At 66.6% G+C, this 57,671-nt stretch carries 44 protein-coding genes and 4 pseudogenes; 17 read left to right on the forward strand and 31 right to left on the reverse strand.

What is annotated here, in order from left to right; translation table 11 throughout:
* The first annotated feature begins 94 nt into the window (after positions 1-94).
* Positions 95-778, forward strand: a complete 684-nt coding sequence (locus CS1GBM4_RS10955) for a response regulator transcription factor (protein WP_186418756.1) — start codon at positions 95-97, stop codon at positions 776-778.
* Positions 775-2,703 carry an ATP-binding protein gene (locus CS1GBM4_RS10960; RefSeq protein ID WP_186418757.1) on the forward strand — a complete coding sequence of 643 codons (1,929 nt, stop codon included), beginning with the start codon at positions 775-777 and terminating at the stop codon, positions 2,701-2,703. The genes CS1GBM4_RS10955 and CS1GBM4_RS10960 overlap by 4 nt, the downstream gene beginning before the upstream one ends.
* Before the next feature lie 16 nt (positions 2,704-2,719).
* On the opposite strand, the gene CS1GBM4_RS10965 is transcribed toward CS1GBM4_RS10960, so the two are convergent.
* Entirely contained in the window at positions 2,720-3,001 is a 282-nt protein-coding gene (locus CS1GBM4_RS10965; RefSeq protein ID WP_186418758.1) for a hypothetical protein, read from the reverse strand.
* A gap of 254 nt (positions 3,002-3,255) precedes the next feature.
* Between CS1GBM4_RS10965 and CS1GBM4_RS10970 the strand changes: the two genes are divergently transcribed.
* The 5 genes from CS1GBM4_RS10970 (at position 3,256) to CS1GBM4_RS10990 (ending at position 10,939) form a co-directional block, all read left to right on the forward strand.
* Positions 3,256-5,121, forward strand: coding sequence for a mechanosensitive ion channel domain-containing protein (locus CS1GBM4_RS10970; protein ID WP_186418759.1), 1,866 nt, complete (start codon positions 3,256-3,258; stop codon positions 5,119-5,121).
* 98 nt (positions 5,122-5,219) lie between these two features.
* Positions 5,220-5,447 (forward strand): hypothetical protein, encoded by a 228-nt coding sequence (locus CS1GBM4_RS10975; protein WP_186418760.1) that lies wholly within the window; start codon positions 5,220-5,222, stop codon positions 5,445-5,447.
* A 67-nt stretch (positions 5,448-5,514) separates the two neighbouring features.
* Positions 5,515-6,645, forward strand: a complete 1,131-nt coding sequence (locus CS1GBM4_RS10980) for an alpha/beta hydrolase (protein ID WP_186418761.1) — start codon at positions 5,515-5,517, stop codon at positions 6,643-6,645.
* Positions 6,645-7,793, forward strand: a complete 1,149-nt coding sequence (locus tag CS1GBM4_RS10985; RefSeq protein WP_186418762.1) for an efflux RND transporter periplasmic adaptor subunit — start codon at positions 6,645-6,647, stop codon at positions 7,791-7,793. Before CS1GBM4_RS10980 ends, CS1GBM4_RS10985 begins: the two co-directional genes overlap by 1 nt.
* Entirely contained in the window at positions 7,790-10,939 is a 3,150-nt protein-coding gene (locus CS1GBM4_RS10990; RefSeq protein ID WP_186418763.1) for an efflux RND transporter permease subunit, read from the forward strand. The genes CS1GBM4_RS10985 and CS1GBM4_RS10990 overlap by 4 nt, the downstream gene beginning before the upstream one ends.
* 39 nt (positions 10,940-10,978) lie before the next feature.
* Here CS1GBM4_RS10990 and CS1GBM4_RS10995 read toward each other — a convergent pair whose 3' ends face one another.
* Complete coding sequence (locus CS1GBM4_RS10995; RefSeq protein ID WP_186418764.1) at positions 10,979-12,688, reverse strand: MFS transporter; 1,710 nt, start codon at positions 12,686-12,688, stop codon at positions 10,979-10,981.
* A 548-nt stretch (positions 12,689-13,236) separates the two neighbouring features.
* Positions 13,237-13,455 (reverse strand): annotated as a pseudogene (locus CS1GBM4_RS11000) (ABC transporter ATP-binding protein); the annotation flags it as partial.
* A gap of 2 nt (positions 13,456-13,457) precedes the next feature.
* On the opposite strand from CS1GBM4_RS11000, the pseudogene CS1GBM4_RS24560 reads away from it, so the two are divergent.
* A pseudogene (locus tag CS1GBM4_RS24560) lies at positions 13,458-13,676 on the forward strand (flavin reductase family protein); the annotation flags it as partial.
* Between the two features lie 211 nt (positions 13,677-13,887).
* Here CS1GBM4_RS24560 and CS1GBM4_RS11010 read toward each other — a convergent pair.
* From CS1GBM4_RS11010 to CS1GBM4_RS11055, 10 genes are all read right to left on the reverse strand, one after another.
* Entirely contained in the window at positions 13,888-15,003 is a 1,116-nt protein-coding gene (locus CS1GBM4_RS11010; protein WP_244607170.1) for a linear amide C-N hydrolase, read from the reverse strand.
* 321 nt (positions 15,004-15,324) lie between these two features.
* Entirely contained in the window at positions 15,325-16,119 is a 795-nt protein-coding gene (locus CS1GBM4_RS11015; RefSeq protein ID WP_186418766.1) for a putative hydro-lyase, read from the reverse strand.
* 4 nt (positions 16,120-16,123) lie between these two features.
* Positions 16,124-17,479 (reverse strand): amidase, encoded by a 1,356-nt coding sequence (locus tag CS1GBM4_RS11020; protein WP_186418767.1) that lies wholly within the window; start codon positions 17,477-17,479, stop codon positions 16,124-16,126.
* A 2-nt stretch (positions 17,480-17,481) separates the two neighbouring features.
* The gene (locus tag CS1GBM4_RS11025; protein ID WP_186418768.1) at positions 17,482-18,168 is read right to left on the reverse strand and encodes a DUF2848 domain-containing protein; all 687 of its coding nucleotides are present in this window, start codon (positions 18,166-18,168) and stop codon (positions 17,482-17,484) included.
* A 44-nt stretch (positions 18,169-18,212) separates the two neighbouring features.
* On the reverse strand, positions 18,213-19,496 hold the full coding sequence (locus CS1GBM4_RS11030; protein WP_186418769.1) for a TRAP transporter large permease: 1,284 nt from the start codon (positions 19,494-19,496) through the stop codon (positions 18,213-18,215).
* Positions 19,493-20,113 carry a TRAP transporter small permease gene (locus CS1GBM4_RS11035; RefSeq protein WP_186418770.1) on the reverse strand — a complete coding sequence of 207 codons (621 nt, stop codon included), beginning with the start codon at positions 20,111-20,113 and terminating at the stop codon, positions 19,493-19,495. Before CS1GBM4_RS11035 ends, CS1GBM4_RS11030 begins: the two co-directional genes overlap by 4 nt.
* Before the next feature lie 62 nt (positions 20,114-20,175).
* On the reverse strand, positions 20,176-21,213 hold the full coding sequence (locus CS1GBM4_RS11040) for a TRAP transporter substrate-binding protein (protein WP_186418771.1): 1,038 nt from the start codon (positions 21,211-21,213) through the stop codon (positions 20,176-20,178).
* A gap of 45 nt (positions 21,214-21,258) precedes the next feature.
* A complete protein-coding gene (locus CS1GBM4_RS11045; protein WP_186418772.1) occupies positions 21,259-22,449 on the reverse strand; it encodes a M24 family metallopeptidase in 1,191 nt (396 codons plus the stop codon).
* 186 nt (positions 22,450-22,635) lie between these two features.
* A complete protein-coding gene (locus tag CS1GBM4_RS11050) occupies positions 22,636-23,541 on the reverse strand; it encodes a LysR family transcriptional regulator (RefSeq protein WP_186418773.1) in 906 nt (301 codons plus the stop codon).
* A gap of 466 nt (positions 23,542-24,007) precedes the next feature.
* Positions 24,008-24,979, reverse strand: a complete 972-nt coding sequence (locus CS1GBM4_RS11055; RefSeq protein WP_186418774.1) for a LysR family transcriptional regulator — start codon at positions 24,977-24,979, stop codon at positions 24,008-24,010.
* 55 nt (positions 24,980-25,034) lie between these two features.
* Here CS1GBM4_RS11055 and mdlC point away from each other — a divergent pair, with 55 nt between their 5' ends.
* From mdlC to CS1GBM4_RS11085, 6 genes are all read left to right on the forward strand, one after another.
* The gene (mdlC, locus tag CS1GBM4_RS11060; protein WP_186418775.1) at positions 25,035-26,648 is read left to right on the forward strand and encodes a benzoylformate decarboxylase; all 1,614 of its coding nucleotides are present in this window, start codon (positions 25,035-25,037) and stop codon (positions 26,646-26,648) included.
* Positions 26,649-26,665: 17 nt separating this feature from the next.
* Positions 26,666-28,126 (forward strand): aldehyde dehydrogenase, encoded by a 1,461-nt coding sequence (locus CS1GBM4_RS11065; protein ID WP_186418776.1) that lies wholly within the window; start codon positions 26,666-26,668, stop codon positions 28,124-28,126.
* 86 nt (positions 28,127-28,212) lie between these two features.
* Positions 28,213-28,359, forward strand: a complete 147-nt coding sequence (locus CS1GBM4_RS11070) for a ketopantoate reductase C-terminal domain-containing protein (RefSeq protein WP_210201572.1) — start codon at positions 28,213-28,215, stop codon at positions 28,357-28,359.
* A 93-nt stretch (positions 28,360-28,452) separates the two neighbouring features.
* Complete coding sequence (locus CS1GBM4_RS11075) at positions 28,453-28,959, forward strand: TRAP transporter small permease (protein WP_210201573.1); 507 nt, start codon at positions 28,453-28,455, stop codon at positions 28,957-28,959.
* Positions 28,956-30,290 carry a TRAP transporter large permease gene (locus tag CS1GBM4_RS11080; RefSeq protein ID WP_186418779.1) on the forward strand — a complete coding sequence of 445 codons (1,335 nt, stop codon included), beginning with the start codon at positions 28,956-28,958 and terminating at the stop codon, positions 30,288-30,290. The genes CS1GBM4_RS11075 and CS1GBM4_RS11080 overlap by 4 nt, the downstream gene beginning before the upstream one ends.
* Positions 30,291-30,333: 43 nt before the next feature.
* On the forward strand, positions 30,334-31,395 hold the full coding sequence (locus CS1GBM4_RS11085) for a TRAP transporter substrate-binding protein (RefSeq protein ID WP_186418780.1): 1,062 nt from the start codon (positions 30,334-30,336) through the stop codon (positions 31,393-31,395).
* 362 nt (positions 31,396-31,757) lie between these two features.
* Here the strand turns inward: CS1GBM4_RS11085 and CS1GBM4_RS11090 are convergent, their stop codons facing one another.
* From CS1GBM4_RS11090 to CS1GBM4_RS11110, 5 genes are read right to left on the reverse strand one after another with little or no spacing between them, the layout of a single operon-like run.
* A complete protein-coding gene (locus CS1GBM4_RS11090; protein ID WP_186418781.1) occupies positions 31,758-32,735 on the reverse strand; it encodes a tripartite tricarboxylate transporter substrate-binding protein in 978 nt (325 codons plus the stop codon).
* A 49-nt stretch (positions 32,736-32,784) separates the two neighbouring features.
* Positions 32,785-33,633, reverse strand: a complete 849-nt coding sequence (locus CS1GBM4_RS11095) for a fumarylacetoacetate hydrolase family protein (RefSeq protein WP_186418782.1) — start codon at positions 33,631-33,633, stop codon at positions 32,785-32,787.
* Between the two features lie 14 nt (positions 33,634-33,647).
* Positions 33,648-35,291: a bifunctional 3-(3-hydroxy-phenyl)propionate/3-hydroxycinnamic acid hydroxylase gene (locus CS1GBM4_RS11100; protein WP_186418783.1), complete on the reverse strand. Its 1,644-nt coding sequence runs from the start codon at positions 35,289-35,291 to the stop codon at positions 33,648-33,650.
* Positions 35,292-35,316: 25 nt separating this feature from the next.
* Positions 35,317-36,234, reverse strand: coding sequence for a VOC family protein (locus CS1GBM4_RS11105; protein ID WP_186418784.1), 918 nt, complete (start codon positions 36,232-36,234; stop codon positions 35,317-35,319).
* Position 36,235: 1 nt separating this feature from the next.
* Positions 36,236-37,285 (reverse strand): amidohydrolase family protein, encoded by a 1,050-nt coding sequence (locus CS1GBM4_RS11110; RefSeq protein WP_186418785.1) that lies wholly within the window; start codon positions 37,283-37,285, stop codon positions 36,236-36,238.
* A gap of 180 nt (positions 37,286-37,465) precedes the next feature.
* Between CS1GBM4_RS11110 and CS1GBM4_RS11115 the strand changes: the two genes are divergently transcribed.
* Positions 37,466-38,134: a GntR family transcriptional regulator gene (locus tag CS1GBM4_RS11115; protein ID WP_186418813.1), complete on the forward strand. Its 669-nt coding sequence runs from the start codon at positions 37,466-37,468 to the stop codon at positions 38,132-38,134.
* Between the two features lie 135 nt (positions 38,135-38,269).
* Here CS1GBM4_RS11115 and CS1GBM4_RS11120 read toward each other — a convergent pair.
* The 10 genes and pseudogenes from CS1GBM4_RS11120 to CS1GBM4_RS11165 all read right to left on the reverse strand — a co-directional run.
* Positions 38,270-39,153, reverse strand: a pseudogene (locus tag CS1GBM4_RS11120) (MFS transporter); the annotation flags it as partial.
* 98 nt (positions 39,154-39,251) lie between these two features.
* Positions 39,252-40,127 carry a LysR family transcriptional regulator gene (locus CS1GBM4_RS11125; RefSeq protein WP_348522321.1) on the reverse strand — a complete coding sequence of 292 codons (876 nt, stop codon included), beginning with the start codon at positions 40,125-40,127 and terminating at the stop codon, positions 39,252-39,254.
* A gap of 873 nt (positions 40,128-41,000) precedes the next feature.
* Entirely contained in the window at positions 41,001-41,345 is a 345-nt protein-coding gene (locus CS1GBM4_RS11130) for a MerR family transcriptional regulator (RefSeq protein WP_244607172.1), read from the reverse strand.
* A 612-nt stretch (positions 41,346-41,957) separates the two neighbouring features.
* Complete coding sequence (locus tag CS1GBM4_RS11135; RefSeq protein ID WP_186418788.1) at positions 41,958-42,638, reverse strand: L,D-transpeptidase; 681 nt, start codon at positions 42,636-42,638, stop codon at positions 41,958-41,960.
* A 911-nt stretch (positions 42,639-43,549) separates the two neighbouring features.
* The gene (locus CS1GBM4_RS11140) at positions 43,550-44,446 is read right to left on the reverse strand and encodes an isocitrate lyase/phosphoenolpyruvate mutase family protein (RefSeq protein WP_186418789.1); all 897 of its coding nucleotides are present in this window, start codon (positions 44,444-44,446) and stop codon (positions 43,550-43,552) included.
* A 307-nt stretch (positions 44,447-44,753) separates the two neighbouring features.
* Entirely contained in the window at positions 44,754-46,562 is a 1,809-nt protein-coding gene (locus tag CS1GBM4_RS11145) for a tripartite tricarboxylate transporter substrate-binding protein (protein ID WP_186418790.1), read from the reverse strand.
* A gap of 273 nt (positions 46,563-46,835) precedes the next feature.
* The gene (gene leuD / locus CS1GBM4_RS11150) at positions 46,836-47,453 is read right to left on the reverse strand and encodes a 3-isopropylmalate dehydratase small subunit (protein ID WP_186418791.1); all 618 of its coding nucleotides are present in this window, start codon (positions 47,451-47,453) and stop codon (positions 46,836-46,838) included.
* Complete coding sequence (gene leuC, locus CS1GBM4_RS11155) at positions 47,453-48,877, reverse strand: 3-isopropylmalate dehydratase large subunit (protein WP_186418792.1); 1,425 nt, start codon at positions 48,875-48,877, stop codon at positions 47,453-47,455. The genes leuD and leuC overlap by 1 nt, the downstream gene beginning before the upstream one ends.
* Positions 48,878-49,439: 562 nt before the next feature.
* Positions 49,440-52,001 (reverse strand): autotransporter outer membrane beta-barrel domain-containing protein, encoded by a 2,562-nt coding sequence (locus tag CS1GBM4_RS11160; protein ID WP_186418793.1) that lies wholly within the window; start codon positions 51,999-52,001, stop codon positions 49,440-49,442.
* Positions 52,002-52,220: 219 nt separating this feature from the next.
* Entirely contained in the window at positions 52,221-52,499 is a 279-nt protein-coding gene (locus tag CS1GBM4_RS11165) for a hypothetical protein (RefSeq protein WP_186418794.1), read from the reverse strand.
* Positions 52,500-52,911: 412 nt separating this feature from the next.
* On the opposite strand from CS1GBM4_RS11165, the pseudogene CS1GBM4_RS11170 reads away from it, so the two are divergent.
* Positions 52,912-53,798 (forward strand): annotated as a pseudogene (locus tag CS1GBM4_RS11170) (IS3 family transposase).
* A 66-nt stretch (positions 53,799-53,864) separates the two neighbouring features.
* Here the strand turns inward: CS1GBM4_RS11170 and CS1GBM4_RS11175 are convergent.
* Together CS1GBM4_RS11175 and CS1GBM4_RS11180 are read right to left on the reverse strand one after the other, a co-directional pair.
* Positions 53,865-54,959 carry an aldo/keto reductase gene (locus tag CS1GBM4_RS11175; RefSeq protein ID WP_186418795.1) on the reverse strand — a complete coding sequence of 365 codons (1,095 nt, stop codon included), beginning with the start codon at positions 54,957-54,959 and terminating at the stop codon, positions 53,865-53,867.
* 19 nt (positions 54,960-54,978) lie between these two features.
* Positions 54,979-55,959, reverse strand: coding sequence for an MBL fold metallo-hydrolase (locus tag CS1GBM4_RS11180; RefSeq protein ID WP_186418796.1), 981 nt, complete (start codon positions 55,957-55,959; stop codon positions 54,979-54,981).
* 103 nt (positions 55,960-56,062) lie between these two features.
* Between CS1GBM4_RS11180 and CS1GBM4_RS11185 the strand changes: the two genes are divergently transcribed.
* Positions 56,063-56,968 carry a LysR family transcriptional regulator gene (locus tag CS1GBM4_RS11185; RefSeq protein WP_186418797.1) on the forward strand — a complete coding sequence of 302 codons (906 nt, stop codon included), beginning with the start codon at positions 56,063-56,065 and terminating at the stop codon, positions 56,966-56,968.
* A 347-nt stretch (positions 56,969-57,315) separates the two neighbouring features.
* On the opposite strand, the gene CS1GBM4_RS11190 is transcribed toward CS1GBM4_RS11185, so the two are convergent.
* Positions 57,316-57,645, reverse strand: a complete 330-nt coding sequence (locus tag CS1GBM4_RS11190; RefSeq protein WP_186418798.1) for a LysR substrate-binding domain-containing protein — start codon at positions 57,643-57,645, stop codon at positions 57,316-57,318.
* Positions 57,646-57,671 lie beyond the last annotated feature (26 nt).

Here is a 57,671-nt window from a genome sequence, read left to right on the forward strand (position 1 = left end):
GGCGTCGCCCTGCATGCCATGATCATGGCTGTCGCAAGCGGTATGATCGTGACTAGAGTTGCGCTTCCTGTCGCAGAGATGTGGAACGCGATGCATGACAGCGCTGATCGGTGAGGGGCGTCCTGACGGTGCGATTTCGGTTCTGCTGGTCGAGGACGACGCCCCGACCCGTTGGCGGCTGCATGATGCGCTCGCCGGCGCGCCGGAATTCAGGGTCACCACGGCCGCGACCCTCGCCGAGGCGCGCGCCGCGCTGAATGGACCGGCGCCGCAGGTGCTGCTGACGGATCTGCAGCTGCCCGACGGCCACGGAGTCCAGCTGATCCGCGAGACGCGGCAGCGCTTTCCGCAGACCGAGATTATGGTGATCTCGATCCTCGGCGACGAGGAGAGCGTGATCTCCGCCATCATGGTCGGCGCTACGGGCTATCTGCTCAAGGATGCCTTCCCGACCGACATCGCCGCCACGGTGCGCGATCTGGTCGCCGGGCATTCGCCGATCTCGGCCTCGATCGCCCGCTTCATCGTGCGTCGGACGCAGGGGCAGCCCGGACGCTCGCCGCTTCCTCCGCTCAACACCACCAAGCTGACGCCGCGCGAGATCGACATCCTCTGGGGCATCGCCAAGGGCTTCAGCTATGCCGACATCGCCGGCCATCTCGGATTGTCGCGCCAGACGGTGCCCGGCCATATCAAGAGCATCTATCGGAAGCTCGAGGTCAATACGCGCGGCGAGGCCGTTTTCGAGGCGCTTCAGCAGGGCCTGATCCGGCTGTGAAGACCGAGGTGGCGGACGAGGCCTCGTCCACGGCATGGGACTGGATCTACCGAGTCAGCGGCTATGTGCTCGTCCAGGCGCTGATCGCCGTGGTCTGCATCCTGCTGCTGCGCCAATCTCCGCCGGAGCCGCCGGCGCGCCACCGGCTGACCGGCGCGGTCCTCGTCGATGCCGCAGGCGAGCGCGCGGTCGGCCTGCCGCATCACTACCCCTCCCGCTTCACGCTGCACGACCCGCCGCTCTACCGCATGTCGTTCGAGCGGCCGGCCGATGCGGCCGGGCAGGCCTGGTCGGTCTTCCTGCCGCGCTTCACCAATGGCGTCGAGGTCGCGGTCAACGGCGCCGTCATCCTCGACAGCCGGCGCGATCCCGACGCCAACCGGCCGGACCGCAACACGCCGGCAATCGCCGCCATTCCGGCGCCGCTGCTGTATGACGGCGCCAATGTGCTGACGGTCCGCCTCTTCGTCTGGGAGCCGCTCACCGGCTTTCTCGACCGCCTCTATGTCGGTCCGGACGATGCGCTCCGCCCGGCCTATGCCAGGCGGACATCGCTGTTCCTGACACTCCCCGTGGTGTTCTCGGCCTGGCAGGCGATCCTTTCCGTGATTCTCGGCATCATGTGGCTGAAGCGGCGTCACGAGCCGGCTTATGGGGTCCTGGCTGCCGCCATGGCGCTGGGAACCGCCCAGGCCTTCGTCTCGACGCCGGTCGGGCAATCGCTCTATGCCGGGCTGAACGCCATCCTGATCGCGTCGGCGCCGCTGGAGAGCGCCTTCGTCCTGGTCTTCCTGATCCTGTTCCTCGGGCTGAGACTGCCGTTCCATGCGGTGGCGGTCTTCTTTCCGGGGCTGCTCATCGTCGCGGTCGGCCTCTTCGGCGATCCGCACCTGGTCCGGCGCGTCTATCTCCTCTTGGGACCGCCGACGGTCGGCTTCTGCCTCGCCATCATCGCCGTCGTCATCGCTCGCGCCGCGGTGGAGCGGCGAGACGTGGTCGGCCTGTTCCTGGGCTGCGCCATCACCATCGTCATGGTCTGCTGGATCCACGACATGCTCTCGGTGCTCAACATCACCTCCGACAGACGCATCTTCCTCGCGCGCCTGTCCTATTCGGCGCTGCTGGTCGCGATCGGCGCCGGGCTGACCTGGCGCTTCGCGAGGGCGCTCAACGAGATCGACAGCTTCGCGGGACGCATGGTCGGCCTCGTGCGCGAGGCCGAGGACAAGCTCAGGGCGAGCTTCGCGAGGGAGGAGGAGCGGGCGCGTGCCGCGGCGCTCGCGGCCGAGCGCACCCGCCTGATGCGCGACCTGCACGACGGCCTCGGCGGCCAGCTCGTCAGCATCGTCGCGCTCAGCGAGCGCAGCGGCCGCGACGGCGCCGGGATCGGCGAGGCGGCGCGCGGGGCGCTGAAGGACCTGCGCCTCGTCATCGACGCCATGGACGATATCGGCGGCGACCTGATGCTGGCGCTCGGCGCCTGGCGCGAGCGCATCGCGGCGCAGCTTCGTCCGCACGGTCTGGCGCTGGAATGGCGCGCGCTCACGCCGGATGGACTGCCGCTCCATCCGGAGCTCAGGCCCTGGCATGTCATCCAGATCCTGCGGCTGCTCGACGAGGCGGTCACCAACGCCGTGAAGCATGCCGGCGCGCGGCGGATCACGGTCAGCCTCCAGACGATCGCCCGGGAGGGCGGGCCCGGCCACGGACGCATCACCATCGAGGACGACGGCCGGGGCTTCGCCCTGCTGCCGGATGGCGAGGCGGCCGCGGGCACGCCGAAATCGGCGCGTGGCCTGGCCAATATGCGCAGGCGTGCCGCACGCTGCGGCGCACGTCTCGATCTGGCCTCGGGCCCTGCGGGCACGCGGGTCAGGCTCGATCTGCCGGAGCACTTCCCGGATCTGGAAGATGCGGCCGGCTGAGCGGCCCAGCCCGGCCTCAGCGGCGGCCGGCGCGGTTGACCGGCCCGCCACGATTATAGGGCGTGCCGGGCCGCACCCCGACACCGCGCGCGCCGACGCCCGGCGTCGCCACCGCCGCGCGGGCTACCGGAGCCCCCACCACCGGAGCGGTCACCGGCCGCGCCACGCAGCCCTTCGGCACGCCGACGGTCTTGCAATAGACCACCGCCTCGGCCGGCGTGGCGCCGAGCGAGGCCGCGGCGAGCGCCGAGACCGCCGCCAGCGCCAGACCGGCGCGCGGCAAACCGATACGAACCATCTCATGTCCTCCGACTGGGCGCCCGGATCATGCAGCGGGACCGATCGGTCGCCACAGCCGGCGCAGCATCATCCTGAAGCGGGGCGAGGCCGTGCGACATCCCATGAAGATGGGGTGACGGCGGGCCGGCTTTGCCGTTTGATCGTCGTCGATCGAGATGGCCGCAGATCCTTCGCGGGCGCGCAAGCAATAGGGAATGCCGCATGCGGAGCGGCCCGTCTGTCCTGCCGGGATCGCCGGTCTCTGGCGGGAGCATGGCTTCGCCGCTCGACGGTCTCCAGTCGCTCGCCGAGCGCGCCGAGGCCGAATTGCTCGCCGCCGTCGCCGCGATGCCCGGCCTTCCCGGCGAGCTCTGGCGCGTATGGCCGCGGTCGATCGCTCCGCTGCTTCCGATCCTCGTCCACGCCTCCGCCGTCTGCGCGGCCGTGATCCTGGGCTATCTCCTGGTCCGGCGCCTGACCCTGCGCCGGCGCGAGCGCGCTGCCAGGATGCGATCCGCCTTCGCGGGCATGGTCACTCTGGCAGGCCTCGAGCTCCTGGCGCTGGCCGCGGCGGTCGTCACCGGCAGGGTCCTGCTGGTGCGCTGGCTCGGCATCGCTCCGGGAACGGGCGGCTTCACCACGGATCTGACGATCGCCCTGATCCGCTGGCTGTTCGGCGTGACCCTGACCTTGCTCCTGCTGCAGCCTTCGGTCCGCAGGTTCCGCCTCGCCGCGCTCGACGATGCCGGGGCGCGCAAGGCGATCTGGCGCGTGGCCATCCTCTTCGCCGTCGGCCATGCCCATGTCGTGCTGCTGAACGCGGCGCAGCGGGCCGGGCTCGGCCTGCCCTCGGTGAAGCTGCTCTCCTGCCTCGTCGCGCTCGGCATGACGGCGGGAGCGCTCCAGCTGCTCGGCACGCTCAGGCGCCATGGCATGCGGCCGATTCCGCGCTTCTCCGCGGCTGGGCTGACGCTGGCGACGCTGGCCCTCTGGGTCTGGGGCTGGGTCGCGCTCGATTTCGACCTCTACCGCGGCGCTGTCGGCACCATCATCGTCCTGCTGCTGGCGGTCGCGCTCGACCGGGCGGTGGCGATCAGCATCCGCGACTCGCGGCGCCCGGCCATGATGCGCCTGCTCTTCGTCCTGCGCGTGGTCATCGACGCGCTGGCGGCCGCGTTCGTCCTCAGGATCGCCGCCGAGTTCTGGGTGATGGAGGCGTTCGGCGTCTTCTCCGCCGAGGAATGGCCCGGCTTCGCGCGCCGCCTCACCTTCGCTTCGATCGTGCTCGTGCTGGCGGTCACGCTCGTAGCGGTGATCCACGCCTGGACCGAGGCGAAACTCACGCCGCCGGAGACCGGCATGACGGCGCAGGAGCGCGAATACCGGCTCGCACGCCTGTCGACGGTGCTGCCGATCATCCGCTTCGTCGCGATCGGCGTGATCGGCGTCGCCTTCTCGCTGGTTGCGCTCTCCGCCATCGGCGTCGACACCACGCCGCTGATGGCCGGGGCCGGCATCGTCGGCCTCGCGATCAGCTTCGGCTCCCAAACCCTGGTCAAGGATATCGTCTCCGGCATCTTCTACATGCTCGACGACGTCTTCCGGCTCGGCGAGACGATCGAGGCGGGCAGCCGCTGCGGCCAGCTCGAACAGATCAATCTGCGCAGCGTCCGCCTGCGCGACCAGGCCGGCCGGCTCCACACGATCCCCCTCGGTGATCTCGGCGCCGTCACCAACCATAGCCGCCGGCTGGTGCGGATGACCGTCAGCGTGTCGCTCGACGCGGTGCCGGGCCAGGCCGAGCTCCTCCGCTTCAGTCGCAATGCCGCCGCGGCCCTGCGCAGCGAGCCGATGATCCACGCCGCGATCGCCGGCGACATCTCCGTGCGGCTGACCGAGCCGTCCGATGCCGCCGAGGGCATGATCACCTTCTCCTTCAGCCTGGCGGCGACGACGGCGGAGCGGGCGCGGGACCTGGCCCAGCGCCTGGTCGACGAGACGGTCGAGGAGGCACGGATGGCGGCCGTTTCCGGGGCGGTGAGCGTCACCGTCGCTGATCTGCCGACGGCGCCGGCCACGCCCCCGTCGCCACCGCCGGCCCCGGCGGTCACGGCGCCGCAGCCGCAGGCGATGCCATGAACATGGCATGGGCCGCGGCTGCATCTTCGCCGATGGTTTCGCTCGCCCGGGCCGGCGGACGACCGGCGGGCAAGGGCTCTTTCGTGAAAGGACGATGCATGACCAGGTCGGTTCTTCTGGCGCTTGCGCTCATCGCGGCGAGCGGCTCCTCCGCCTCGGCCCAGTCGGGACCGAGCGCGCAGGAGCGTGCCGCGTGCCGCGCGGACGCGACGAAATTCTGCGCCTCCTTCGTCGGCAAGCCGGCGCAGATGAACGGCTGCCTGCGCGACAACAAGGCCCAGCTCTCCGAGGGCTGCCGCAAGGTGGTCGACGCGCGCGGCGGCTGAGCCGAACCGCTTCATCGTCAGCGTGCAGCCGGAGCGGGCCGAGGCGAACAAGATGATGCGCGACGCGATGAGACGCGCCGGCCTGGCCGTTCTTCTCGGCTCCGCCCTGCTCGCGGCCGGCTGTGCCGGTCCGAGCCGCGGCCTGCTGGTTCCGCTCTCCGATGCGGCCGGAATCGGCCAGACCCGGACCATCCTCGCCGTGACCACCCGCAGCCGCGCCGCCGAGCTGCCGCCCGGCCATCTCTTCTCGGGCGAACGCGGCGAGGGCGCCCGCTTCGCCAGCCTGACCCTGTCGCTGCCGCCCGGCCGGGAGCCCGGCGCGGCTCCCGCGGACGCCGACAACCCCGACCCGGCCAGGCATATCGCCCTGGTCTCGTCGCGCGAGCTCAGCCAGGCGGAGTTCAGCTCGCTCGCGGGCGCACGCCGTGCGGCGGCCCCGGGCGCGCGCCGCGCGCTCGTCTTCACCCATGGCTACAACACCTCCTTCGATGCGGCGGTGGTGCGCTTCGCCCAGATCGTCGACGACACCCGCTTCGAGGGCCTGCCGGTCCTGTTCAGCTGGCCCTCGCGCGGCGGCATCACCGATTACGGCTACGACAAGGACTCGGCCAATTTCAGCCGTGACGCGCTGGAGAAGCTGCTCGCGACGCTCGCGCGCGAGCCGGGGATCAGCGGCATCGACATCTTCGCCCATTCAATGGGCAACTGGCTGACCATGGAGACGTTGCGCCAGCTCGCGATCGCCAAGGACCGCAAGACGTTGAGCCGGCTCGGCACCATCGTGCGCGCCGCGCCCGATATCGACATGGACGTGTTCCGCACGCAGATCGCCCGCCTCGGCCCGCTCGCAGCGCATATGGTGGTCTACGCCTCGAAGGACGATTACGCGCTGCGGCTCTCGCGCCGCCTGTTCGGCGGCATGATCCGCGCCGGCGAGAACACCGACCTCGCGCAGTTCCGCGCGCTCGGCCTCGCGGCCCACGACCTCTCGGACGTAGCGGGCGGGGTCGGCCGCAATCACAACAAGGCCTTCGGTGACGGCGCGACCATCGGGCAGATCGGCGAGGCGATCGGCGGCCGCGGGCCTCTGCGCCAGAGCGGAGAGGGCATCGCCGGCAGCTTGCAGACGCTCGGGCAGTCGGTTTCCGCGATCGGGGAAGCGCTGCTGCCGGTTCCGGCTGGAGGAGGCATTCGCTGATGGGTAGGATCGTCGTCGGCACAGCCCTGCTCGGCCTGGCCGGGCTCCTTCTCGGCTGCGACGAGAAGAAGGCCAGCCAGCCGCCATCGGCGGCGGAGGTGCGCGTCGCGCCACCGCTCCAGCGCAACATCACAAGATATCTCGAAATGACGGGCCAGACCAACGCCGCCAAGCGCGTCGATCTCGTCGCCCGCGTCCAGGGCACGCTGACCGAGATCCGCCACCGGGACGGGGCGGCGGTGAAGCAGGGCGACGTGCTCTTCGTCATCGAGCAGGACAACTACCGGCTCAGCCTGCAGCTCGCCGAGGCCTCCCAGACCCAGCAGAACGCGCTGCTCGCCCAGGCCGAGGCCGATCTCGCCCGCCAGAAGCAGCTCGCCAGCCGTCAGGCGGCCTCGGAGGCGGCGCTCGACAATGCGCTCGGCAAGCGCGACTCGACCGCGGCGGCGCGCGACCAGGCGGCGGCGCAGGTCGCGCAGGCCAGGCTCAACCTCGCCTATACCGAGGTGAAGGCGCCGTTCGACGGCATCGTCTCGGCGCGCAAGGTCGACGAGGGCGCGCTCGTCGGCGTCGGCGGCCCGACCCTGCTCGCCAGCATCGTCCAGAGCGATCCCATCCAGGTGAAGTTCTCGCTCGACGAGCAGCTCGTCCTGCGCCTGCGCGAAGCCATGCGCCGGCGCGACCTGACGCTCGCCGGCCTCGGCACGATCCCGGTCGAGATCGGCCTCGACACCGAGAAGGGCTATCCGCATGTCGGCCGGCTCGACTATGTCGCGCCCGAGCTCGATGCCGCCAGCGGCACGCTGACCATGCGGGCCGAGATCCCGAATCCGGGCCGGGTGCTGCTGCCGGGCCTGTTCGTGCGCGTCAGGCTGCCGCTGCAGCGCGACGTGCCGAGCCTTCTGGTGCCGGACAGCGCTCTCGGGGCCAGCCAGGCCGGGCGCTATCTCCTGGTCGTGTCCGAGCACGACGTCGTCGAGCAGCGCCCGGTCGAGACCGGCGATCTGGTCGAGGGCGGGCTGCGGGCCATCCGCTCCGGGGTGAGCGCGCAGGACCGCGTGATCGTCGGCCGGCTCCAGGACGCCATTCCCGGCGCGAGGGTCCGGCCCATGGCCGCCAACGCCGATGCCGAGCTGGCGAAGCGTTGATGGCCAGATTCTTCATCGAGCGGCCGGTGCTGGCCAATGTCATCGCCGTGCTCACCATCATCCTCGGGCTGGTGGCGCTGCTGCGGCTGCCGGTCTCGCAATATCCCAATGTCGTGCCGCCGACCGTGCAGGTCACGGCGCGCTATCCCGGCGCCAGCGCCGCGGTGATCGCGCGTGAGGTGGCGCTGCCGGTCGAGCAGAAGGTCAACGGCGTCGAGGGCATGATCTACATGTCCTCGACCTCGACCAGCGACGGGCTCTACACGCTGACCGTGACCTTCCGCATCGGGACGGACGCCGACAAGGCGCAGATCCTGGTGCAGAATCGCGTCGCCGCGGCCTTGCCGCTGCTGCCTTCGGTCGTCCAGAGCCAGGGCGTGCAGACCAGCAAGCGCTCGACCGCGATTCTCGAGATCGTCGCGCTGACGTCGAGCGATCCGCGCCACGGCAGCCTCTTCCTCTCGAACTACGCCACGCTCAACCTGCTCGACGAGATCGCGCGGCTCGATGGCGTCGGCAACGTCAACGTCTTCGGCGCCGGCCAGTACGCGATGCGGATCTGGCTCGACCCGTCGAGGCTGCAGGCGCGCGGATTGCTGCCGGCCGACGTGATCAGCGCCGTCAATGCGCAGAACCGGTCGGTCGCGTCCGGCCAGCTCGGCACGCCGCCGACCGCGGGCGACCAGGCCTTCCAGTACACGCTGCTGGCGCCCGGCCGACTCGACGAGGTCGAGGCCTTCGAGGCGATCATCGTCAAGGCCGACGGCACGAATGGCGGCCGGATCACCCGGCTGAAGGACGTGGCGCGGATCGAGCTCGGCGCGCAGGCCTACGGCCAGGACTTCCGGCTCGACGGCAAGGCCGCCGCCGGCCTCGCCGTGTTCCAGCTGCCGGAGGCGAACGCCCTCGAGGTCGCGGAGCGCGTCGAGGCCAGGATGGCGAGCCTCGCCGGGCGCTTTCCGCAGGGCATGGGCTGGAGCGTGCCCTTCGATACGACACGCTTCGTCGAGGCCTCGATGCAGGCGGTCTACCACACGCTGATCGAGGCGGCCCTGCTCGTGCTGCTGGTGATCCTGATCTTCCTGCAGGACTGGCGTGCGACCCTGGTGCCGGCGACGACCGTGCCGGTCACGATCATGGGCGCCTTCGCCGCGATGGCGGCGCTCGGCTTCACCGTCAACATCTCGACGCTGCTGGCCGTGGTGCTCGCGATCGGCATCGTCGTCGACGACGCCATCGTCGTGGTCGAGGGCGCGGCCAAGCACATGGAGCGGGGCCTGAGCGCGCACGACGCCACGATCGCGGCAATGCGGGAGCTGATCGGCCCGATCGTCGGCATCACGCTGGTGCTGATGGCGGTGTTCCTGCCGGCCGCCTTCCTGCCGGGCCTGAGCGGTGAGATCTACCGGCAATTCGCGCTGGTCATCGCCGCCACCGCCCTGATCAGCGCGGTCAACGCCGTGACGCTGAAGCCGGCACAATGCGCGCTCTGGCTTCGCCCGCCCAGGCACCTGCACGAGCGCGCGCCGATCTTCCGCCTGTTCGAGCATGGCTACCTCGCCTGCGAGCGCGCCTATACCCGCCTCGTCCGCCGGCTCGTCGCCCGCGCCCGCCTGGTCTTCGCGCTCACCCTCGTGCTGGTCGGCCTGTCGGGCTTCGCGCTCAGCCGGATCCCGACCTCCTTCCTGCCGGTCGAGGACCAGGGCTATCTGCTCGCCTCGGTGCAATTGCCGGACGGCGCTTCGCTGGCGCGCACGACGCGGGCGCTGGAGGAGGTCGCCCGGCGGGCCAAGGCCGTGCCGGGCGTCGACAGGGTCGTCGCCATCGCCGGGCTTTCGGCGCTGAACGACAATGCCAGCCTCGCCAATGCCGGCGTCGCCTATGTCATGCTGAGCGACTGGAAGCAGCGCGGGTCGGGCGAGGACCTGCCCGGGCTCTACGCCGCGCTCTCCGGCGCGCTGGCCGGACTCGACGATGGCGCCGTGCTGGTGCTGCCGCCGCCGCCGATCCAGGGCATCGGCAACGCCTCCGGCTTCACCATGAAGGTCGAGCTCCGCGACGGCAGCTTCGACTACCAGAAGCTCCAGCGTCTCGCCGACGCCATCGCCGAGCGCGCCCGCGAGCGGAATGTGTTCCAGGCGGCGCGCAGCACGTTCAGCGCCAGGGCGCCGCAGGTCGAGGCGGTGATCGACCGCACCAAGGCGGAGACGCTCGGAATCTCCTTCGGCACGGCCACCGATGCGCTCGGCGCCTATATCGGCTCGGCCTATGTCGGTCAGTTCGCCAGGTCCGGCCGCGTCTTCCAGGTCTATGCCCAGGCCGAGGCCCCGGCGCGGATGGAGGCCGATGCGGTGCAGGGCCTGAAGGTCCGCAGCAAGAGCGGCGAGATGGTGCCGCTCGGCGCCATCGCCGACATCCGCAGCGGCGTCGGCCCATCGCTGATCAGCTTCCACAATCTCTATCCCGCCGCCACGCTGATCGGCGTGCCCAACCGCACCGTCAGCTCCGGCGAAGGCCTCGCCGTCCTGGAGGAGATCGCGGCGCGGACCCTGCCGCCTGGAGCCGGCTACGAATGGAGCGCGCTGTCCTATCAGGAGAAGGAGCTCGGCGGGCAGGTCTTCGTCGTCTACGGCCTGAGCCTGCTGCTGGTCTATCTCGTGCTTGCCGGCCAGTACGAGAGCTGGATCGCGCCGCTCGGCATCGTCCTCTCGGTGCCGCTGGCGCTGCTCGGCACGGCCGCCGCGATGCTGGCGCTCGGGCTGTCCAGCAATCTCTACACCCAGATCGGGCTCGTGCTGCTGATCGCCCTCTCGGCGAAGAACGCGATCCTGATCGTCGGCTTCGCCCGCGACCTGCACCTGAAGGACGGCATGGCGCTGGCGGAGGCCGCGGTCGAGGCGGCGCGGCTCAGGCTGCGGCCGATCGTGATGACCTCGCTCGCCTTCGTCCTCGGGCTGCTGCCGCTGGTTCTGGCGAGCGGGGCCGGCGCCAATGCGCAGAAGTCGATCGGCTTCGCCACGCTCACCGGCATGGTCGGCTCGACCCTGCTGACGGTGGTCGTCGTGCCCGCTCTGTTCGTGGTGCTGCAGCGGCTGGAGACGCGCCTCGGCACGCGCCGGCCGCGCTCCGCCACCGTGACCCCGTGATCAGGCGGCATCGTTGACCGGGCTGGCCGGCCTCGACGCTCAGGACGACGTCTGTGCCTGATGGGTCGCGCGCAGCACCTCGCGTGGCAGCACGCCGGTCTGACGCTCGACCATGCGGCGCACGACCGGCGGCTCGGGCCCGATATGCAGGCTCCTGACCCGGTCGCCGATTTCGGCGTCGGCCTGGGTGGCGCGCTGGGCCTGGCGGATGTATTCGACCCAGGTCGGGCTGTCGTAGCGCTCGATCCAGAGCTCGGCATCGGTCAGGTCGCGCAGCAGCGACCAGTGGCGGGCACCGTCGCGACGGCGGATGCGCCGGCGCTCCTCCATCGCCTTCAGGAATTCGACCACGTCCTCCTGCCGGATCCGCCATTCGATGGTGACGAAGACCGGGCCGCTGCGCGGCTCGATGTCGACCGCGACCGTGGGCTCTCGCCAGCGGCTGAGCGGATCGAGATTGAGCGCCTCGAGCGGGGGCAGCCGGTATCGCAGCCCGGTGGCCGCGCCGCAGACGAGTGCGACCGCCGCCGCGCTGAGGCCGCCGGCCGGGCCGGAATGGAGGGTGACCCAGCCCCAGGCCCAGCTGCCCACGGCCATGCCGCCGAAGGCCGCCATCTGGTAGAGCGCCAGCGCGCGCCCCACCACCCAGCGCGGCGCCGATAGCTGCACCGTCGAATTGAAGGTCGAGAGCGCCAGTACCCAGCAGGCGCCGCCGACGGCAAGCGCCGGCATGGTGAGCCATAGGGTCGGGCTCTGCCCCACCAGCAGGGCGGCCGCCGCATAGGCCAGGAAGGTCAGGCGCACGAGGGTCTCGGTGCTGAAGCGTCGGCGCAGCCGGGCGCTGACGAAGGCTCCGGCGACCGCGCCGGCGCCGAAGGCTCCCAGCAGGATGCCGAATGTCAGCGGGCCGCCGCGCACGAGATCGCGCGCGATCAGCGGCATCAGCGCGAGGCCGACGATGCCGCCGAAGCCGAAGAGGAAGGCGCGCAGGATGACGGCGCGGATATTGGGCGACATCGCGACATAGCGCAGACCGGCGCTCATCGCGAGCCGCAGCGTCTCGCGCGGCAGCACGCGCTCGACGCGCGGCGGCTGCCAGCGGGCCAGCACGACGAGCAGGCCGATATAGCTGAAGGCATTGACGACGAAGGCGGCGACGGCGCCGGAGGCGGCGACGATGGCGCCGCCGATCGCCGGGCCGACGCTGCGGGCGATGTTGAAGGCGACGCTGTTCAACGTCACCGCCGCCGGCACCTCGGATCGCGGCACCATGTCGCCGACCGAGGACTGCCAGGCCGGGTTGTTGAGCGCGTTGCCGCAACCGAGCAGGAAAGTGAAGACGAGCAGGAGCCAGGGCGAGAGCAGCCCATGCCAGGCGAAGAGCGCCAGCACGGTCGAGACGGCGAGCATGAAGCCCTGCGCCGTCAGCAGGATGCGGCGGCGGTCGTAATTGTCCGCGATCGCGCCGGCGGCGAGCGAGAACATCATCACCGGCAGCGTGGTCGAGGCCTGGACGAGGGCGACCATGTCCGGCGAATCGGAGAGCGAGGTCATCAGCCAGGCGGCGCCGACCATCTGGACAAGGCCGCCGAAGTTCGAGACGAGGCTCGCGATCCAGACCGCACGGAAGATCGGCTGGCGCAAAGGCGCAAAAGCCGAATAGGGGCCGTGGTGAGGCTTCAGGCCTGCGGCGGCGAGGTCGGCTTCGGCGGTTTCGGCCGTGGTCTGCGTGGCGGGCTCTTGCGGCATGCCACAGTTAGAGCATGCCGGCGGCGGATGGGAAGCCGCGCTTCGCCATTGTCCGTCTCGGATGATTCTCTCGACCGCTCTCGGGTTTCAGGAACGGAGGCCGTGGCTCGTCCGGGTCTCAGCTGTCGCTTCGGCCCGACGACGCGCCATTCCCGGCTGGACGGATTTCATGGCTCGGCCGGTTGGACGTAGCGCACGTCATCGGCTTCGATTCTGAGCGGATCCTTGCCGCGATCGCCTGGCCGCCTCGCGCCGTCGGAGCCGAAACGGATGCCATAGTCGCCGGCAACGATTCCCCAGGATTCTGCGGGCGCGGATGGGGCGTCATAGCAACCAGTCGGAGCGAGATCAGTCGTCAGCCCGGCGGAGACCCGACGCAGAGGCTGCTCCCGTCGTCTTGATGATCCGGGCCTTCAACGATCCGGCGCTTCGCACATGCTCCGATCCGTCAGCTGCCCCAGTTCGGCCTGGCCCGCCGGAGCACCGGCAAGATGGCCGCTGGCACTTCGCCGACATCGGCCTGCGCTCGCAGTTCGGACGCCCGACATCGGGGGCGTGTCGAGCAGCAGGCGCGTATAGGGGTGCAAGGGGGCGCCGAACACCGTCTCGGCCGACCCGGTCTCGACGAACCGGCCGAGAGACATGATCGCCAACTGGTCCGACATATGCCGCACGACCGAAAGGTCGTGGCTGATGAAGAGATAGGTCAGGCCGAGCTCCTTTTGCAGCCTGACCATCAGGTTCAGCACCTGCGCCTGGACCGAGACGTGAGGCGCCGGCGGCCTTCGAATGTCGCCACCACACCACGCTCGGCATCGGCAATTCGCGCGAAATCATCCTGGGCGAGGTCGTCTACGCGCATTTCCGCGCCGATGTTGTCGACGAGCGACTTCATGTCGATCCAGCGGCGCTCGACGCGGTCGGCCGCATGGGCGGTCGTGGCTATGCGACGACCCGCGATCGCTTCGACCTGCCGACGATGAGTATCGCGACCTGGCAGGACGATCCGGCAGCTGCGAACCGCCGGCTCCAGACGAAAAGTGAGAGCCGGCTTCACCGATCAGATCGATTCGGCTTGACCGGATCCGGCTCTCGGCCGGCATGCATGCGACCATGCCGAAGCCGGGATGGTCTTCCGCAAGGGCGAGCATCCCTCAGCGCGTCCGCTTCCGGGAGAGCAGCCGCCTGGGTCAGGACGTTCAGTGCAGCCAGGCGAACGGCGCCGCCTCGGCGAACTTGTCGGAGACTTCGCCCGACAGGATCGGCGCGCCTTTCAGGTCCAGCTTGCGCGGCTTGGCGCCCTGGGCGGACAGGTTCATCTTCGCCAGATCGACCCAGAACACGCTGGGGCTGAACACGGACTCGTAATAGTAGCGCCGCGCCGTGATGTCGGAGACCGTACGCCAGATGGTGGTCGCGATGTTCGGGTGTCGAGGATCGGCGATCCCCAGCGGGACGGAAATGTTGCGGGTCATCGAGAACACGGAGGCGAGCGCCGTGCGGGAATCCGTCGCTTTGGGCGCCGATTTCAGGTTGTAGGTTGCCCGCACGAACCGATCTGCCGCGCGGTAGGTGCCGGGCAGCATCGCACCGCCGCCGATCTCGTCCCAATAGCTATTGATGGTCAGCTGCTTGTCGAAGGTTGGCGAGTTGGTCATCACGGTATGGTCGCGGCCGTGATGGACCACGAGCTTGCCGTCGACATACTCGAAGATGGCACTGTCGCCCGATGCGTCGGCCAGCGCGAGATGCGCGCCAGCCGCATCGCCGGTCGGCATCTTCGGCGCCACGAGACGGAAGGGCTCAGCCTGCAGTCCTTTCACCGCTTCCGCGACGGTCGCGTAATTGTCCAGCGCATATTGCAGCCAGGCTCCGATCGACAGGGTCGCCTTCCCGACCTTGGCCTCGGTGCCGTAGTTCGCCTCGGCGAGATAGAGCATGTTGCCGACCAGCCCGACCTCGTTCATCCCGTCGACGGAACCGATGTCGTAAATCGAGGCGACCACCGAGCCGTAGCGGGATGCCCACTTGATCGATCCGCTGTCGATCCCGCCATCGCGTTGCATCCCCTTTGGGAAGGCCCAAAGATGAGTTCCGGTATCCTCCATCCAATCGAGCGTGCGGCCGACGATCTGGTTGCCCGCTCCGCTCCCATAGAGGATGCGCGTGCAGGCATCGGATCTGGCAGCGGCAAGCCCGAGCGCGAGGCTGGCGACGATAAAAGCTGAACGGCGAAGCATACCAGTATCCCCCTGCGGCAGCGCGGGCGCGCCCAATTGCGACGTCAGGAAACCGCTGCCGTCATCGAGGGGCATTGACCTGAATCATTTGTGAGGACCGCCGTGGCGCTACGATTGTGGTTCGGGCCCGACAGCTCGGCCGGTCCAAATTCGTGATCAGAGTGAGCGTCGTGGGCCTGCGCGCCTGGCTGCTGTGAAACGCGAGCCCACAGCCAATTCGCCGCGAGAACTCGGTCACCGCGGTTGTCGCGGCGAACCGCCATGGCGCAAGGCCGAGCCGAGAATCGGCCTCGGCGCCGCGAGACATCGGATAGAACCAGTGTTGGGGATGTCCGCTTCCGGGCGACGGCGCGATGGCTGCAACTGGCGCATCGCGACTGCCGGTTGAGCGAGCGGTTAGCCCGTCGCGAGCGTACCGTTGCGGATATCGGTGACGAGCATGTAGCCAGGGGCGTGGGTAATGCAGAAGCCCGGGCGCGTCCTGGCGATCACCGCCTGGGGCGTGACCCCGCAGGCCCAGAACACCGGGATCTCGCCGGGCCTGATCTCGACGGGATCGCCGTAGTCGGGCGCCATGACGTCCCGGATGCCGATGGCCTGGGGATCGCCGAGATGGACAGGCGCGCCATGGACCGAGGGGAAGCGGCCAGTGACTTGGACGGCACGGATCGCATCGGCCGGCGCCAGCGGGCGCATCGAGACGACGAGCGGCCCGGAGAAGCGGCCCGCCGGCGTCGTCGCGATCGATGTCCGATACATCGGCACGTTCCGGCCCAGCTCGATGTGGCGCACCGGCAGCCCGGCGGCGAGCATCGCCTCCTCGAAGGAGAAGGAGCAGCCGATCAGGAAGCTGACGAGATCGTCGCGCCAGTAGTCGTGGATGTCGACCGGCTCCGCCACCAGCTCGCCGTCGCGCCAGACGCGATAGCGCGGAAGGTCGCTGCGGATGTCGAGATCGCGCCCGAGCGCCGGCAGCATGGGATCGCCGATCTCGGACACGCCGATCAGCGGACACGGCTTCGGGTTGCGCTGGCAGAACAGCATGAACTCGAAGGCGAGCTCGCGCGGCAGGATCGCCAGATTGGCCTGGACGAAGCCGGGCGCGACATTCGCGGTAGGTGCATCGAGCGCCCCCGAACGAGCAGCCAGGCGCGCCGCATAGGGGTCGCGCAAGGGCGTGTTGTCTTCCATGGCCTCAGTTCCGCTTCGCGGCGCGCAGCGCCTGTTCCACCGCCTGCCCGATCGACAGGATCGCGCGATCGCGGCCACCGGCGCCGGCGATCATCAGCCCCACCGGAGCCTCGCCGCGACGATGGCAGGGCAGGCTCAGCGCGCAGCCGTCGAGGAAGTTGATGAAGGTCGGATTGCGCAGGATCAGCAGGTTGGTGGCGCCGAAGACGGCGTCGTCGGCCAATTCGTCGATGCGCGGCGCGACGACCGGCACGGTCGGCATGACCAGGGCGTCGAAGGGCGCGATCCGCCACTCGACCGCGGCGACCCAGGCGGCGCGCGCCGCCAGCACGTCGATATAATCGGCCGCCGACATCTCCCGACCGCGCAGGATCCGCACCCGCACGCGCGGGTCGTAGCGTTCGCCGGCCCGCTGGATCAGCTCGCGATGCCAGTGCCAGGCTTCCGCCGCCGCCAGGCCGCCCTTGACGTTGATCGCGCCGAGCTGCGCGAATTCCGGTACGGCGATCTCGCTGATCCGTGCTCCGGCCCGCGACAATGTGGCGAGCGCGGCCTCGAAGCTGGCCGCGACCGCCGTGTCCATGCCGTCGAGCGCGACGGTCGTCGGCACTGCGAGCCGCAAGCCGGCGAGGCTGGCGTCGCCGAGCAGGTTCTCGCCGGTTCCGGAGAGGACGGCGTCGAGCATGGCGCAACAGGCGACGCTGCGCCCGATCGGCCCGACCGAATCGAGGCTGGTCGAGAGCGGCAGGACCCCGTCGCGCGGGACGCGCCGTGCGGTCGGCTTGAAGCCGGTGAGGCCGCACAGAGCGGCGGGAATCCGGACCGAGCCGCCGGTATCCGTGCCGACCGCGGCCGCCGCCATGCCATCGCTGACCGAGACCGCCGCACCCGAGGACGAGCCGCCCGGAATCCGCTTGGCGGCGCGGTCGAACGGGTTCAGCGGCGTGCCGTAATGCGGATTGAGTCCGAGACCCGAGAAGGCGAACTCGGTCATGTTGGTGCGGCCGACGATAACCGCGCCGGCGGCGATGAGGCGCTCGACCACCGGCGAATTGGCTCGGGCCGGCGGTGCATCGTCGAGAGCGACGCTGCCGGCCATGGTGATGTCGCCGGCGACGTCGAACAGGTCCTTGATCGAGATCGGCAGGCCTTCGATCGGCGAGCGCGGAAAGCCGGCCTGCCGCAGGGCATCGGACGCCCGTGCCGCCTTGAGCGCGCGCTCGGCATAGAGTCTGGTGAAGACGCGGGCGCCTTCCCCGTTGCTCGCTTGCGCGCCCGCCAGGGCGTCCTCGGTCAGGGCGATGGAGGTAGCGCTCCCCGTGGCGAGAGCCTCCTGCAGTTCGGTCAGCGTCCGGCTCATGGTCAGGCGACTTCCGGCAACGACACGATTCGGTAGACATGCTCGATGCTGCGGCCGAGCACCGGGTCGAACAGCTCCATGGCGAAGGACGGAGCCGGCCGGATGCCGCCGATCGCACCGACCGTGCCGCAGATCATGCCGGTTCCATCGGGCAGGAGCGCCGCGCCGTCGGTGAAGCCGGCGACGAGCTCGAGCGGCGGGCGCAGGCTGGACAGCTTGCCCTCCTGGTAGAGCACCCGCGCCCCGTTCTCCTCGATATGGGAGCGGACGATCATCTCGTCCCAGTGCCCGGCGACCTCGGCGAAGCGCCAGGCCTTGCGCGCCAGCGGCTTGGCGCAGATCTGCTTGGAGATCGCGACGCCGATCGTCTCGAGCTTGCGGTCGGTGTGGTCGGAGGCGAGGCTGACATACATCTCCCCGCCGGCGCTGAAGACGAAGGTCTCGACCTCGCCGGAGCTCTCGGTCCCGAGCACCTGGATGCGGTCGGCTTGCGTCGCCAGGCTCGCGGCGACGCGGTAGTAGAGCGGCACGGTGCTCGGACGCGGCACGCCGATGGCGGCGAGCTCCTCGATATGATGTTCGATCGCGGCACGGTCGCGCCCGGCCCAGCCGGCGACGACTAGCTCGGTGAGATCGACCTTGAGGGCGCGCGTGGCGGCGTCGCCCTCGACGACGAAATTCAGTTCCATGACATCCTGCAGATTAGGGGATTGGGAGAGGCGATGCGCCGCGCCTATTCGAAGACGCGGGGGAGAAAGAGTGCGAGGTCGGGAACGAGTGCGAGCAGCAGCAGCAGCACTGCCATCGCCGCGACATAGGGCATGCTGCCCATGATCACGGCGTTCATCGAGCCGCTCTTGCGCAGGCTCTGGACCACGAAGAGGTTGAGCCCGACCGGCGGGGTGATCAGCGCGGCCTCGACGAGGACGATGATCAGGATGCCGAGCCAAATCGGATCGTAGCCGAGCCCGATCATGATCGGCGCCACGATCGGAATCGTGGTGATCATCATCGAGAGCGTCTCCATGAAGCAGCCGAGGATCAGGTAGAACACCACGATCACGACCAGCATCTGCGCCGGCGAGAGGCCGAGCCCCCTGATCGAATTGGTGATCGCGTCGGTGATCCCGGTCGCGGCCATCACGAAGTTGAGGAAGGCGGCGGCGATGATGATCAGCATGATCATCGCGGTCGCCTTCATCGTGCCCTCGACCGCCTCGCGCAGCATCGGCAGCGTCAGGCGGCGCGACCAGGCCGCGAGCGCCATCGCGCCGGTGACGCCGAGCGCGGCAGCCTCCGTGGGCGTGGCGAGGCCGGCATAGATCGAGCCCACGACGAGCAGGAAGATGCCGAGCGGCGGCGCCAGATGCGCCAGGCTGGCGAGGCGCTCGCCCCAGCTCGCGGCGATCCGGCGTCCGCCCCATTCCGGCTTCACGACACAGCCGATGATGACCGTGAGCATGAACAGGCCGGCGAGCAGCAGGCCCGGAATGATGCCGGCGAGGTAGAGCTTCGGCACCGAGGAATTGGTCAGCACCCCGTAGAGCACGAGGTTGATCGAGGGCGGGATCAGGATGCCGAGCGTGCCGCCGGCCGCGAGGCTGCCGAGGAAGAGCGGCTCGTTGTAGCCGTAGCGCTTGATCTGCGGCAGCGCGACCGTGCCGACCGTCGCGGCTGTCGCCACGCTCGATCCGGATGTCGCCGCGAACAGGGCCGAGGCGCCGATATTGGCGTGCATCAGCCCGCCCGGCAGCCAGGACAGCCACAGGCTCATCGCGCCGTACATCCGTTCGGCGAAGCCGGAGCGCAACAGGATCTCGCCGAGCAGGATGAAGAGCGGGATGGCGACGAGCAGGAACTCGTTGTTGGTGCTCCAGGCGAGCTCGCCGATACCGCGCGTCAGCGGCAGCATCGAATAGAGCGGGTCGAGGACCAGGCCGAGCACGCCGAGGGCGGCGCCGACCGGGATCGACAGGCCGATCAGGACGAGCAGGAGGATGAGTGTCGTGGCGATCATACCGCCTCTCCCTTGACCATGCGCTCGCCGGCGGCGGCTTCCTCCTCGGCCTCTTCCTGTGTCGAGCGCACGCCGGCGATCGCCTTCACGGTCGCGACGTCGCCGGTCACCAGCGCGATCGAGGCGCGCAGAAGCATCAGGGCGAGGATGACGCACATGAAGAGCAGGCCGGCGAACCACAGCCCCTGCGGGATCGCGAGCGGCGTCGCCAGCGGCGTGTTGGCCCGCGAGCTCTGGGCGAGCGAGGCGCCGACCACGTCATAGGCGTAATAGGTCAGCATCGCCATGAAGGTGCCGAGCGCGACCAGCGAGACCCAGTCGAAGACGGCGGCGAGCCGCACGGGAAAGTACTGGTAGAGCACGTCGACACGGACATTGGCGCGCTGCAGGGTCGCATAGGCGAGCGACCAGCTCGTGCTGACGGCGAAGGCGTAGCTCGACAATTCGTCCGCCCCACGGGTGGTGAAGCCGAGGAACTTGCGAGCGAGCACGTCGAACGAGATCAGCAGGACGCTGGCGATGGTCAGAGCCCCGGCGCACCAGACGGCGACACGCGACAGGGTTTCCGCATGGCGCAGCAGCGCCGCCAGAGCGTTGGGCGGGGGCGGGCTTGTCATGGTTCCTCGGCTTCCGGGAGAAGGGGAGGAGGCCGGCACGCGCCGGCCTCCGGTTCCGGCGCTTACTTCTTGGCGGTCAGGCCGAGTTCCTTGCCGACCGTGGCGTTGAAGCCGGCGACGCAGTCGGCCGAGCAGCGGGCCGCCCATTTCGGCAGCACCTTCTCCTGCAGCACGGTCTTGAGCAGCGCCTTGTCGGCGTCGGTCGGGACGACGAGCTGCATTTTGCCCTTCACCGGCAGGGTGCAGGTGGCGGCGCCGGTGTTGCAGTCATAGCCCTGCTGGGTCTGCTGCGCGGCGGCGTCCCAGATCTGGCCGACCAGGGTCTTGATGTTGCTCGCCAGGAACTCGCGGACCTTCGGGTCGATCTTGTTCCAGGCGGCCTCGTTGACCGCATGGATCTGCTGGTTCCAGTTGATCGGCAGCGCCAGCAGATGGGTCGAGACCTCGTACCATTTGGCCGAATAGCCGGACAGCGAGCCGGTGATGGCGCAGTCGACGACCTTGTTCTGCAAGGCCGGGACGACCTCGCCGAAGGCCATCGTCACGCTCGAGCCGCCGAAAGCCTCGACGAATTCGGCCTGGGTGCGGCTGGAGGTGCGGACCTTCTTGCCCTTGAGATCGGCGAGGCCCTTGATCTCGGCATTGCAGAACAGCACCTGCGCCGGATAGGGCGAGATGCCGAGCAGGCGGACCTTCGAGCCCTCGCCGTAGAACTTCGCATAGACCGGCTCGAACGCGTCGGTGATGGTGCGCGCCGCCTTCGCGTCCGGCGCGAGGCCGGCCAGGTCGATCGCCTCGTTGATCGGGTTGTCGCTGGCGAAATAGGACAAGGTGGCGGTGCCGAACTCGATCACGCCCTGCGACATCAGCCGCAGCAGCTCCGGCCCCTTCAGCCCCATCTCGTTGAAGCCCTTGATCTCGGCCGTGACCTGGCCCTTCGACTTCTCGGGGATCGTCTTGGTCCAGAACGGCTGCTCATAGTCCTGATAGGCGGTGAGGTTGCTCAGCCCTCCCACGACCTTGAGATTCGTCTTCGGCAGATCCTGCGCGGAGGCGGCGGTCGCCGCCAGCAGGCCGGTGGCGAGAATGAGAGCTTTCATCGTTATCCCGTCGTTGTGGTTGGTGGTGGTGAGATGCCTTGCGCCCTAGTCCCAGGACCGGCAGGCGCGAGGATGGTGGAGCAGGCATTCGGGGCCCTCCGGCGTGACGAGGACCATCTCGCCGAGCGCCGCGCCGCCCAGGCCGGGCACGAACAGGTTCGGGTGCAGCTCGAACAGCATGCCGGGCGCCAATACGAGATCGGAAGCTGCAGCAGGCGGTGCGCCGGGATCGAAATGCTGGCGGAAGACTGCGGTGGTCAGCGGCTCCTCATAGGAGAAGCCGAGGCCGTGCCCGTTGCGGAAGCGCCGCATGCGCTGGCGCTCGGAACCATCGACACGCTCGGCCAACACGGCCTCCATGGCCCGCTCGGCGCCCGCCAGCGGCAGGCCCGGGCGCAGCGCCGACAGGCCTGCCTCCAGCATGGCGCCGGCATGGCCGGCGAGTTCGCGATGCTCGGCCTTCTGCGGCCCGATGCTGCCCATCCGAATGCCATGCCCCCAATGACCGTCGGCGGTGAGCGCGACGCCGAACAGGACCTGATCGCCATGTTCGGGTACCCGCCGGGCCTCCGCCGGCCAGTAGCGCGGATAGTCCGCCGCCGGCGCGATGGTCAGCCAGGTCCGGCAATAATCGGCGCCCTGCCTGCGCGCCTCGGTTTCGAGATCGAGCTGAATCTCCCAGGCCGGGCGTCGCCGCGCCAGCTCCGCACCGAGCCGGCCGAAGAGCAGGTCGCACAACGCGGCCGCGTCGCGATGCCGGCTCAGGGCGGCTGCATCCTTGACCAGCCGCAACCGCGCTGCGGCGTCGTCGAGCGACGGGCCGGCGGCAAAGCCGTCTGCCGTCAGCCCGGCGTCGACCTGCCGGGGCAATTCCCCGAAACCGACCGTCGCGACGCAGGTGCCGTGCATCCGCGCCGCGAACACCTTGCCCCAGTCGAGCGGCGGAACATGCTCGGCAGCGAGATCCGGCCGCAATTCACGCGCCAGCGGCAGCATGAATGGGCTGCCGACCAGGAGATACGCGGAATCGCTGGTGATGATCAGCAGCGACAGGCTCTCATGCCCGTCCCAGCCGCTGAAGAAACGCAGGGCACCATGCGAGGCGCTGCCGGCGCCAAGGGCGCTGCCGAAGCCAAAGACGGCAGCGCATTCCGCGCCGTGATCGCGCGCGAGATGCAGCAGGGCGTCTCGCCGCTCCGCGAGCAGGTCCGTGGTGTCGCTCGGCGCCCTGACCATCATTGCATGTCAGACCGGACGACGACGGCAGCGCCCGGGACAAGGCGCTCCGAAATGACGATGTCTGCAACCTTCAAGGCGACCCCTCTGCCGCGGCTTTGAAGCCGTCTATGCATCGGTATTGCAGGGCATCGGGGGCGTTGCTGTCCAATCGTATGTTTGGAACCTAGGTATAAGCCGGATTTATCACCTGCCCGCGCCGGCAGCGTCCTGCCTTGCGACCGCCTGCGCCATGCGTGCGATGACGCGGGAGGGATGACTGTCGGGCCCGTCGATCCAGCTCGCGGTGAAGCTGAGATCGGGCAAAGGATCGGCTTCGACTTCGACGATCTGCAACTCGCCGCGCTCGAGTTCGCGGCCGAGGAAGACCGGCGTGATCACGGCCGTGCCGATGCCGTCGAGCACCATCCGCACCACCATCGAGAGCGAGGCGCTGCCATACATGCGTGGCGTCGGGATGCCGGCGCGCATCAGCATGTCGCGGACCTGCCGGTAGGGCGAGCTGTTGGACGGATAGGTGATGATCGGCAGCCCGGCGATGCGGGCGAGCGTGACCGGGCCGGGGCCGAGCCCGGCGCCAGGCTTGACGACCCAGGCGAGCGGATAGGTGCAGAGCGGCAGGTTCTCCACCCGCGCTTCGAGCACCGGGCCGAGCAGGAAAGCGAGATCGATCTGGCGCGCCATCAAATGGGATTGCAGCACATGGGTGCTGTCCACCTCGATCTCGAGGACGAGCGCCGGATAGGCGACATGGACCTCCTCGATCAGCCTGGGCAGCCAAGTCTGGACGATGGTCTCGGCGACCCCGATGCGCAATGTGCCGCTCATCGTGCTCTGGTCGCGGGCGGCCCGCATCATGTCGCGGCGCGCCTGCATCATCCGTTCGGCATGGGCGAGCAGCTCCTGGCCCTTGGCGGTGAGCTTGACGCCACGCGCAGCGCGCTCGAACAGGCGCACGCCGAGCGCCGCCTCCAGCGAGGCGATCCGGTGCGAGATCGCGGGCTGGGTCGTGCCGAGCTTCTCCGAGGCGGCCCGCAGGCTGCCGAGCGCAGCCGCCCAGAAGAAGGTCTCGATATTGCGCAGGTCGATCATGGCGCGATGATGCGGGGAATCCGGGCTGGAACCAACAAAAAGCCGGCTGCGGCGCGGAGCGGGCCGCCGCCGCCCGAAGGCAGGAAGCCGTCGAGGCCTCGTCCCCGGATGGCTCATGGCGAATCGGCGACGTTGACCCGCTCGCGCGGCCACCGGCCGCGATGAAACATCGAGAACCCGATCGTCCTCTCTGGCGCTCCGTCGGGTCTTGAGAACACCAGTCCCGCTTGGTTTTCGGACCCGCCGTACTTTTTCAACACAATCCGCCATGAGCGACTTTCGGTGCTTGCCCGGAACCGGGCATTCGGATTCCGCCGACTCCGCTTCATTGCTCCGGCTTCTGATGCGGCCTCGTCGGACGACCAGCGCACGCTCGGTCTGGTAGCCGCCGGCGGTTCTGAAGGCTGCTCCGTGGCGCGCGATCGCACGGCACGCCGTCTGACGTCCGCCCCTCGTCTTGCCGGAATCAGCGCAACTGGCCGTCTTTTGCCGATGCTGCGTTAGGCTGATCGGCGTCACGAAACAGGTTCAGGATGAGCTCGCGTGCCCAGCGCAGCATGGCGTTCTGCGCGTGGCGGCGGCTCCAGTGCAGCGCGACGCTGAAATCGCGCTGCGGCAAAGCCGGCTCGAGCAAGGCGAAGGCGCCGACCGGCTCCAGACCAAGGCCGATCTGACGCGGCATCAGCACGGCGAGGTCGGTGGCGCGGATGATTGGCGGCAGCGCCGTGAAGCTGGAGACGACCAGGCGGATGCGCGGGTCGAGATGCAGCATCTCCAGCATGCGCTGCGTCTGAGCATGTGAGCGCACGGCGACGAAATCCAGCTTCGCGATGTCATCGGCGCTCAAGGCACCGCCGAGGGCCTGCTGTGTGACCGGATGGTCGGCGCGCACGAAGACCTGGTAGCGATCGCTCAGCATTTCCGCATGAGCAGTGCCGCTGACCGTCGGAAGATAGCCGAGCGCGAAATGCAGCTGGCCATTGTCCAGCGCCTCCGAGATCGCCTCATGCGGCCAGGCTCGTGCGGTAATCCGCAGGTGTGGTGCGATCTCACGGAAGGTCGTCATCAGCGGCGGCAGGAAGCGGCCTTCGCCGATATCGCTGAGATGCAGGCGCAACTCCGCGTCCGTGGTGGCGGGATCGAAGCTCTCTCCCTCGTTCAGGCCCGCTTCGAGCAGGGCGAGGCCGGCCTGGACCGAACGCGCGAGCCGCTCGGAACGGGCGGTCGGCCGCACACCGCCGGTGACGCGCTCGAACAGCGGATCGCGCAACAGCAGGCGCAGGCGGGTCAGGGCCTGGCTCGTCGCCGGCTGCGAGAGGCCGAGCTCCTCGGCCGCACGGCTGACATTGCGGGTGCGGTAGACCGCATCGAACAGCCTCAGCAGGTTGAGGTCGATCGAATCGATATTCGCCATGCGAATAATACTTAGTCGCTTCATCTAATTGAGCAATGGCAGGCGCGTCGTCACAGTGCCTTCGATCCGAGGGACGCTCATGCCAGCCGACAGCCCATCATCCTCCGCCCGCCCGAGCGTCCGCGAGGCCGTGCTCGACCTGCTGCGCCAGCTTGGGATCGACACCGTCTTCGGCAATCCCGGCTCGACCGAACTGCCGATGTTCCGTGAGTACCCCGAGGACTTCCGCTACGTGCTCGGCCTGCAGGAAGCGGTCGTCGTCGGCATGGCCGATGGCTATGCCCAGGCGACGCGCAATGCGGCCCTGGTCAACCTGCACTCGGCCGCCGGCGTCGGCCATGCCATGGGCAACATCTTCACGGCGTTCAAGAACCAGACGCCGCTCCTGATCACCGCCGGCCAGCAGGCGCGCCCGATCCTGCCCTTCGACCCCTTCCTGGCCTCGGTGCAGGCGACCGAGCTGCCGAAGCCCTACGTCAAATGGGCGATCGAGCCGGCGCGCGGCGCCGACCTGCCCCGGGCGCTGGCGCGGGCCTACCACATCGCCATGCAGCCGCCGCGCGGCCCGGTCTTCATCTCGATCCCGGCGGATGACTGGGACCAGCCGGGCGAGTTCGTCCTGCCGCGCCGCGTCAGCCAGGCGCTGGCGCCGGCGCCGGAGGCGATGGCGGCTATCGCCGAGCGTCTCAATGCCAGCAAGCGGCCGGCCTTCGTCGTCGGCGCGGGCGTCGCCCGCGACCAAGCCGTCGACGATGTCGTCGCACTCGCCGAGCGCCATCAGGCTTCGGTCTATGTCCCGCCGATGAGCGCGCGCTGCGGTTTCCCCGAACGCCACCCGCAGTTCTGCGGCTTCCTGCCGGCGATGCGCGAGACGATCGTCGAACGCCTCAGCCCCCACGACTTCATTCTCGTGCTGGGCGCGCCGGCCTTCACCTATCATGTCGAGGGCAACGGCCCGCATGTCCCTGAAGGCGCCGGGCTCGCGCAGATCGTCGACGATCCGCAGCAGGCCGCCTGGGCGCCGGTCGGCGACAGCGTCGTGGCCAGCCTCGATCTCGGCGTGCGGGCGCTGCTCGCCGCGAGCGTCCCCCAGGCCGGGCGCGAGGCGGCGCGGTCCCGTCCCGCCCCGCCTGCACCATCGCCGGGCGTGCCGATGTCGGCCGCCTACGCGCTCTCGGTGATCGATCGGGAGCGTCATGCCGACGACGTCGTGGTCGAGGAGGCGCCGAGCACCCGCTCGACCATCCAGACCTATCTGCCGATGAACGGAGCCGACAGCTTCTACACCATGGCGAGCGGCGGGCTCGGCCACAGCATGCCCGCGGCAGTGGGCATCGCGCTCGCCCGCCGGCGCCTGAAGCTGCCGGGCCGGGTGATCGCGCTGATCGGCGACGGCTCCAGCCTCTATTCGATCCAGGCGCTCTACAGCGCCGCGCAGCTCGACCTACCGATGACCTTCCTGATCCTCAACAATCGCCGTTATGCGGCGCTGCAGGATTTCGCGCCGGTTTTCGGCTACGCGCCGAACGACAAGCCGGCCGGGACCGAGCTGCCGGGCATCCACTTCACGCAACTGGCCGGTGGTCAGGGCGTGCCGGGCGAGCGGGTCGAGCGCCCCGAGGATCTCGCCCCGCGCCTGCGCGCCGCCTTCGCCGCGCCCGGCCCGAACCTGATCGACGTCGTGATCGCCTGAGCTTCGAGGACCGAGAGATGACCAGCACCGAGACCATCAATCTCCTGATCGGCGGCCAAGCGGCCGCCGCGACCGGCGGACGCGTCTTCGAGCGCCGCAATCCGCTCGACGGCTCTGTCGCCAGCCGCGCCGCCGCGGCGACGCCGGACGATGCCCGCGCAGCCGTCGATGCGGCTGCCCGCGCCTTCCCGGCCTGGTCGCAGACGCCGCCGGCCAAGCGCCGCGAATTGCTGGTCAAGGGCGCGCATGCGCTGGAAGCCCGCGCCGCCGACTTCACTGCCGCGATGTCGGCCGAGATCGGCGCTTCCGCCATCTGGGCCGGCTTCAACGTCCATCTCGCCGCCGACATGCTGATCGAGGCCGCCGCGCTGACGACGCAGATCAGCGGCGAGGTCATCCCCTCCAATGTCGCGGGCAGCCTCGCCATGGCGGTGCGCCAGCCGGCCGGCGTCGTGCTCGGCATGGCGCCGTGGAACGCGCCGGTCATCCTCGCCACGCGCGCCGTCGCGGTGCCGCTCGCCTGCGGCAACACCGTCGTGCTGAAGGGCTCCGAGCTCTGTCCGCGCACGCATGGGCTGATCATCGCGGCGCTGCAGGAAGCGGGGCTGCCGGAGGGCGTCGTCAACTTCGTCACCAATGCGCCGGAGGACGCCGCCGACGTCGTGGCGGCGATGGTGGCCCATCCCGCGATCAGGCGGGTCAACTTCACCGGCTCGACCCATGTCGGCCGGATCATCGCCAAGCTCTGCGCCGAGCATCTGAAGCCGGTCGTGCTCGAGCTCGGCGGCAAGGCGCCGGCGCTCGTCCTCGACGATGCCGATCTCGACGCGGCGGTCGCCGGCATCGCCTTCGGCGCCTTCGCCAATTCCGGCCAGATCTGCATGTCGACCGAGCGCATCGTGGTCGACAGCCGCGTTGCCGACGACTTCGTCGCCAGGCTCGCCGCCAAGGCAGCGAGCCTGGCCCTCGGTGATCCCCGCAAGGGACCGGTGGTGCTCGGCTCCGTCGTCGATAGGAAGGCGGTCGAGCGCTGCAACGCCCTGATCGACGACGCGCTCGCCAAGGGCGCGACCTTGGTCTGCGGCGGCAAGTCCGAGACGACCTTGTTCCCGGCGACGCTGCTCGACCATGTCATCCCGGCGATGCGGATCTATGCCGAGGAGAGCTTCGGCCCGGTCAAGGCGATCGTCCGCGTCGACGGCGAGGAGGCGGCGATCGCCTGCGCCAACGACAATCCCTATGGGCTCTCGGCCGCCGTCTTCACCCGCGACACGGCGCGCGGCTGGCGCGTCGCGGCCCGGATCGAGTCCGGCATCTGCCATGTCAACGGTCCGACCGTGCATGACGAGGCGCAGATGCCGTTCGGCGGCGTCAAGGACAGCGGCTATGGCCGCTTCGGCGGGCGCGCCGGCATCGCGGCCTTTACCGAATTGCGCTGGCTGACGCTGCAGACCGCGCCGCGGCACTACCCGTTCTAGGCGTGCAGATGGGTGTGATCCGGATCTCGATCCCCGGCGCAGGCGCGATGGCTCGCTGTTCGGCGGGCTCCTGGCGGAGGTGGGTCATGCCGCAGGACCTGCAGGCAAACCGCCCGACCGAGATCGAGACGCTGAACGGCGCGGTCATGCGTGCCGCCGAACGGCACCGCATCGCGGTTCCACGAACCGAGACGCTCTACACATCGGTAAAGCTGGCGGAGCACGCCGCCTGAGGACCGCACGCGGGAAAACTCGCGGCGGCAGGAATGAGGGGAGAAGGGCCTATGCAGGAACCCGTGCCGGGTGCGCCGGCAAACGATCCGATCATGTTCGGACCGTCCGGGCGCGTGCTGCTGGCGGTAGCGAAGGTTCTGGCGATCGCCGGAGGTTTGCTCTTCGTCGGCCTCGTCGCGATGTCGATCGTCTCGATCGTCGGCCGCAAGCTGTTCTCCGCGCCGGTTCCCGGCGATGTCGAGCTCCTGCAGATGACCGCCGCTGCCGCTGCCGCCGCCTTCTTCGCCTATTGCCATCTCAACCATGGCGACGTGAAGGTCGATTTCTTCACGGCCGCGGCCCCACCCCGGATCAACCATGCGCTCGACGCCTTCGGCTCGCTGCTGGTCGGGCTGGTCGGGACGGTGCTGACCTGGCGCGTTTATGTCGGCGCGATCGGCACGCAGGAAGCGGGCGAGGCCTCGGCGATCCTCGACATCCCCGTCTGGTGGGCGCAGATCGCCATGGTCCCGGGCTTTGCGATGCTGGCGCTGGCCGGCTTCTACATGGCGGCGTGCCATGCGCGGGAAGCGACGCATCGTCGGGAGACCCGTCGGTGAGCGGGATCTCGGTCGGCTTCACCATCTTCGCCTGCCTGCTGACGCTGATGGCCTTTCGCGTGCCGATCGGCATCGCGATGTTCGTCGCCGGCTCCGGCGGCTATGTCTACCTGATGGGCGGCAACTGGGCGCCCTGGCTCAATATCCTGAAATCCATCCCTTATGCCCGCCTGTCGAACTACGACCTGACGGTCATCCCGCTCTTCCTGCTGATGGGTCAGTTCGCCACCCATGGTGGCCTGTCGGCGAGCCTGTTCCGCTGCGTCAGCGCCTTCATCGGCCATCGCCGCGGCGGCGTCGCCATGGCGGCGATCGGCGCCTGCGCCGGCTTCGGCGCGATCTGCGGCTCCTCGCTCGCGACCGCGGCGACGATGGGCCAGGTCGCCCTGCCGGAGCTGCGCCGCTATCGCTATTCGGGCAGCCTCGCCACCGGCGCGCTCGCAGCCGGCGGCACGCTCGGCATCATGATCCCGCCCTCCGTGCCGCTGGTGATCTATGCGATCCTGACGCAGGAATCGATCGGCAAGCTGTTCATGGCCGCCGTCCTGCCCGGGCTGATCGCGATGCTCGGCTACATGTTCGTGGTGCAGCTGATCGTCAGGCGCAATCCGAAGGCCGGGCCGGCCGGCCCGCGCGCGCCCTGGCCGGAGCGGCTCAAAGTGCTCGCCGGGGTGCTGCCCGTGATCCTCGTCTTCGTCCTGGTCATCGTCGGCATCTATGGCGGCTGGGCGACGCCGACCGAGGCGGCGGCGATCGGGGCCGCGGCCTGCGGCGCGATCGCCGTGATCAGCGGCGGCATGCGCATGCGTGGCCTGATCGACAGCGCGCTCGGCACGGCGCAGGCGACGGCGATGATCCTGCTCGTCCTGCTCGGCGCCGACATGCTGAACACGGCGCTCGCCTTGTCGCAGATGCCGACCGAGCTCGCGGCCTGGGTCAAGGACAGCGGCCTCGCCCCGCTCTTCGTGCTGGCGATGATCCTGCTGATCTACATCCTGCTCGGCTGCGTCATGGACTCGCTGGCGATGATCCTGCTGACGATCCCGATCTTCTATCCGATGATGATCGGGCTCGACTTCTACGGCATGTCGGTCGAGGACAAGTCGATCTGGTTCGGCATCCTGGCGCTGATGGTGGTCGAGATCGGCCTGGTGCATCCGCCGGTCGGGATGAACGTCTACATCATCAACCGCCTCGCCAAGGACGTGCCGCTGGTCGAGACCTTCAAGGGCGTGATGCCCTTTCTGGCCTCGGACCTCGTCCGCATCGTCCTCCTCGTCGCCTTCCCCGCGATCTCGCTCGTCCTGGTCAAGACATTCGGCGCGCTGTGAGGCGGTTCACTCAACCACAAGCAAACGCACAGGGAGGTGCAGCATGAACAAGCAGCAGACATCGATCCTCAACCGGCTCTGCGCCGGTCTCGTCCTCGGCGGGCTGGCGAGTTTCGCCGGCATCTCGCAGGCGGCGGCGCAGCAGGTCATCCTGCGCGTCCACCATTTCCTGCCCTCGACCTCGAGCGCGCAGGTCAAGCTGATCCAGCCCTGGTGCGACAAGATCGCCAGGGAGTCCGGTGACAAGCTGAAATGCCAGATTTACCCCGCGATGCAGCTCGGCGGCACGCCGGCGCAGCTCTTCGACCAGGTGCGCGACGGCGTGGTCGACGCGATCTGGACCGTGCCGACCTATGCCGCCGGCCGCTTCGCCAAGTCCGAGGTCTTCGAACTGCCCTGGATGGTGGTGACGGCCAAGGCCGGCAGCCGCGCCTTCTGGGACTATGTCGAGAAGAACGCTGAGGACGAGTTCAAGGGCGTGAAGCGGGTGTTCATGCACGTTCATGACGGCGCGCTTTTCCACTTCACCAGCAAGCAGCCGAAGACGCTTGCCGACATGAAGGGGCTGAAGATCCGGGCCGCGACCCGCGCCAATTCGAAGATGCTCGCGGCACTCGGCGCGACCCCGGTGCAGATGCCGCTGCCAGCCGTGCCGGAATCGCTCGCCAAGGGCGTCGTCGACGGCGCGGCGGTGCCGTGGGAAGGCTCGCCGGCGATCAAGCTCGCCGAGATCGCCAAATACCATCTCAACGTGCCGGCCGGCGCGCCACGCATCTCGAACACGATCTTCCTGTTCGGGATGAACCAGGCGAAATATGACGCCTTGCCGGCCGATCTGAAGAAGGTGATCGACGCCAATAGCGGGCCGGAGACCTCGGCCTGGGCCGGCGAGACCGGCTTCGACGCGGTGGTCGAGCCCTTCAAGAAGCAGGCGGCCGATCTCGGCGGCGTGTTCTATGACCTGCCGCAGGACGAGTACAAGCGCTGGGTGGAGGCGACCGCCTCGGTCGAGGAGGACTGGGTCAAGGAGGTCGGAGCGAGAGGTGCTGACGGCAAGAAGCTGCTCGCCGACGCCCGCGCGCTGATCCGGCAATACGGCAAGTGAGCGGGGCTGCCTGAAGACAGCCGGCGGCCGGTCATCGGCGCCGGCGATGGACGTGTCGGCGGGAGTGGGTGAGAACACCTGTCTCCGCGCCATCGTCCAGCTCTCGGTTTTGAGCCGCCGGCATTCGGCTCTGCCGCTGCCGAGAGACCTGGCCGGATCAGCAGCCCAGAACCAATAAATGCAATCATGCATCCGCCGAAAGCGCAGCGCTGCCGTTGCTCAGGGCGACAGCAGCGGGCGGATGCGCGCGAGATTGTCGATCGTGTGCGAAAGGTGGCTTCTGAGACGGGCGGCCGCGGACATCTGCAAAGCCCTTCGTCTTGCGGCCGTGCAAGCGGTCCGCGTGGTCGGGTGTTTGATCGCTATTGCGGCTCGATCCCGAACTCCTTGATCAGCGCGCCCATGCTCGCGATCTCCTTGCCGAGAAAGGCGGCGGCGCCGGCCGGGGTGGCGAGGGCGCCGACATCGACGTCGAAGCCGAGCGACGGCGCGCGCTCGCGAACATCGGGCTGCTGCTGCGCTTCGGCGATCTTCTGGCTCAACCTCTCGATGATCTCGGGCGAGGTGCCGGCCGGCGCCATGACCATGAACCAGCCGCCGATATCGGCGCTCGGCAGCGATTCGGCGATCGCCGGCACCTTCGGGAGCGATTTGAGGCGCCGCGTGCCGGCGACCGCGATCGGGCGCAGCGTGCCTTCCTTGATGAAGGGCTCGGCGACGGAGGCGGACTGGATCGTCGCCTGGACGCGGCCGGCGATCGTGTCCTGGATCGAGTTCGCGGCGGAGGCATAGGGGACGAGCACCATGCCGATGCCGGCGCGCCGGTTGATGGTCTGGCCGATCAGCCCGGAGATGTTGCGCTCGCTGTCGACCGCGAGGCTGATCGCGCTCGGCTTCACCTTCTCCTGGGCGATCAGATCGGCGAGTGAGTTGATCGGCAGCTTCGGGTCGACGAGCAGGACATGGTGGCTGCGCGCGACCAGTGCCACCGGCGCGAAATCCTTCAGCGGGTCGTAGGGCAGCTTCTTGAAGGTGTGCGGATTGGTCGAGAGCGAGGCCGAGGTGGCGAACAGGAAAGTGTAGCCGTCGGGCGTCGCCCGGGCGACGGCCTGGGTCCCGACGATGTTGGCGGCGCCGGTCCGGTTCTCGACATAGACCTGCTGGCCGAGGCTGCGCGAGAGCTTGTCGGCGATGACGCGCGCCAGGATGTCGGGGCTGTTGCCCGCCGCCTGCGGCACCACCAGGGCGATCGGGCGCTGCGGCCAGCTCTGGGCAGGCGCCGGCGTCGCCGCCGCCAATGCGACGGCGGCCGAGAGGAGCAACCATCTGGGCTTGAGCATCGTTTCCTCCGGGATCGTTATCGTTGGGGGTTGGGCTTGCGGTGGACGGTCAGGTCTCGTCGGCGACGCCGTTGCGCAGCGTGCCGAGCCGGTCGATCTCGACCTCGACGCTGTCGCCGGGCTTGAGCCAGAGCGGCGGGGTGCGCTTGGCGCCGACGCCGCCCGGCGTGCCCGTGGCGATCACGTCGCCGGGCTCGAGCCGCGTGAAGGCCGAGCAGTATTCGATGATCCGCGGCACATCGAAGATCATCTGGTCGAAGGTCGCGTCCTGCACGACCTGGCCGTTGACCCGCGTCTGCAACCTGAGGCCGTCGAGCGCGCCGAGCTCGTCCGGCGTCATCATCCAGGGGCCGAAGGCGCCGGTGCCGGGAAAGTTCTTGCCCGGCGTGAACTGGTGGGTGTGGCGCTGGAAGTCGCGGACGCTGCCGTCATTGTAGCAGGCATAGCCGGCGACATGGCCGAAGGCGTCGGCGCGGGCGATATGGCGGCCGGGCTTGCCGATGATCACGGCGAGCTCGCCCTCGAAGTCGAGCTCGTGCGAGAGGCGCGGCCTGACGATGTCGGCGCCATGGCCGATCTGCGAATTGGCGAAGCGGGCGAAGATGGTCGGGTTCTCGACCTCGGCGCGGCCGGTCTCCTTGCGGTGCATCTCGTAGTTCAGGCCGACGCAGAGGATCTTGTCGGGGTTCGGCAGCACCGGCAGCCAGGTGATCGCCGAGAGCCGATGGCGCGGGGCGCCGGCCGCCGCGGTCGCGACCTCGCGGAGAGCATCGGCAGCGATGGCCGATTTCAGGTCGGGATAGCGGCCGCGCAGGGCTACGCCGAGATCGGCGATCTGGTCGCCTTCGACCAGCCCCCAGCTTGGGGTGCCGTTGATCTGGAAGGTCGCGAAACGCATCGGGTGAGGTCCTCTTACGGGGTCGAGCAGATGGGCTGGGTCTGGTGGCAAGCGGCCGCGCCCGTGGCGAGAGCGGCTCGCAGCTCGTCGATCAGGACAGCGAGTCCCGCTGCGCCGGCGGCCGTGCCGAAGACGTAATGGTCCGGCCTGACGAGCGCGGCGCGGCAGCCATGCCTGGCGAACCAGTCGGCGAGCACGCCGTCGCGCTCGACGACAGCGATATCGATTCCAGGCGCGCCGGCGGGCGATCCGCTGCTGCTGGACACGGCGATCAGGTGTAAGCCGAGCGCGCGCGCCTGCCGCACGAGCGCCGGCGGCAGCTTGTCGGCCAGCGTCGGCTCGAGAACGAGCCGCAGCCCGGCGCCGGCGACCGCGTCGAGCCGGCCATGCCCCGCCGGCGTCTTCACCCAGGGCTGCGGGAAGAGCGTGCCCTTCGCCGCGTCGTCGCGGGCGGTCAGCAGGCCGGTGACGAGCGGCGGGACGATCTCCTGGCGCGTGATCGTGCGCGGACGGCCGCCGCCTTCGGCGAGGATGCGGGCATCGCGCGCGCGGGCGGCTGCCGGGTCGCGCTCGCAGATCACCTGGCCGATCGCCTTGATCCGCGTGGTGAGCTCGCGGACATGGCGGCTGCGCTCGGCCTCGTAGCTGTCGAGCAAGCTCTCGTCCGAGAGGCCGCCGAGTACCCGTGCCAGCTTCCAGATCAGGTTGGCGACGTCGCGCACGCCCTGGCACATGCCCTGGCCGATGAAGGGCGGCTGCTGATGCGCTGCGTCGCCGGCGATGAAGACGCGGCCGTCGCGCCAGCGCTCGGCGACCAGGGCGTGGAAGCGATAGCTCGCGGCGCGCCAGAGCGTCGCGTCTTCCGGCGTCAGCCAGGGAGCGAGCAGCTTCCAGACCTGCTCGGGCTTCTGGGCTTCCTGCGGGTCCTCGCCCGGCAAGAGCATGATCTCCCAGCGGCGATGATTGCCGGGCCCGATGATGAAGGTGGTCGGGCGGCGCGGGTCGCAGTATTGCGCCGCGCTCTGCGGCAGCTTGCCGGCGGCATCCGCGTTCACCAGCACGTCGACGACCAGCCAGGGCTCGTCGAAGACGAGGTCGGCGAGCCGGATGCCGAGCCGTTCGCGTACCCCGCTGGAAGCGCCGTCGCAGGCGATCACATAGTCGGCACTCACCGTCCGGCGCGTGCCGTCGTCGCCTGCCAGGATCAGCATGACGCCGGTCGGCGTCTGCTCGAAACCGACGAGCTCGGTGCCGAGCGAGATCTCGATGCTCCGATAGCGCTGTGCATGCTCGCGCAGGGCGGCCTCCACCGGCGGCTGGGTGAAGACCATGGTCGGCGTGTAGCCGAGCGGATAGGGCTCCGGCACCATGTCGATGCGGCGGATGAGCTGGCCGTCGGCGCCGAAATGCTCGGAGGCCGGAAAGGGCGCCACATGAGGCAGGACCTCGTCGGCGACGCCGAGATTGTCGAGGAGCCGCATGATCTCGTGATCGATCGCGATGGCGCGCGGCTTGTCGTAGACCGCGCGCTGGCGGTCGATGACGAGGCTGCTGATGCCGTGCTGCCCGAGCAGGCTCGCAGCGACCGCGCCGCTCGGGCCGAAGCCGATGACGGCAACCTGGTAGTCGTTCCCGGATGGGGAGCTTGGTGCGTTCAAGGGAGACGTCCTGCCGTTCGGCTGATCAGGGAGTGACCGGCGGGGTCGCCGGGGAGCGGTAGACGATCGCGGTCTGCGCCGACTTGACGTGGTCGGCCTTGGGCGGCGCGATGCCCCAATGGTCGGTCCGGCCCGGCGGCCAGATCCACTCCTCCGGCCCGCGCATCCGATAGCTGTCGTCGACCTGCAGCACCTCGGCGGTGAACTCGACGACGAAGCCGACCGGATCGATGAAATAGGCAAAGACATTGTCGCCCGGCCCGTGCCGGCCGACGCCCCAGGCGATCGGATAGCCGGCGTCCACGAGACGGCCGGAAGCCCGCATCACCGATTCCCAGTCGGGCAGCAGGAAGGCGATGTGGTTGAGCCCGTTCGCCCTGGCCTCGGCGAGCACCACGGCGTGGTGGTCGCTGTTGCAGCGCAGGAAAGCCATCAGCTTCGAACGGTCGGTCAGGACGAAGCCCAGCGCCCGCTCGTAGAACGCCGTCTCCGCGTCGACATCTGCGCTGTTGAGGTTGACATGCGCCAGCCGCAGCGGCCGGTCGCGCTCTTCCCGGGCATCGGCGTGGAGCCGGTCGCCCTGGACGAAGCGGAAGACGCCGCCCTGCGGCTCGCGGATCGCCATCACCGTCCCGCCATCCGGCTCGGGGTTGGCGGAGGGGGGCGCCAGCAGCGTGGCGCCATGGCCGACCGCGCGTGTGGCGAGCGCGCCGAGGTCCTCGGAGGCGCCGGTCCGGAAGGTCACGGACAGGATCGCCGGGCTGTCGCTGGAATGGAGGGCGAGGACATGGTGATCGGCGCCGCTCGCGCGCAGATAGACGACGCCGTCCTGCCGGGCGGCGACGGACAGGCCCCAGACCCGCGTGTAGAAGCGCTCGGAGAGCGCGAGGTCCGGCGTGCCGATGGCGACGCTGCGCAGGCCGGTGACGGGGAAATGGGTCATGTCAGGCCTCGCCCTTGCGCCCGAGGAAGGTCGCGGCGTTCCCGGCGAGCAGCCGCTGACGCAGGCGCTCGTCGGCGAAGGCCGCTTCGATGCGGCCGACCGGGTTCCGCTCGTGGAAATTGAACGGATAATCCGTGCCGATCATGACTTGCGTCTCGCCGAACAGGCCGGTCAGATGCCTCAGCGTCGGCTCGTCATAGACCAGCGCGTCGTAGAACAGGCGCCGGGCCTGCTCGGTCGGCGAGAGCGCGATGCTCTCCCGCAGCGCCGGGAAGACACGCCGGCCTTCCTCCAGTCGCGGCAGCAGCAGGCCGAGCGTGCCGCCGCCATGGCTGAAGGCGATCCGCAGCTTCGGCCGGCGCAGCATCAGGTTCGAGGTGATCACCGAGGCTGCGGCGAGCCCGACATCGCCGGGATAGGCCAGTACCTGCTGCAACTGCGCCGGGCCGACCAGCCGGTCCTGGCCGCAGGGACGCACGGCATGGACGAAGACCGCCGCGCCGAGCTCCTCGGCCGCCTCGAAGAACGGATCGAAATCGGGCGCGCCGATCGGCCTGCCGTTGACATTGCTGCCGAGCTCGACGCCGGCGAAGCCGGGCTGCCGCATCAGCCGGGAGAGCTCCGCCAAAGCAAGGTCCATGTCCTGCAGCGGCACCGCGCCGAGGCCGACGAGCCGTCCACCGGCCTCCACCACCATGCCCGCGATCTGATCGTTGACATAGCGCAGCAATTCGCCGGCGGGCGCGGCCTCCATCCAGTAGGACAGCAGTTCCGGCATCGGCGAGATCGCCTGCAGCGAAAGCCCTATCTCGTCGAGATCGGCGAGGCGCTTCAGCACGTCCCAGCAGCGATCCGAGACGGTGCGATAGGTGCGGCCGTCGATGACGATATGCCGGTGGCAGTCATGGGCGGAGGCGGTCGACGGCCAGCCAGCCGGGCGCGCGCCACGAAGATAGGCGGGAAACGTCGCCGGCACGACATGCGCGTGAATGTCGATGCCGCAGGCGCAGCGGGCCCTCGTCCGGCCCTTCTCGACTGCTGCTGCCGGCACCGCCGTTCCCCCATATTGCAGATTTCTATCTCCGCTCTCTTATATTGCGAAATTTACGGATGTGAAGCATAAAATTTATAAATCATTTGCAGGAGCTGAAGCGTGTACAAATCGAGCCGGAGAATCGCGATGGCGCCGGGCCTGTCGCAGCCCGATCCAGCCGAGGTCCAATCGCTCCGCATGAACGCGCCCGCTTCCTCGACCCGCACGCTGGACCTTTATGACAAGCTGCGGGAGGATTTGTTGTCCGGGCGGCTGAAGCCGGGGCAGAAGCTGCAGATGCGCTTCCTGATGGAGGCCTATCAGGCAGGGCAGACGCCCCTGCGCGAAGCGCTGAACCGTCTGACGGCCGAGGGGCTGGTCGAGGCGCGCGAGCAGCGCGGCTTCCTGGTCGCGCCGGTCAGCCGCTCGGAATTGCGCGAATTGACGATGACGCGCTGCTGGCTCGAGGCGCTGGCCCTGCGCAAGGCGATGGAAGCGGCGACGCCAGCCTGGGAGGAGGAACTGGTGGTCGCCCATCACCGGCTCAGCCGCACGCCCCGATCCCTGAATCCCGAGCAGTTCGAGGACAATCCGGACTGGGAGCGGCTGCACCGGATCTTCCACCGCACGCTGATCAGCCAGTGCGGCTCGGCGCCGCTGATCGGCTTCTGCGACCAGTTGGCGGACCGGCTCTATCGCTATCGCCGTCTCTCGATCCGGCACGCCTTCCCGAGCCGCAAGGTCGCCGACGAGCACCAGGCGATCGTCACGGCGGTGCTGGATCGGGACGTCGAGCGCGCCGTCGAACTGCTCATGCGGCACTACCAGCAGACGGCGGACGTGATCCTCGAGGATCCGTCGCTGTGAAGTGAATGCCTTGCTGCCCTGCCCCGGAAGCGGGCATTGATCGACAGTCCGAAAGCGGACGCCTGATAACGAGCGTTCTTCCCCTGGAGCCCGTTCCGATCAGCTTGCACCGCAAGCTGATCGGTGAATCCGTCCCTAAGCCGCTGCAACGTGCATTCTCAGGTGTCGAGCGATGGCGATCTTGATAGCGACGAGGATGGGGGCTGCGACGACGAAGAGCAGGGCCACGGCGTTGAAGGCGGTGTCGAAGGCGATCACTGCGGATTGATTGGTGACGGCACGGCCGAGCAGGCTTGCTGCTGCCCGGCTGGCGGCCGCTGCATCCAGCCCTTTCGCGGTGACCATCGCCGTCAAGGCGGAGAGCCTCTCGATGACCGCGGGCTTTCCGGCGGCAACATTGGCGCCGAGGGCCGCGAGATTGGCGATGGTGTGGTGGTCGATCAGCGTCTGGAGGGTCGCGATCCCGATCAGGCCGCCGAGCTGGCGACCGGTATTGAAGAGGCCGATCCCGCCGGCGAGCCGGCGCGCGTCGAGCTGGCCGAAAGTGATCAGCGTGATCGAACGGAACAGGAAGCCGAGGCCGAGGCCGCGCAGCAGCACGCCCGCCATCATGTCATCGGCGCCGCTCTCGTTGTTCGAGCCGGAGAGCAGCCACACCCCGCCCATCAGGATCAGGATGCCGAAGGGGACGGTGGCGAAGGGCGGCAGATGTCGGAACTGGACGAGCAGGGCGACGAGGAGGAGCGTGGCGATGAAGGGCGCGCCGCTCGGCTGCAGGAGTTCACCAGCCTCGCCCGCGGTGAAGGCGAGGACTGAGGTGGCGAAGGCCGGGATCACGAAGGCGCTGCCGGAGAGGGCGGCGCCGGCGACGAAGCTGACGATGAAGGCAAAGGTGAAGTCGTTCGCGCCGAACAGGCTGAAGTCGATGAGGCCACGGCCCTTCGCCATCGCCTGCTGGACGAGGAGGTCAACAGCGCGGGGGTGCCGATCAATGTCAGCCAGAGGATGCGCGGCTCGTCGCGTGAACGTCCTGCCTGTCCAAGGACATCTGCAGCTCCGTCACCGAGCGCAGCATCGAACTAGTCTGGGGATGATTTTTCTTGGGCGCGAAGCCATTTCACAGGGTCTCTCTCGGAATCAGCTCGGAGACGATCAACTCAAATAGATCTGATTCGTCAGAGAGAGGAAACTCTCGCTTGTGGCAAAAAAGTCCGAAGCATCCATGCAGGTCGTCGTAGTTATATGGAAATTTGTGACCTTGCTCAAGTCCGAAGTACGGAACTCTGAATTCGGGAACAAGCACAAATCCGATGCCGCCCTCAACAAGAATCCTAAGAGATTCATAATCGTCGACTTCGGCCATCACTCGATACGGAATATCGGCACCCTCCAGATAATTCCGCGTCAAGGCGGCGCTGGCCGACTTCGGGCCCTCCAGTATAATCGGCACCGGGTCGGCCACCTCGCTCGAGAACCGTAATTGCCGCGATGCAACCCAACTGAGCGGCACTTCAATCACCAGATCCGGGCGAGCCTCCTTCGGGTGAACTGGTCGAAAGACCGCGTGAAGCTCCCCGGAATTGAACCGCTCTGACAGTTCCGCCGGAGCGGAAACGGTGATCTGAAAGCGATCCAGCAAATCGACGATGACCACTCCGCGTGACATCAGGACCGAGAATGCGCTGTAGCAAATCCCAATGCGGCGTCTCTTGGACCAGGGGGATCGTTTAAGCTCAGTCAGCTCGTCACTTCTTTTCAAAATTGCCTCACAAATTTCCATAACTCGCACGGCATCTTCGCCGGCCACCAATTTATTTCCAACACGGGAGATAATTTTTCTTCCAAAAATTTCTTCAAATTTCCGAACGTGAAATGTGACAGCCGGCTGAGTCATGCCGATTTCGTTCGATACAATGGTCATGTTTCTCTTTTTTAATACCTGATGAACGACCTTTATTGTTTCGAATGTGAGGCGGGAAGACCATTTAGGCATAAAAATATACCTTCCTATACACCTAAATTGTCGCGTAGGAGTCTCGATCCTGCCGGCCGCGATTACCCCGAGGCATGCAATGCCCACGCTTTATTTGCAAATAAACTCAAATCTGAGATAATATCGAAATTAATAACTTCGCTCTCCAATCAGTCAAGATGCTTTTAATTGAAATATGAATTCCGTCTATTGGAGAATTGAAGTTCAACTATATATAGATGCTGTATTACATCTGTTCAAAGTTGAAGAATTGATTCACAAGAATGTCAATACAATCGAGGTTTATATTGAATTCAGAACGCAAACTTATGAATTATAGCGGGCCGGCCGCTCATCGAAGACCTGACTGTTGCTCCGCCGCGCAGCGCCTCAAGCTGCCCTCTCGTCGTCCGTTACCAGGCCGAACGACTGCCTGCTCAAGCGCTGCAGTCGCTTCGGCCTCGTAGTCGATGGCGGATGGAGCTGCCTGAAGAGCAGTGCACAGTCTGCGCGGATTCGCTCGCGGCAGAAAGATTTGGTTCGCCGCACAGTCGCGATAGAGGGCCGCCAAGCGGCTGTAGCGGTACCTATCCCGATGACGCGCGATGTACTCGTCCCAGAGAATAGGAGCGTCACGTGCTTGTGTCTGAGCTCACGGTGGGCCTCCGTGGCGACGCCGATCACCGCGGCGAAGCTCGACGACGTCGCCCCGCTGGTATGGCATGTGGCCGTGCCTGCCTGCCTCGCAGAGCCGGTTCACCGAACTGTTGCAGTGGAGTTGGCAGGCGGCGGCGCGCAGCGACCTGGCGGGCCGCTACGATGTGCGGCGACAGCTGTGCCGCGCAATAACTCGCAAAGAGTGATCCAGCTATCAGCGGGCGATTCCTCGCGACGTCAAGAGGGGGTGGGAATGCCTTCAGACCCGTTGGATGCAAGCAGCCGTTCCAGAAGGCGAATGGCCTCTGCCGCTTGCGTTTGCTGCTCCCGCATATACTCGAGTTGCGCCTTGAGTTTCTCGGGCGAGAACTTGCCAGCTTTGATCTCAGAAAGCGTGAAGCCCATTCTGGAGAACTCGAGTATCTGGGCCAGACGCGCCCGGTCGACGTCACGGTAACGACGGTCGGAACCATCCCGTGTCGGGGTCAAGAGGCCGCGCTCCTCGTAGAAGCGTAGCGCCCGCGGAGTAACACCAAACTCTTCAGCCAATTCGCCGATTGTAAACGTAGCGATAGCAGACACTATTGTCCTCATGCTCGGGTGAAAGGCAGGTCATTCTCAAGCGGGCCTACGGGCGCCTGCGTATTGCTGAGCGTGACCATCGCGGCACGATGGCGCGCCGAGGATTGGTTCTGCTCCAATGCCTCATGGAAGCCGGCTGCCACCATCTCGACGGCCTCCCCGCACACGCTCGAAGCCTTGCCCAGTCACGCCGAGAAGCGGCTGCTCAGGCCTGGACATCTGGAGACCTGTTCGAGCAGAGTGTCCAGCAGATGAGTTCCAAGGTTGAGCTGAGATTTTCGATCTCTGTATGCAGTGAAGGTCCCTAGAAGATCTATTAGAAAGCGTCGTTCAGCCTCGTCAATTCGGTCGAATTCATTTGAAATGACTTCTTCGGTGATTGAGTATAGTACATGCAATGGAGCGTCTCCGCCCCATTCACGGATTTCTCTTTGGACCGCGAGGTTGACTTCAGGTATCCAGCAGAGTTTTTGGATATTCATCATAGGCGGTACCGACGTATATCGTTGTCATATTCGAGTGACTGAAGTATCAAAAGGGGCGCGCAATTGAAAGCAAATCTGTATAAATGGTCAGAACTAAGTCAATATTAATTCATATTATACGGGTTGCTCACTTCACAAGTACACTAGTTCCGATCCGAACGCGATCGTAAAGAGCAATCACGTCCTCGTTGAACATGCGAATGCAACCGGAGGAAGCCTCGGTGCCAATCGTCCAAGGTTCGGATGTTCCATGAATGCGATAAAGCGTGTCGCGCCCACCCCGGTAGAGATAAAGGGCTCGGGCGCCGAGCGGGTTGTCTTCCCCGGGCGGAATGCGCGCGGGGATTCCAGGAGCGACCTTTTTCATTTCGTCGGTAGGATACCAGGCAGGCCATGCTGTCTTGCGCCCTACGCTGGCCCGACCTTTCCAGGCCTGACCAGCCGCTCCAACGGCGACGCCGTAGCGAGCAGCCTTGCCATCATCCTCCACCAGGAAAAGCTGTCTTGCGGCCGTATCGATGACGACCGTTCCCGGCCTCTCTCCGGTCGTGTTGGGAACGCGCGTCGGCTGCAGACTGGGGTCAAATCGGGCGCGATTAACCGCGCGAACCTCAAAGGGCTCGCCTGCGAACCGCCGTGTTTGCGCGATATTTTGCGGTTGAGCGGTCATGCCGCAGCCGGTTAATGCTAGCGGGGAGCTGTTGTAGATCAAGCTTGAAACAACCCACCGCCTGGATAATTTGATCGAGCCATATGGCCAGTAAGGTGCTGTATTTTTCTTGGAATGATGGCCGACTGTGGTGGACATGCCTATAAGCCGTATCCTTTTTTGGAACCGAAATGCGACGTGTCTATGCCCTTCATGGTTCTTGCAGAATTCGTCCCGCCCGCCAGCCAATCAGCCCTCCCAGGAAGGCAAAAAAAACGACAGAAAGCGCTAGGTCCCAGCGAGTCAGAAAGATCGATATCATAAATATCCATAGAATCGCACTGGGAATGAGTCCGCATATAAGAACATTCGATGCCTTTTGACATGCATGTGCTCCGTCCAGAGGCAATGAATACTCATATAGCTGATCGTCTCTCATTGGCGAAACCTCGACATCTGGAAGCGACTGTGAACATGAGTCGAGCTGAACCGCGGATCAGTGGAGCGGGTTCTTTGTTTTCGGGCTTCTTGGAACAGTTTGGCGTTCTCACGGTGTTGAAATTCTGCAGAGGGTAATGGGTAGTTTTATTCTTATATGCAAATAAAGGATAAGACATTGCGACTCGGCGCTATCTTGTAGTACCGATTCGTATAATGTTTAATTCTGCGAAAGAGGCGCTGACCGGATCGCGGGAAAGGCAATGGGCTTAAGTCGTTAAGTGCTCATCAGAAATTGACTCGGAATAACACTAGTAATTCAAATGATTAACTCAAGAAATATTTACATTTCACGAGTATATTCAAAAAGCTGATGCTGTATTGATGCTTCAGTCATCGACGCCCGGGCGCCGCGAGCGGAGAGGGGGCGGCAATCACAAAAGCACATCGAAATTGCACGCTGGCGCTCATTGCCGGCACGATTGATCCCCGATAGGCGGTCTCCGCTGTCCATTGGGGCGTTTACCACTTCTTCTGCGACGTCGATGAGCGGGAAGGAACGCAGCGATCGGGTACCGACCAGCAGAGGGGCGCTATAACAGAAACTGCGGGTTCGAGCGCAGGGCCCGAGCTCATCGAGAGGCGTCCTCCTTCCGGGGAGCCGCCGTGCCGGCCTCCTCATAGGAGCGGCCAAGCGCTAACATGTCGGGCGTCCCGATCAAGGCGTTCAAAGAGCCGAAATCGAACATTCGATGGCGAAACGGCTCGTTCGTGCCGTGCTCTTGCAATGAGCGATAATACTCTTGAGCGGTGCGAGCGAGCGCTCGGACGATGCCGCCCGGGAAGATCACGATCCGGAACCCCATCTCACCAAGGTCGCTGGCCGATGCGAGGGGGGTGTCACCACCCTCGACCATGTTGACGAGAAGCGGCAGGCGGTCGCCGAGGGTCATCGTGATGCGGGCGAGTTGCTGGCGCGACTGCGGTGCCTCGACGAACAGAACATCGGCGCCCGCATCGGCATAGAGCCGTGCACGCTCGATAGCTCGCTCGAATCCTTCGACAGCGATGGCATCGGTGCGGGCGACGATCAACGTCTCCTCACTAGATCGAGCATCGACGGCGGACTTAATCTTCCCGACCATCTCACGCGGGCTGACCAGGCTCTTGTCTTGCAGGTGTCCACACCGCTTCGGCGAAGTTTGGTCTTCGATCTGAATTGCGCTGGCGCCTGCCCGTTCAAGAACTCGCACGGCTCGTTGGACGTTCAGAGCGTTGCCGTAACCATTATCGGCATCTACGATTATCGGTGTCGACACCCGTTCGCGGACCAGCGCCGTCGCCTCGGCGACCTCGCTCATCGAGACCAAGCCGATGTCAGGGCGCCCCAATCGCGTGTAAGCGATCGCCGCCCCCGAGAGATACAAGGCTTCGAAGCCTGCGGCCGCCGCCAGCGAAGCCGTCAGCGCGTCGTACACGCCGGGCGCTACGATCGGCGCTGTGGCTGTCAGTCGTTGTTTCAGGCTCATCAAAGTCGTCCTCGAAGGCGACGGTGCCTCACATTCCCGCCAAGCGCGGTGAAGGCGGTGAATTGCTTCCACACGAGCTTATCCAATCCGGTTGGCACGCAGTTTCGCCAGCCCGGAACAGGCCAGGCCGGCCGAAACGCGCGGACGTCGTCTTCGCCATCGGCGTGCGCGGACGCGCGCGTGGGCTGAAGGTGACAAGAGTCGCATGGTCTTCCTAAATCGCGTCGCGGTGGTCGAATGGATATCAAGGTCGTGTCGTGGGATTTTCTCGGGACGCGATCCAGCCTTGACGTAGCAGAGAGATGTCTCACTCGGCCCTCAGACCGCGCTCCCTGATCAAAGTACCCCATTTTTCGCGCTCCCGGCCCAGGAAGGTCGCGAATTCGGCCGGCGTGTTCGCCACGAACTCGACGCCGAGCGCAGCAAGCTTGGCGGCAACCTCGGGCTTTCGAAAGAAAGCGCTCACGACAGAGTTGGCTCTTGCTATCACCGCCGGCGGCGTGCCCTTTCGGACCATCAATCCGAGGAAGCTCAACGCCTCGTAACCCCGTACCGTCTCGGCAATGGCTGGCACCTTGGGAAGGTTCGGCAGACGTTCCGCGCTGGTCACGCCGAGCAGTTTCACCTTTTTCGCTTCGACCTGCGGTAGGGCCGTCTGGAGATTGTCGAACATCAGGTCGACCTGCCCGCCCAGCAAGTCGGTCATGGCCGGCCCAGCGCCGCGATACGGCACGTGGGTAAAGTCGACATCGGCCATTTTCCTGAATAGCTCGGGCGCAAGATGGCTTGTGCTGCCGATGCCTGAACTGCCGTAGTTGAGCTTGCCCGGCTTCCGCTTCGAGAGCTCGATCAACTCGGCGACCGAGTTCACCGGCAACGCCGGCGTCGCGATCAGCAGCATCGGACTGCGCGACAGCATGACCACCGGATCGAAGGCTTCAGGATCGTAGAGCAGTTTGTCGCGCAGATACTGATTGCTGACATGCGTCGCTGGCGTTGCGATCAGAAAATGATAGCCGTCCGCCGGAGCATTCGCGACCTCGGCGGTCCCAATCGCGCCGGACGCACCCGCCTTGTTCTCGACGATGAAGCGTTGACCCGTGATCTGCGAGAGCGCTTCGGCGGCGAACCGCCCCATCACGTCGGTCGCGCCTCCGGCCGGATAGGGAACCATCACCCTTCCAGGCCGGTTCGGCCACGTCTCCTGTGCCAGACACGGCCCTGCGATCAATCCGAGCGCGCCTGCCAGGATCATGCGTCGACTTGGAGCGGTGGCGGAACTGCGGCCCGGGCGAGCCCAAGCCGACAGATCCGCGCTCTCCTCCCGCGTAAATTGGGACACTCGCCGGCTTCGGACGCCCGGCACCGGTGCCCAGCGCCGTTTGCGAGCGCTGCCGGCCCGTTCGAGCTCCATCCGGAAGGAGTAGCGATCGGGCCTGTAGAGCGCATGCAGATGCTCGACGCCCTTGTCGTCCGGGCCATAAACGACGCGGGTCAGCGAGAGCAGCGGCGATCCGACCTCGAGGCCGAGCGCCTCGGCAACGTCAGGCCCGGCCAGCGTCGCACTGATGGTCTGGCTGGCCCTCGTCACAACGACGCCTGAACGCTCGAGCAGCGCAAGCAGCGGCGTCGAGGAAAGGTCGGCCTCCGAATAGGAGACGCCGATGCGCTGCGGCACATGGGTCACGAGATAAGAGAAGGGCTGCCCGTCGATCAGTCGCACGCGCACTGAACGCTGCAGGCGCTCGCCCGGTGCGAGCCGCAGCGCGTCGATGAGAGCAGGCGTTGCATTGACGTAGTCGAAGGAAAGAAGCCGTACATTTGTTTGACGCCCCATCTCGATGAGATGGGTCAGCACATTCGAGAAATCCGCGATCAGCGGAGCTGCCGTGACCTGCGCGCTGACGAAGGTCCCGGATCCAGGGCGCCGTTCGATCAGCCCTTCGGCAGCCAGCTTGTCGAGCGCTCGTCGCACGGTGACGCGCGAGACCCCGTGCGCCTCAGCAAGGGATGGCTCGCTCGGCAGCCGCGTCTGCGGCCGCGCCTCGCCGCTGATGATGCGATCGCGGAGCAGGAGATACAGCCTGCGCGTCTTCAGTGGCTCGACGATCGACATGCCCAGCGCCCACCCATTTATGATACTGAAATTTGTATTGTGATTAATACAGATTTGGCGCTTGTCAAGCGCTGGGTCGGCCCGAACAGCCGTCGCACCGGAGACGGTTGGCGCGCCTCCGAGGCGGGATGCCCTGTTCGGTCAACTGGTAGGCTCAACGGGAAGCAGCAGGCGCGGGAGCAACAGCGCATCCTTCGCAGTCGTCTCCCCCGGGGCTCGCCTATCCACGCGAAGCTCCCGTTCGAAGCGGCCGAAAGCAAACTGCGTCGCAGCCTATTCCCCCGCCCGCGGCGAAGCCCAGGGACGCCGGGCCGCGTCGGCAAGGTTGAAAGCCCTGATTTCGGCGGACTGGCTGAGCGTCAGGTCGATATCGTCCCAGCCGTTGAGCAGCTTGGTGCGCCAGACCTGCTCCACCTCGAAGGGCACGACCAGATTGCCGGCGACGATCCGACAGGTGGAAAGGTCCACCGTCATCTCCGACAAACCACTCTCGAGCACGGCAATCAAGCATTCGCCGTCGCCCTCGGCGACCTGCGCCGGCAGCAGTCCATTGTTGACAGCGTTCGAGGCGAAGATGTCGGCGAAACTCGGCGCGATCACGCAGCGGATCCCGTAGTCGACCAGCGCATACACGGCCGCCTCGCGCGAAGACCCCCCTCCGAAATTGCGGCGCGCAACCAGTACTTGCGCGCCGTCGCGTCCTGGGCGGTTGAGCGGGAAATCCAGCCGTCGCGCGCCGGTTTCATCGAAGCGCAGATCATGCAGCAGATAGTCGCCATAGCCCTCGGCCCGCGATCGCTTCATGAAGCGCGCGGGAATGAGCTGATCGGTATCGATGCCGCTGAGCGGCAGCGGGCAGGCCGGCGCAGAGAGCATGGTGAAAGGACGCATCACATCCGGCTCTCCAGCAGGACGCGCATATCGGCCAGATGTCCGGTGACCGCCGCGGCGGCGACCATGGCCGGCGACATCAGATGCGTCCGCGAGGCCGGTCCCTGGCGGCCACGGAAGTTGCGGTTGGTGGTTGAGGCACAGCGCTCGCCGGGAGCAACCAGGTCGCCATTCATGCCGACGCACATGGAGCAACCGGACGCGACCCATTCGAGCCCTGCGGCTCGGAATATCCGGTCGAGCCCCTCTTCCTCCGCCTGACGCTTGACCTGCGCCGAACCGGGCGAGACCAGCCCCGGCACCTGGGATTTGCGGCCGGCAAGCACGGCGGCGGCGGCCCGGATGTCCTCGATGCGGCTGTTGGTGCAGGAGCCTATGAAGACTCGGTCGATCCGGACGTCGGTCAGCCGCTGTCCAGCGGTGAGGCCCATATAGTCGAGCGCCTCGCGGATATGGGCGGCCCGCCCGGCATCGGCAGCTTCGGTAGGGTCCGGCACTCGCATTGTGACGGGCAATGCATCCTCCGGGCTCGTGCCCCAGGTCACGATCGGCGCTATCCGCGCGGCGTCGAGCTCGACCTCCTTGTCGAAGGCGGCGTCGCCATCACTGGCGAGCGACAGCCAGTCCTCGGCAGCACGCTCGAACGCTGTTCCCTGCGGCGGCGCATAGGGACGCCCCCGCAGATAGGCGAGCGTGGTCGCGTCCGGGGCTACCATCCCGCAGCGCCCGCCGGCCTCGATCGACAGGTTGCACAAGGTCAGCCGCCCCTCCATAGAGAGGCTGCAAATGGTCGAGCCGGCATACTCGATCGCATGGCCGGCCGCCCCGTCCGCGCCGATGGCCGCGATGATCGAGAGCGCGACGTCCTTGGCGACAATTCCGGGGGCGAGCCGGCCCTCCACCGTGACGCGCAGTCGCTTCGGCTTCTTCTGCCAGAGCGTCTGCGTCATCAGGACATGCGCGACCTCCGAGGCGCCGATGCCGAAGGCGAGCGCCCCGAAAGCGCCGTGCGTGGCTGTATGGCTATCGCCGCAGACGATGGTGAGACCGGGCAGCGTCAGTCCCTGCTCGGGCCCGACGACATGGACAATGCCCTGTCCAGGATCCTCGAGGCCGAACAGTCGCAACCGGTGGTGAAGCACATTGGCGCGCAACTGCTCGATCATCCGCCGGACCGCGGGATCGATCATCGCAAGATCGCGCACGCGCGTCGGCACATAATGGTCTTCGACGGCGAAGGTCAGATCCGGCCGCGCGACCGCGGCGTCGCGCGCCGCAAGCTTGTCAAAGGCGTGGAATGAGCCTTCGTGCAGGAAGTGGCGGTCGATCCACAGCAGGCTCTGGCCGTCCTCGCGCTCCACCACGACATGCTCATCCCAGACCTTGTCGAACAGCGTTCGTGGCATCCCTCCGGGGGCAGTCATGCACGGGCCTCTTCCTCACCAGCGCTGCGCCGTATGCTAACGGCAGGATCCGGAAGAACGCAATGGCTGTTTTATATATAATACAAGATAAAGTGCTTAGTATGAGACAGGTGCCCGCGCTCGCCGTTTTTGAGGCGATCAGCTTCGCCACGGTCGGCTGTCCAGAGCGGAAGCACCAAGGAGGGTGAAAAGCGCCATTGCGTGAGAGCGAGTCGACCGAAGTCTCGACCCGGCCGCCCCTGAATTCGTGGTGGCAGCTTGCCCAGACAGGAGCCATTCACGTCAACCATGGTGAAAACGCCGCCGGCTTGCCCTTCAATATCGAAGTCGGTTGCGACAGGCGAAATTGAGCGGAAGAAGGTTGACAGACAAGCCGCACAGCGCGTGGCCCAGTAGGAAGCCGGCATTCATTTCTGTCCGGGCCCCCCGGCCCATGCCTGCAGACGTGCGGCGCCGTAGGGCAGACGAGGCGAGACCCCCGCCGTGAAAACTTCGGCGGAGGTCCCTAAACCCACACTCCAGGGGGTGAATCTGAAGAGCGGGTTCTGACGTCGTCCGAGGGTCACCAGACGACTTTCAGCCCGAGGCGTCCGGCGATGCTGTGGCCGTTGGCATTTCCGAGGGCGAGATTGTAGTCGCCGGAGGCGAAGACGCTGGTGGTCCGGCTGATCTGGCCGGAGACGCCGAGGCCGAACTGGGCCCAGGTCCCGCCGAGCTCGGTGTTGAGCGCGACCGGGTTGGTCCCGGAGAGGCTGGTGAAGGTGGTCTTGGCATCGGCGCCGAAGGCGTGCCAGAGATTGGCCCGGCCCCAGACCGTGACGAGGCGCCCGTCCTCGCGGGTCCACGCCTTGGTCAGGCGGGCGCCGAGGCGGCCGTAGACGGCGTTGGTGTCGTCGTAGCGCACCAGGCCGTAGCTGTCGGCGCCGTCGTCGATCGAGACGCGCTGGTAGATCAGCTGCGCCTGCGGCTCGAGCGCCCAGCCCTGGCCGAGCGCGACCGGATAGCCGGCCTCGAGCGAGGCGGTGAAGCCCCAGCCATTGGTCTTCAGCGTCTCGCCCAGCACCGAGCTGCCGCGGATGCGGTCGTACCAGGTGCCCTGCACCACGGCGTCGACATACCAGCCCGAGGCGCCCTTGCGCGTCCAGTAGGCGCCGAGCGAATAGCCGTTCATCGTGGTCGAGCCGGCCTTGCCGCCATAGACCGCCTTGACCTCGCTGTCGACGCGGCCTGCGCCGATGTAGAGGCCGGCGATGTCGCGCGTGCCGTTGTCGTTGAGCCTGCGATAGAGGTCCAGGCCGATCTGCGCGCCGGCCACCCCGAAATCGTAGGACGGCCCGTGCTTCTCGAAGCTGTTGTAGCGCGAGATCATCCCCTTGCTGCCATAGCCCACCTCGCCGGTCTCGCCGAAGATCCGGGCCCAGGCCGCCTTGCGCCGCTCGCCCTCGCCTGTGGCGGCATCGGCGTAATAGCCGTTCTGCTGCGCCGTCGGCGTGCAGCGGTAGCCCTTCGCCGGGTCCTTGCACCAGATCGGCTTGGCCGGCGGCGCCGTGATCGGGTCGGCGTAATCCTCGCCGGCGCGGTCGTGATAGGTGCCGAGCATCGCCAGGCCGAAGCGGTTGGCCAGCGCCGGCACCGCCATGTCGACCGGCACCTCGACGCGATAGTTCGGCAGCGGGCTGGACTCCGGTTGCGCCGTCTCTGTCGAATTCGACGTGGTGGTGGTCGGAATCAGCGTCGAGCGCAGGTACCAGTCGCCGTCGCCGGCATTGGCGCCGACGCCGTTGTGATAGAGCAGGTACTCGTAGGCGCCGGCGGCGACGCGGTTGCCGAGCACGAAGGCCCCGCTCGCCGAAGCGCCGTCGACCTGCACCACCTTGATGCCGTCGCTGGTGGTCTGCGCGCCGCGGCCCGTGGTGTTCGCGACGAGGAGCCAGGTCGCGGCTGAGCCGAGCAGGCTGTCCCCGCGGATCACCAGCCGATCGCTGGGCGAGGCGTCGGTCCCGAGGAATGTGTCGACCAGCAGCCGCCCGCCATTCGAGATATAATTGCCTCCGGTAGTCAAAACGTCGCCGGCCGCGCCGTCGTTCATGCGAATTGTGCCAGAAGCGTTGTTGCTGAACGTTTCGAGCTGACTGAGCGTCGTCATCTCGGCGACGCCGGCGTTGGTGGCGGCGAGCACCGTGCCGTTATTCTGGACGACATCGTTGCCGGCGCCAAAATCGCTTGACCCGTTAGCGGTATTCCAAATGCCCGTATTGGTAATAATATCATTGTATTTTCCAAGAGATACTGTGCCTATGAGCGAATTAATATTGTTGATTTCGAAGCGAACGTCTGTTCCTAGAATGGCCAGCGCGTCTGATTTTTGAGAATTATTCCGGATGACGCCATAATTGTTTATAATGATAGGGTTCTGGTCGGTTTCGAGTGTTTGCCCTGGAAAATTCGATGCCAGCACTGAAATTGCAGCTCGGTCGCCCTCGACGATGGATGTGGACGCAACATTGATGTTTGTCTTGACGCCGGGTGCCAGGCCGCTTGCGGCGCCGTTGGTGACCAGCACGTTGATGCCGTAGCTCTCTGTGCCGAAGGCATCGGGGTCTCCGCGAACCAGACCGTTGGTGTTGATCGTCAGGTCCTGAAGCACGCGTGCTTCGGTTGAGGAGGTGCTTCCAATCGTGGCCCGTATCGCGACAGACCTGCCGTGAACATCGTTGACTGTAATTGTCGCGCCCTGGCCCGGCGTAAAGGCGATAAGACCTATCCCTCCCGCGTCGATCTTGCCGGTAAAAACAGCGTCCAACCGCCCACTTTCCGGCTGCCCGCCCATACCGGAAAACGAAACGCCGTCACCGGATGTAAAGTAGTTGCCATTCGATCGAAACGTCAAGGACGCGGGGGATCCCGGCAAGTCGTTACCTACGACGATGTAGAGGCCGTTAGTTGGGTCTACCGTTCCGGTGGTGTCGATAACGGTTGCATTGGTATCGGAATAGGATTTCGCACCGTGACCCCAGATGGAGAGCGCGGGAAGACCACCTCCGAGGCCGGTGATGTTGACGCCATAGGTTCCTGATGTGGTGAAGGTCGCATTGTTTGCGGCAAACAAAAATTGCTCACTCAACGTCGCTCCTGAGCATGTGTAAGTATTGGGAGCCGTTGTGAGTGTGCAGGCCGCGAAGGCCTCGTTCCAGGTCAGGACAGCTGGCACAAGCGAAAATAGCCCAGCCAATCCGTATAAAAGTGGCGTAGAATTGACCGGAAGAGATATGAATCTATCTGAGATCATCCGAATTGTTCCGTTATTTGATGTGTGAGCCGCGTCTCTTGAGGGCGCTCGACGTCAGTCAGCTCGTCGATCGTGCGGACTGCCTGGATTGACATCGTCGGCGACGTCGATTCGGGCTTTGCAAGCGAACATCGTCGCGCCGGCGCTGTCGGCGCTGCCTTCACTCGCCCCATTCGCGGCTTCGGTCGGCGCCAGCACGATACCGGCCTCGAGGGGCGGGGCCGACATCGCGAGCTCTGATGCAATACCCGCCGTACTGCTCTTCCATCCGAGTAAATGCATCCTGCGCGGCACGACTTTGCCGCGACTGACCGCACCCGCCATAGAAATCATAGCGTCTCCTTAGATCTCTCCTTGAAGGCGCGCAGCAAATGCGCGAATCAGGCGGCCGTTTTGTCGCCTGATTCGATGTGAGAGGAGGCATTTATAGGCAAATAAGCAGATTATATTTGGGGTTGAATTTCTACAAGGTCTTACGACTGGTGGTCGCTCTCTGTTGATGTGCCTGCACTGAATCTTTCTATCGTCAGTATATATAGTAGCGTAATTGTAGAATAGATGCGTACGTAATATATAATATAATCTGTAATTTTTGAATACCACTTCTTGTCGGATATGATTACATAACCCTAAATTGTTGAAGACGGCCCGGCAGCCATTTTGCCCTGCTTGGTTTGATGACAGTGACGTGCTCCCCTGAATTCCGGCCAGGGATAAGTTGGGTCCTTCGCTCAGGAGAAGGACCATGCGGCGCAGCCGTTTCAGCGAGGAGCAGATCATTTTGGTGCTGAAGGAGCACGAGGCGGGGATTAAGACCGCGGAGGTGTGCCGCAAGCACGGGATCTCAGACGCCACGCTGTACAAGTGGAAGGCGAAGTACGGGGGCATGACGGCCTCAGAGACGGCGCGACTTCGCACGCTCGAGGACGAGAACCGGCGGCTGGCGATCCTGCCGAGGCGGGAGGGTGTGAGGATGAACCTGAAGAAGGTCTACCGTCTCTACCGGGAGGAGCGGCTCGTCGTGCGTCGGCGCGGCGGGCGCAAGCGAGCGCTCGACACGAGGGCACCGGCGGCCATTCCGCAGGGAGCGAACCAGCGCTGGAGCCCCTCGACTTGGTGTCGGATGCCCTGAACGACGGCCGGCGCTTCCGGGTGCTGAACATCGTCGACGACTTCACCCGCGAATGCCTGGCGGCGGTCGTCGATACCTCGCTCTCCGGCGCCCGCGTGGTGCGTGAGCTCAATGAGGTCATCGCTCGCCGCGGCCGCCCCTGCATGATCGCCTCGGACAACGGCACCGAGCTGGTCAGCCGGGCGATCCTCGGCTTCTGCGAGGAGGCCGCCATCGAATGGCACTACATCGCACCGGGCAAGCCGATCCAGAACGCCTTCGTCGAGAGCTTCAACGGTCGCCTGCGCGACGAATGCCTCAACGAGCACGCCTTCTCATCGCTTGCCGAGGCGCGCCGGATCATCGAGGCTTGGCGGATCGACTACAACACCGTCCGACCCCACACGAGCCTCGGCGGCCTATCGCCATCGATGTTCGCCAGCCGGTCCCACACGGACCAAAACCCAGCCGGGCCTAACTTACTAACCGGCAGGAAAATGGGGAGCACGTCACGCTCCTAATCGCGTCGGTGCTGATGTCCTGAGGCTCAGACACAGGCTCTTCGCATTGATTGCGAAGGCGTGCGCCTACTCTCTCAGTCGCTCGCGCACCCTTGCCTGGGCGGTCCGGATCAGGCCTTGATACTGCCTCTCCTTGCCCGGGTACCAAGGCATGTTGGCGATCGTCCCGAAGCCGGGAATCGTCTCCATATGCGCGATCATGCGGCGGCGCATCGTGGCGTCCGGCAGGGGGCCGCGCATCGCCATGAGATTGTCGATGATGTGGTCGGGGTTCGAGGTTCCGCAGAGCACGCTGGTCACGGCCGGATGGGCCATGGCCCATTTGAGGAAGAATTGAGCCCAGCTCGTTGCGCCGAACTCGCTCGCAAAACCGGGCAGACGATGCCCTTCCACCACCTTCAGCAGCCGTGCCTTTTCGAGCGGAAGGTTCACCAGCACGCCGACCCCGCGGTCGGCCGCTGACGGAAGCAGACGCTTCTCGGCGTTACGGTCGAAGATCGAATAATTCGTCTGGACAAAGTCCACATCACCCTTCTCGACGATCTGGATCAATTGCTCATGGGCGGCGGTCTCGTGGTGTGTGACCCCCACATGCCGGATCTGCCCCTCCCTCTTCCACGCCTGCATCAGCGGGATGATCACCGGCGCGTTGACGATGCTGTGGCATTGCATCAGGTCGATCGGCGACCGCCAGGTGCGCAGCTTGGACTGCTCGAGGCTGGCGGTCGCTGCACCGACATCGCCGAGATATTCGCCCGTCGCCCAGATCTTGTTGGCGAGAAAAACCTCCGTTTCGGTCGGCGTTTCCGCGAGGAAGGCGCCGACGCTGGCCTCGGCCGAGCCGTAGAGGGGCGAGGTATCGACCACCTGACCGCCACCGGCGACATAGAGCCGAAACACCTCCCGGATGCGCTCGCGCGGCGCGCCCGGCATGAGATCGAAGGTCAGGAATGTACCGAGCCCGAGCGCAGTCAGGTTCTGTCCTGTCCGCGCAATCCGACGCGTGATGGCTTGTCCGCTCATCGCTCCGGTCATGGCGCCGGAAAGCGGCGGACTGTTCGTCTGGGCTTGTGCGAGGCGCGGGCCCCCCAGCGCGGCGGTCGCGCCGCTGACGGCCCCGAGAAAGCTGCGGCGGTCGAGATCTGTCGGCCTGCGGGTCATCGTCTCGTCTCCAGTCTGTTCAGAATTGCCAGCCTGCGGGCACCCAGGCGTAGCCGCTGTCCGTCCGCAGCAGATGGCCGAGGCCCGGGAACGGATAGTGGAAGCCGAGAACCGGTATCCGGTCGGCCGCCGCGCGATCGAAGATGCGCCGGCGCGCGCTGAGCGCCGCATCCCGGTCGCGGTCTGGGCCCGGCCGCCAGGGGCGGTCGATGTTGACGACGGGGTGGTAGGCGAGATCGGCCGTCAGCAGCAGCTGGTCACGTCCGGAGTGGACGAGAAACGAGACCATGCCCGGGGTGTGTCCCGCAGCCGCAACCGTCGTCAGCCCCGGCACGATCTCCGCTCCGGCCTCGTAGAGCTCGACGCCCTTGGCGATCGGCTCGACACTGCGCCTGATCGCCGCGCCGAAGCGCCGGCGGAAATCCTCCGGGACCGGCATGTAGGACAAGTCGGGTTCCCCGCGGACGAAGAAGTCCCAATCCGGCTTCGGCGCGAGAATAGTCGCGCGCGGAAAGGCGGATCCTCCATCGGCGGCTCGCAGGTTGCCGACATGGTCGGGATGGGTATGCGAGACGACTACGACATCGATGTCGTTCGCGGTCAGGCCGATCTCGGAAAGCCGGGCGAAGATCCGGCCGCAATGGGGCCCCATCGTCTGGCCGGCCCCCGCCTCGATGAGGACGCGCCGGCCGCCGACCTCGATCAGCAGCGTGTTGAGATTGAGCGTCATATGGTCGAGAGGCAGAAAGGCGCGCTGCAGGACGTCCTTGAGCTCCTGCTCCGGAGCGTCGCTGGCATAGACGCGCGGCGGGCCGCCGATCACGCCGTCGCTCAGCACCGTCGCGGCGATGTCGCCGACCCGGAAGCGGTAATGACCAGCATTGCCGCCCGGCGGCTGAACTGCCTGGCCGAGAGCCTGCCCGCCTCCGGCCAGCATCCCGGCTGCGCCAAGGCCTGTGCCCAGCATGATCCTGCGGCGGTTCAAGGTGATCGTCGTCATCGCTCCCTCGCGGTCCGGTTTTCGGGTCGGGCTCAGGATGACGGCAGTCGATTGATCGGATAAGATATCTTCTCTTGATCAGCTTGATAAGAAAACGCACGTAATGAAGTCTCTTCGTCTCGACAGCCTGGACGCCTTCGCTTCGATCGTCCGGTGCGGAGGCTTCCGGGCCGCGGCCGCCGAGCGAGGCGTCTCGTCAGCCGCTTTGAGCCAGAGCATCGCCGCGCTCGAGAGCGGGCTCGGTCTGCGTCTCCTGAACCGGACCACGCGCAGCGTCGCCCCCACCGAGGCGGGGGCGCGGCTCAACGAGCGGCTCGTCCCGGCGCTCCGCGACATCAGATCGGCGGTCGCCGATCTGGACCGGCTGCGCGAGACGCCGACCGGCACCCTGCGGATCAATGCTCCCGGCCCGGCGGTCGATTACGTCCTGTGCCCGCTGGTCTTCGACTTCATGCGTCGCTACCCCGACGTGAAGGTCGAGTTGATCAGCGACGCGGCCATCATCGACATCGTTCAGGAGGGGTATGACGCCGGCGTCCGGTTCGGCAGGCAACTGGAGCAGGACATGGTCGCGGTCCCGCTGGGGCCGGCCCTCCGCTACGCCATCGTGGCATCGCCGACCTATCTGGAGGGTCGCGCCGCGCCGGCAACGCCGTCCGACCTCATGGATTTCGATTGCATCCGCCGTCGCTTTCCCGCAGGAACGATCGTCAGTTGGCAGTTCGAAAAGAACGGTGAGCGCTTGGAGATCACTCCCGAAGGCCGCCTGACGCTCAGCTCGGCGCATCAGGAGCTGCAGGCAGCGCTGACGGGACAAGGCATCGCGCATGTTTTTGAGGATTATGCGAAGCGGCACCTCGATGAGGGCCGCCTGGTCGAACTGTTACCCGACTGGTCGCCCGAGCTGCCGAGCTGGTTTCTCTACTATCCCAACCGGCGCCACCAGAGCGCGGCCATGTCTGTGTTCCTGCAGCACATCCGCGACTTTAAGTGGAACGCCGAGTCGTAATCGCGTTTTGCAGAACGTCCGCTTGCGGGCGAACAGTCAATGTCGGGTTGTGACGCTAAGGAGCGGCTTCGCTCCATCACGTTCAGCGTGTGGAAAACTCATTTGCAGTGCTCCAGCGTTTCGGGTTGTTGGCCTTGTTGTTGGCCTTTAGAGCTGTGAATAGAAAATAATCAATATTATTAATATGTTATTTAATTTCTTTACCTCCCTCTTGCGCACCACTTTCATGTTCACCAGCGTTCGCTGACGTTCGCAAACCGGCCAAAGCGGCCGGTTTTTTCGCGTCTGGCGTTCGCCAGCGTTCGCGGGCGACCGTTGGCAAAGCGCATTCATGCAGGCATTGAGGATCAGGCGCCGCGCATCGGCCTTGTGATCGAGGCCGCTGCCTGCTTTTTGAACAGATCGATCATGATTTCGATGAACTCCCGGCAGTGCCTCGACTGCTGATGGTGGCTCGGTCTTGCGGCGACGATCTCGAAACGGAAGCTCGATTTGAACGGCCGCGTGACGACATCGGGACCACCCAGGTAGTTGGCGGTGAAAGGATCGACGATCGAGACGCCAAGCCCCGATGCCACCAGCCTGATGGCGCTGGCCGCGAGCGAGGTTTGAAGCACCATCTGGCGCGAGACCTCGAGACCGCTCGGCGGAACCGCGAAGCTGAGGACGTCGATCATCCAGCAGAAGGCTGGCCGGTGCGGTT

Origin of the sequence: Allobosea sp. CS1GBMeth4 (genome assembly GCF_900185715.1) — a bacterium.
Classification (GTDB): Bacteria; Pseudomonadota; Alphaproteobacteria; order Rhizobiales; family Beijerinckiaceae; genus Allobosea.

Coding starts and splice junctions, on each gene's coding strand:
- CS1GBM4_RS10955 (WP_186418756.1), top strand. CDS start 95: ATGACAGCGCTGATCGGTGAGGGGCGTCCTGACGGTGCGATTTCGGTT.
- CS1GBM4_RS10965 (WP_186418758.1), bottom strand. CDS start 3,001: ATGGTTCGTATCGGTTTGCCGCGCGCCGGTCTGGCGCTGGCGGCGGTC.
- CS1GBM4_RS10970 (WP_186418759.1), top strand. CDS start 3,256: ATGGCTTCGCCGCTCGACGGTCTCCAGTCGCTCGCCGAGCGCGCCGAG.
- CS1GBM4_RS10975 (WP_186418760.1), top strand. CDS start 5,220: ATGACCAGGTCGGTTCTTCTGGCGCTTGCGCTCATCGCGGCGAGCGGC.
- CS1GBM4_RS10980 (WP_186418761.1), top strand. CDS start 5,515: ATGAGACGCGCCGGCCTGGCCGTTCTTCTCGGCTCCGCCCTGCTCGCG.
- CS1GBM4_RS10985 (WP_186418762.1), top strand. CDS start 6,645: ATGGGTAGGATCGTCGTCGGCACAGCCCTGCTCGGCCTGGCCGGGCTC.
- CS1GBM4_RS10995 (WP_186418764.1), bottom strand. CDS start 12,688: ATGCCGCAAGAGCCCGCCACGCAGACCACGGCCGAAACCGCCGAAGCC.
- CS1GBM4_RS11010 (WP_244607170.1), bottom strand. CDS start 15,003: ATGCCCCTCGATGACGGCAGCGGTTTCCTGACGTCGCAATTGGGCGCG.
- CS1GBM4_RS11015 (WP_186418766.1), bottom strand. CDS start 16,119: ATGGAAGACAACACGCCCTTGCGCGACCCCTATGCGGCGCGCCTGGCT.
- CS1GBM4_RS11020 (WP_186418767.1), bottom strand. CDS start 17,479: ATGAGCCGGACGCTGACCGAACTGCAGGAGGCTCTCGCCACGGGGAGC.
- CS1GBM4_RS11025 (WP_186418768.1), bottom strand. CDS start 18,168: ATGGAACTGAATTTCGTCGTCGAGGGCGACGCCGCCACGCGCGCCCTC.
- CS1GBM4_RS11030 (WP_186418769.1), bottom strand. CDS start 19,496: ATGATCGCCACGACACTCATCCTCCTGCTCGTCCTGATCGGCCTGTCG.
- CS1GBM4_RS11035 (WP_186418770.1), bottom strand. CDS start 20,113: ATGACAAGCCCGCCCCCGCCCAACGCTCTGGCGGCGCTGCTGCGCCAT.
- CS1GBM4_RS11040 (WP_186418771.1), bottom strand. CDS start 21,213: ATGAAAGCTCTCATTCTCGCCACCGGCCTGCTGGCGGCGACCGCCGCC.
- CS1GBM4_RS11045 (WP_186418772.1), bottom strand. CDS start 22,449: ATGGTCAGGGCGCCGAGCGACACCACGGACCTGCTCGCGGAGCGGCGA.
- CS1GBM4_RS11050 (WP_186418773.1), bottom strand. CDS start 23,541: ATGATCGACCTGCGCAATATCGAGACCTTCTTCTGGGCGGCTGCGCTC.
- CS1GBM4_RS11055 (WP_186418774.1), bottom strand. CDS start 24,979: ATGAAGCGACTAAGTATTATTCGCATGGCGAATATCGATTCGATCGAC.
- mdlC (WP_186418775.1), top strand. CDS start 25,035: ATGCCAGCCGACAGCCCATCATCCTCCGCCCGCCCGAGCGTCCGCGAG.
- CS1GBM4_RS11065 (WP_186418776.1), top strand. CDS start 26,666: ATGACCAGCACCGAGACCATCAATCTCCTGATCGGCGGCCAAGCGGCC.
- CS1GBM4_RS11070 (WP_210201572.1), top strand. CDS start 28,213: ATGCCGCAGGACCTGCAGGCAAACCGCCCGACCGAGATCGAGACGCTG.
- CS1GBM4_RS11075 (WP_210201573.1), top strand. CDS start 28,453: ATGTTCGGACCGTCCGGGCGCGTGCTGCTGGCGGTAGCGAAGGTTCTG.
- CS1GBM4_RS11085 (WP_186418780.1), top strand. CDS start 30,334: ATGAACAAGCAGCAGACATCGATCCTCAACCGGCTCTGCGCCGGTCTC.
- CS1GBM4_RS11090 (WP_186418781.1), bottom strand. CDS start 32,735: ATGCTCAAGCCCAGATGGTTGCTCCTCTCGGCCGCCGTCGCATTGGCG.
- CS1GBM4_RS11095 (WP_186418782.1), bottom strand. CDS start 33,633: ATGCGTTTCGCGACCTTCCAGATCAACGGCACCCCAAGCTGGGGGCTG.
- CS1GBM4_RS11105 (WP_186418784.1), bottom strand. CDS start 36,234: ATGACCCATTTCCCCGTCACCGGCCTGCGCAGCGTCGCCATCGGCACG.
- CS1GBM4_RS11115 (WP_186418813.1), top strand. CDS start 37,466: ATGAACGCGCCCGCTTCCTCGACCCGCACGCTGGACCTTTATGACAAG.
- CS1GBM4_RS11125 (WP_348522321.1), bottom strand. CDS start 40,127: ATGCCTAAATGGTCTTCCCGCCTCACATTCGAAACAATAAAGGTCGTT.
- CS1GBM4_RS11135 (WP_186418788.1), bottom strand. CDS start 42,638: ATGTCCACCACAGTCGGCCATCATTCCAAGAAAAATACAGCACCTTAC.
- CS1GBM4_RS11140 (WP_186418789.1), bottom strand. CDS start 44,446: ATGAGCCTGAAACAACGACTGACAGCCACAGCGCCGATCGTAGCGCCC.
- CS1GBM4_RS11145 (WP_186418790.1), bottom strand. CDS start 46,562: ATGTCGATCGTCGAGCCACTGAAGACGCGCAGGCTGTATCTCCTGCTC.
- leuD (WP_186418791.1), bottom strand. CDS start 47,453: ATGCGTCCTTTCACCATGCTCTCTGCGCCGGCCTGCCCGCTGCCGCTC.
- leuC (WP_186418792.1), bottom strand. CDS start 48,877: ATGACTGCCCCCGGAGGGATGCCACGAACGCTGTTCGACAAGGTCTGG.
- CS1GBM4_RS11165 (WP_186418794.1), bottom strand. CDS start 52,499: ATGATTTCTATGGCGGGTGCGGTCAGTCGCGGCAAAGTCGTGCCGCGC.
- CS1GBM4_RS11175 (WP_186418795.1), bottom strand. CDS start 54,959: ATGACCCGCAGGCCGACAGATCTCGACCGCCGCAGCTTTCTCGGGGCC.
- CS1GBM4_RS11180 (WP_186418796.1), bottom strand. CDS start 55,959: ATGACGACGATCACCTTGAACCGCCGCAGGATCATGCTGGGCACAGGC.
- CS1GBM4_RS11185 (WP_186418797.1), top strand. CDS start 56,063: ATGAAGTCTCTTCGTCTCGACAGCCTGGACGCCTTCGCTTCGATCGTC.
- CS1GBM4_RS11190 (WP_186418798.1), bottom strand. CDS start 57,645: ATGATCGACGTCCTCAGCTTCGCGGTTCCGCCGAGCGGTCTCGAGGTC.